General features: G+C 71.5%; 56 protein-coding genes and 1 riboswitch (1 of these 57 only partly in view). Of the genes, 23 read left to right on the forward strand and 33 right to left on the reverse strand.

What is annotated here, in order from left to right; genetic code table 11:
* Positions 1–1,041, forward strand: partial view of an MFS transporter gene (locus tag IE267_RS24500; protein ID WP_229861394.1) — the 3' portion only. 258 nt of this gene lie to the left of the window's left edge; 1,041 of the gene's 1,299 nt are visible here — the last part of the coding sequence; the start codon falls outside the window, past its left edge; its stop codon occupies positions 1,039–1,041.
* Here IE267_RS24500 and IE267_RS24505 read toward each other — a convergent pair.
* The 3 genes from IE267_RS24505 to tuf form a co-directional block, all read right to left on the reverse strand.
* Positions 1,003–1,863, reverse strand: a complete 861-nt coding sequence (locus IE267_RS24505) for a spermidine synthase (RefSeq protein ID WP_189764732.1) — start codon at positions 1,861–1,863, stop codon at positions 1,003–1,005. The two genes, IE267_RS24500 and IE267_RS24505, sit on opposite strands and share 39 nt — an antisense overlap.
* A 43-nt stretch (positions 1,864–1,906) precedes the next feature.
* On the reverse strand, positions 1,907–2,752 hold the full coding sequence (locus IE267_RS24510; RefSeq protein WP_189764733.1) for a patatin-like phospholipase family protein: 846 nt from the start codon (positions 2,750–2,752) through the stop codon (positions 1,907–1,909).
* Positions 2,753–2,819: 67 nt separating this feature from the next.
* A complete protein-coding gene (gene tuf / locus IE267_RS24515; RefSeq protein WP_189764734.1) occupies positions 2,820–4,001 on the reverse strand; it encodes an elongation factor Tu in 1,182 nt (393 codons plus the stop codon).
* A 365-nt stretch (positions 4,002–4,366) separates the two neighbouring features.
* Between tuf and IE267_RS24520 the strand changes: the two genes are divergently transcribed.
* Both IE267_RS24520 and IE267_RS24525 read left to right on the forward strand, forming a co-directional pair.
* A complete protein-coding gene (locus tag IE267_RS24520; RefSeq protein ID WP_161250235.1) occupies positions 4,367–5,071 on the forward strand; it encodes a TVP38/TMEM64 family protein in 705 nt (234 codons plus the stop codon).
* A 208-nt stretch (positions 5,072–5,279) separates the two neighbouring features.
* Positions 5,280–6,152, forward strand: a complete 873-nt coding sequence (locus tag IE267_RS24525; protein ID WP_189764735.1) for an undecaprenyl-diphosphate phosphatase — start codon at positions 5,280–5,282, stop codon at positions 6,150–6,152.
* 139 nt (positions 6,153–6,291) lie between these two features.
* Here IE267_RS24525 and IE267_RS24530 read toward each other — a convergent pair whose 3' ends face one another.
* Entirely contained in the window at positions 6,292–6,669 is a 378-nt protein-coding gene (locus tag IE267_RS24530) for a hypothetical protein (RefSeq protein WP_167155244.1), read from the reverse strand.
* A gap of 220 nt (positions 6,670–6,889) precedes the next feature.
* Between IE267_RS24530 and IE267_RS24535 the strand changes: the two genes are divergently transcribed.
* The 3 genes from IE267_RS24535 (at position 6,890) to IE267_RS24545 (ending at position 8,259) form a co-directional block, all read left to right on the forward strand.
* Complete coding sequence (locus tag IE267_RS24535) at positions 6,890–7,066, forward strand: hypothetical protein (protein ID WP_167155241.1); 177 nt, start codon at positions 6,890–6,892, stop codon at positions 7,064–7,066.
* Positions 7,067–7,183: 117 nt separating this feature from the next.
* The gene (locus IE267_RS24540; RefSeq protein ID WP_161250241.1) at positions 7,184–7,381 is read left to right on the forward strand and encodes a hypothetical protein; all 198 of its coding nucleotides are present in this window, start codon (positions 7,184–7,186) and stop codon (positions 7,379–7,381) included.
* 74 nt (positions 7,382–7,455) lie between these two features.
* Complete coding sequence (locus tag IE267_RS24545) at positions 7,456–8,259, forward strand: GNAT family N-acetyltransferase (RefSeq protein ID WP_189764736.1); 804 nt, start codon at positions 7,456–7,458, stop codon at positions 8,257–8,259.
* Positions 8,260–8,306: 47 nt separating this feature from the next.
* Here IE267_RS24545 and IE267_RS24550 read toward each other — a convergent pair whose 3' ends face one another.
* The gene (locus IE267_RS24550; RefSeq protein WP_189764737.1) at positions 8,307–9,092 is read right to left on the reverse strand and encodes a crotonase/enoyl-CoA hydratase family protein; all 786 of its coding nucleotides are present in this window, start codon (positions 9,090–9,092) and stop codon (positions 8,307–8,309) included.
* Positions 9,093–9,175: 83 nt separating this feature from the next.
* Between IE267_RS24550 and IE267_RS24555 the strand changes: the two genes are divergently transcribed.
* Together IE267_RS24555 and lnt are read left to right on the forward strand one after the other, a co-directional pair.
* Positions 9,176–9,655 carry a nuclear transport factor 2 family protein gene (locus tag IE267_RS24555; protein ID WP_167155227.1) on the forward strand — a complete coding sequence of 160 codons (480 nt, stop codon included), beginning with the start codon at positions 9,176–9,178 and terminating at the stop codon, positions 9,653–9,655.
* Between the two features lie 112 nt (positions 9,656–9,767).
* Entirely contained in the window at positions 9,768–11,339 is a 1,572-nt protein-coding gene (lnt, locus tag IE267_RS24560) for an apolipoprotein N-acyltransferase (protein WP_189764738.1), read from the forward strand.
* Here the strand turns inward: lnt and IE267_RS24565 are convergent.
* Positions 11,263–12,168 (reverse strand): Gfo/Idh/MocA family protein, encoded by a 906-nt coding sequence (locus IE267_RS24565; RefSeq protein ID WP_189764739.1) that lies wholly within the window; start codon positions 12,166–12,168, stop codon positions 11,263–11,265. The two genes, lnt and IE267_RS24565, sit on opposite strands and share 77 nt — an antisense overlap.
* A 209-nt stretch (positions 12,169–12,377) precedes the next feature.
* Here IE267_RS24565 and IE267_RS24570 point away from each other — a divergent pair, with 209 nt between their 5' ends.
* Both IE267_RS24570 and IE267_RS24575 read left to right on the forward strand, forming a co-directional pair.
* On the forward strand, positions 12,378–12,923 hold the full coding sequence (locus IE267_RS24570; protein WP_373304587.1) for a DinB family protein: 546 nt from the start codon (positions 12,378–12,380) through the stop codon (positions 12,921–12,923).
* A 94-nt stretch (positions 12,924–13,017) separates the two neighbouring features.
* On the forward strand, positions 13,018–13,467 hold the full coding sequence (locus IE267_RS24575; protein ID WP_189764741.1) for a hypothetical protein: 450 nt from the start codon (positions 13,018–13,020) through the stop codon (positions 13,465–13,467).
* A 30-nt stretch (positions 13,468–13,497) separates the two neighbouring features.
* Here the strand turns inward: IE267_RS24575 and IE267_RS24580 are convergent, their stop codons facing one another.
* The 7 genes from IE267_RS24580 to IE267_RS24610 form a co-directional block, all read right to left on the reverse strand.
* Positions 13,498–13,971, reverse strand: coding sequence for a hypothetical protein (locus IE267_RS24580; protein WP_189764742.1), 474 nt, complete (start codon positions 13,969–13,971; stop codon positions 13,498–13,500).
* 162 nt (positions 13,972–14,133) lie between these two features.
* The gene (ung, locus tag IE267_RS24585) at positions 14,134–14,817 is read right to left on the reverse strand and encodes a uracil-DNA glycosylase (RefSeq protein WP_189764743.1); all 684 of its coding nucleotides are present in this window, start codon (positions 14,815–14,817) and stop codon (positions 14,134–14,136) included.
* 94 nt (positions 14,818–14,911) lie between these two features.
* Complete coding sequence (locus tag IE267_RS24590) at positions 14,912–16,501, reverse strand: ABC transporter substrate-binding protein (protein WP_189764744.1); 1,590 nt, start codon at positions 16,499–16,501, stop codon at positions 14,912–14,914.
* A gap of 195 nt (positions 16,502–16,696) precedes the next feature.
* On the reverse strand, positions 16,697–17,458 hold the full coding sequence (locus IE267_RS24595; protein ID WP_167155208.1) for an SDR family oxidoreductase: 762 nt from the start codon (positions 17,456–17,458) through the stop codon (positions 16,697–16,699).
* Between the two features lie 17 nt (positions 17,459–17,475).
* Positions 17,476–18,237: a 3-oxoacyl-ACP reductase FabG gene (gene fabG / locus IE267_RS24600; protein WP_161245014.1), complete on the reverse strand. Its 762-nt coding sequence runs from the start codon at positions 18,235–18,237 to the stop codon at positions 17,476–17,478.
* Positions 18,238–18,385: 148 nt separating this feature from the next.
* Positions 18,386–18,769 (reverse strand): DUF3037 domain-containing protein, encoded by a 384-nt coding sequence (locus IE267_RS24605; RefSeq protein ID WP_100572792.1) that lies wholly within the window; start codon positions 18,767–18,769, stop codon positions 18,386–18,388.
* Positions 18,766–19,641: a HipA family kinase gene (locus tag IE267_RS24610; RefSeq protein WP_161245016.1), complete on the reverse strand. Its 876-nt coding sequence runs from the start codon at positions 19,639–19,641 to the stop codon at positions 18,766–18,768. The genes IE267_RS24605 and IE267_RS24610 overlap by 4 nt, the downstream gene beginning before the upstream one ends.
* Positions 19,642–19,846: 205 nt before the next feature.
* Here IE267_RS24610 and IE267_RS24615 point away from each other — a divergent pair, with 205 nt between their 5' ends.
* Complete coding sequence (locus tag IE267_RS24615; RefSeq protein ID WP_189764745.1) at positions 19,847–20,320, forward strand: Rieske (2Fe-2S) protein; 474 nt, start codon at positions 19,847–19,849, stop codon at positions 20,318–20,320.
* Here the strand turns inward: IE267_RS24615 and IE267_RS24620 are convergent.
* Entirely contained in the window at positions 20,307–20,957 is a 651-nt protein-coding gene (locus IE267_RS24620; RefSeq protein WP_189764746.1) for an isochorismatase family protein, read from the reverse strand. The two genes, IE267_RS24615 and IE267_RS24620, sit on opposite strands and share 14 nt — an antisense overlap.
* Before the next feature lie 114 nt (positions 20,958–21,071).
* On the opposite strand from IE267_RS24620, the gene IE267_RS24625 reads away from it, so the two are divergent.
* The gene (locus tag IE267_RS24625; RefSeq protein WP_189764747.1) at positions 21,072–21,548 is read left to right on the forward strand and encodes a pyridoxamine 5'-phosphate oxidase family protein; all 477 of its coding nucleotides are present in this window, start codon (positions 21,072–21,074) and stop codon (positions 21,546–21,548) included.
* Positions 21,549–21,557: 9 nt separating this feature from the next.
* On the opposite strand, the gene IE267_RS24630 is transcribed toward IE267_RS24625, so the two are convergent.
* A complete protein-coding gene (locus IE267_RS24630) occupies positions 21,558–22,469 on the reverse strand; it encodes a LysR family transcriptional regulator (RefSeq protein ID WP_167155199.1) in 912 nt (303 codons plus the stop codon).
* Between the two features lie 74 nt (positions 22,470–22,543).
* On the opposite strand from IE267_RS24630, the gene IE267_RS24635 reads away from it, so the two are divergent.
* Positions 22,544–23,518: a DMT family transporter gene (locus IE267_RS24635; RefSeq protein ID WP_189764748.1), complete on the forward strand. Its 975-nt coding sequence runs from the start codon at positions 22,544–22,546 to the stop codon at positions 23,516–23,518.
* An 81-nt stretch (positions 23,519–23,599) separates the two neighbouring features.
* Here the strand turns inward: IE267_RS24635 and IE267_RS24640 are convergent, their stop codons facing one another.
* The gene (locus IE267_RS24640; protein WP_167155192.1) at positions 23,600–24,940 is read right to left on the reverse strand and encodes an aminotransferase class I/II-fold pyridoxal phosphate-dependent enzyme; all 1,341 of its coding nucleotides are present in this window, start codon (positions 24,938–24,940) and stop codon (positions 23,600–23,602) included.
* Between the two features lie 35 nt (positions 24,941–24,975).
* Between IE267_RS24640 and IE267_RS24645 the strand changes: the two genes are divergently transcribed.
* On the forward strand, positions 24,976–25,647 hold the full coding sequence (locus IE267_RS24645; protein WP_373304588.1) for a pyridoxamine 5'-phosphate oxidase family protein: 672 nt from the start codon (positions 24,976–24,978) through the stop codon (positions 25,645–25,647).
* Between the two features lie 85 nt (positions 25,648–25,732).
* Here the strand turns inward: IE267_RS24645 and IE267_RS24650 are convergent, their stop codons facing one another.
* From IE267_RS24650 to IE267_RS24660, 3 genes are all read right to left on the reverse strand, one after another.
* Positions 25,733–26,710 carry a DMT family transporter gene (locus IE267_RS24650; RefSeq protein ID WP_229861395.1) on the reverse strand — a complete coding sequence of 326 codons (978 nt, stop codon included), beginning with the start codon at positions 26,708–26,710 and terminating at the stop codon, positions 25,733–25,735.
* A 163-nt stretch (positions 26,711–26,873) separates the two neighbouring features.
* On the reverse strand, positions 26,874–27,857 hold the full coding sequence (locus tag IE267_RS24655; RefSeq protein WP_189764750.1) for an EamA family transporter: 984 nt from the start codon (positions 27,855–27,857) through the stop codon (positions 26,874–26,876).
* 179 nt (positions 27,858–28,036) lie between these two features.
* Positions 28,037–28,588 (reverse strand): Clp protease N-terminal domain-containing protein, encoded by a 552-nt coding sequence (locus IE267_RS24660; RefSeq protein ID WP_167155186.1) that lies wholly within the window; start codon positions 28,586–28,588, stop codon positions 28,037–28,039.
* A 247-nt stretch (positions 28,589–28,835) separates the two neighbouring features.
* Here IE267_RS24660 and IE267_RS24665 point away from each other — a divergent pair, with 247 nt between their 5' ends.
* A complete protein-coding gene (locus tag IE267_RS24665) occupies positions 28,836–29,027 on the forward strand; it encodes a hypothetical protein (RefSeq protein WP_161245025.1) in 192 nt (63 codons plus the stop codon).
* 188 nt (positions 29,028–29,215) lie between these two features.
* Entirely contained in the window at positions 29,216–29,644 is a 429-nt protein-coding gene (locus IE267_RS24670; protein ID WP_167155183.1) for a type II toxin-antitoxin system Rv0910 family toxin, read from the forward strand.
* Between the two features lie 55 nt (positions 29,645–29,699).
* Here IE267_RS24670 and IE267_RS24675 read toward each other — a convergent pair whose 3' ends face one another.
* On the reverse strand, positions 29,700–30,299 hold the full coding sequence (locus tag IE267_RS24675) for a PadR family transcriptional regulator (RefSeq protein ID WP_189764751.1): 600 nt from the start codon (positions 30,297–30,299) through the stop codon (positions 29,700–29,702).
* Positions 30,300–30,490: 191 nt separating this feature from the next.
* Here IE267_RS24675 and IE267_RS24680 point away from each other — a divergent pair, with 191 nt between their 5' ends.
* From IE267_RS24680 to IE267_RS24690, 3 genes are all read left to right on the forward strand, one after another.
* Positions 30,491–30,907: a hypothetical protein gene (locus tag IE267_RS24680; RefSeq protein ID WP_189764752.1), complete on the forward strand. Its 417-nt coding sequence runs from the start codon at positions 30,491–30,493 to the stop codon at positions 30,905–30,907.
* Positions 30,908–31,095: 188 nt separating this feature from the next.
* Positions 31,096–31,344 carry an SCO4226 family nickel-binding protein gene (locus tag IE267_RS24685; RefSeq protein ID WP_189764753.1) on the forward strand — a complete coding sequence of 83 codons (249 nt, stop codon included), beginning with the start codon at positions 31,096–31,098 and terminating at the stop codon, positions 31,342–31,344.
* A gap of 120 nt (positions 31,345–31,464) precedes the next feature.
* On the forward strand, positions 31,465–32,307 hold the full coding sequence (locus IE267_RS24690; RefSeq protein ID WP_189764754.1) for a PhzF family phenazine biosynthesis protein: 843 nt from the start codon (positions 31,465–31,467) through the stop codon (positions 32,305–32,307).
* Positions 32,308–32,403: 96 nt separating this feature from the next.
* Here IE267_RS24690 and IE267_RS24695 read toward each other — a convergent pair whose 3' ends face one another.
* Positions 32,404–33,207, reverse strand: coding sequence for a CPBP family intramembrane glutamic endopeptidase (locus IE267_RS24695; RefSeq protein WP_189764755.1), 804 nt, complete (start codon positions 33,205–33,207; stop codon positions 32,404–32,406).
* 178 nt (positions 33,208–33,385) lie between these two features.
* On the opposite strand from IE267_RS24695, the gene IE267_RS24700 reads away from it, so the two are divergent.
* Positions 33,386–35,167: a substrate-binding domain-containing protein gene (locus IE267_RS24700; protein ID WP_189764756.1), complete on the forward strand. Its 1,782-nt coding sequence runs from the start codon at positions 33,386–33,388 to the stop codon at positions 35,165–35,167.
* Between the two features lie 111 nt (positions 35,168–35,278).
* On the opposite strand, the gene IE267_RS24705 is transcribed toward IE267_RS24700, so the two are convergent.
* Positions 35,279–36,799, reverse strand: a complete 1,521-nt coding sequence (locus IE267_RS24705) for a glutamate-cysteine ligase family protein (RefSeq protein ID WP_161244383.1) — start codon at positions 36,797–36,799, stop codon at positions 35,279–35,281.
* A gap of 489 nt (positions 36,800–37,288) precedes the next feature.
* On the opposite strand from IE267_RS24705, the gene IE267_RS24710 reads away from it, so the two are divergent.
* Both IE267_RS24710 and IE267_RS24715 read left to right on the forward strand, forming a co-directional pair.
* Positions 37,289–37,876 carry a hypothetical protein gene (locus IE267_RS24710; protein WP_161244382.1) on the forward strand — a complete coding sequence of 196 codons (588 nt, stop codon included), beginning with the start codon at positions 37,289–37,291 and terminating at the stop codon, positions 37,874–37,876.
* Positions 37,877–38,207: 331 nt separating this feature from the next.
* Positions 38,208–38,414: a DUF5999 family protein gene (locus IE267_RS24715; protein ID WP_275901355.1), complete on the forward strand. Its 207-nt coding sequence runs from the start codon at positions 38,208–38,210 to the stop codon at positions 38,412–38,414.
* A 117-nt stretch (positions 38,415–38,531) separates the two neighbouring features.
* Here IE267_RS24715 and gcvP read toward each other — a convergent pair whose 3' ends face one another.
* A complete protein-coding gene (gene gcvP, locus IE267_RS24720) occupies positions 38,532–41,417 on the reverse strand; it encodes an aminomethyl-transferring glycine dehydrogenase (protein WP_167155153.1) in 2,886 nt (961 codons plus the stop codon).
* A 193-nt stretch (positions 41,418–41,610) separates the two neighbouring features.
* Positions 41,611–41,717: riboswitch (glycine riboswitch) on the reverse strand.
* Positions 41,718–41,841: 124 nt separating this feature from the next.
* Here gcvP and IE267_RS24725 point away from each other — a divergent pair.
* Positions 41,842–42,231 (forward strand): PRC-barrel domain-containing protein, encoded by a 390-nt coding sequence (locus IE267_RS24725; RefSeq protein ID WP_161244386.1) that lies wholly within the window; start codon positions 41,842–41,844, stop codon positions 42,229–42,231.
* Here IE267_RS24725 and IE267_RS24730 read toward each other — a convergent pair.
* The 10 genes from IE267_RS24730 to clsA all read right to left on the reverse strand — a co-directional run bounded on the left by IE267_RS24730 (position 42,147) and on the right by clsA (position 52,230).
* Positions 42,147–43,658: a DNA polymerase IV gene (locus IE267_RS24730; RefSeq protein ID WP_189764757.1), complete on the reverse strand. Its 1,512-nt coding sequence runs from the start codon at positions 43,656–43,658 to the stop codon at positions 42,147–42,149. The two genes, IE267_RS24725 and IE267_RS24730, sit on opposite strands and share 85 nt — an antisense overlap.
* Before the next feature lie 57 nt (positions 43,659–43,715).
* The gene (locus IE267_RS24735) at positions 43,716–44,303 is read right to left on the reverse strand and encodes a MerR family transcriptional regulator (protein WP_229861401.1); all 588 of its coding nucleotides are present in this window, start codon (positions 44,301–44,303) and stop codon (positions 43,716–43,718) included.
* A 224-nt stretch (positions 44,304–44,527) separates the two neighbouring features.
* Positions 44,528–45,001 (reverse strand): bifunctional nuclease family protein, encoded by a 474-nt coding sequence (locus IE267_RS24740; protein ID WP_100572767.1) that lies wholly within the window; start codon positions 44,999–45,001, stop codon positions 44,528–44,530.
* Positions 45,002–45,054: 53 nt separating this feature from the next.
* Positions 45,055–45,798, reverse strand: a complete 744-nt coding sequence (gene ftsR / locus IE267_RS24745) for a transcriptional regulator FtsR (RefSeq protein ID WP_167155147.1) — start codon at positions 45,796–45,798, stop codon at positions 45,055–45,057.
* Positions 45,799–45,818: 20 nt separating this feature from the next.
* The gene (locus IE267_RS24750; RefSeq protein ID WP_161244378.1) at positions 45,819–46,838 is read right to left on the reverse strand and encodes a double zinc ribbon and FHA domain-containing protein; all 1,020 of its coding nucleotides are present in this window, start codon (positions 46,836–46,838) and stop codon (positions 45,819–45,821) included.
* Between the two features lie 7 nt (positions 46,839–46,845).
* Positions 46,846–47,658 carry a DUF881 domain-containing protein gene (locus IE267_RS24755; protein WP_189764759.1) on the reverse strand — a complete coding sequence of 271 codons (813 nt, stop codon included), beginning with the start codon at positions 47,656–47,658 and terminating at the stop codon, positions 46,846–46,848.
* A gap of 5 nt (positions 47,659–47,663) precedes the next feature.
* Entirely contained in the window at positions 47,664–47,996 is a 333-nt protein-coding gene (locus IE267_RS24760; RefSeq protein WP_031069011.1) for a small basic family protein, read from the reverse strand.
* Complete coding sequence (locus IE267_RS24765) at positions 47,993–48,916, reverse strand: DUF881 domain-containing protein (protein ID WP_161244376.1); 924 nt, start codon at positions 48,914–48,916, stop codon at positions 47,993–47,995. The genes IE267_RS24760 and IE267_RS24765 overlap by 4 nt, the downstream gene beginning before the upstream one ends.
* 97 nt (positions 48,917–49,013) lie before the next feature.
* Positions 49,014–51,509, reverse strand: coding sequence for a mannose-1-phosphate guanyltransferase (locus IE267_RS24770; protein ID WP_161244375.1), 2,496 nt, complete (start codon positions 51,507–51,509; stop codon positions 49,014–49,016).
* Between the two features lie 112 nt (positions 51,510–51,621).
* Positions 51,622–52,230, reverse strand: coding sequence for a cardiolipin synthase ClsA (gene clsA / locus IE267_RS24775; RefSeq protein ID WP_100572761.1), 609 nt, complete (start codon positions 52,228–52,230; stop codon positions 51,622–51,624).
* Between the last annotated feature and the right edge of the window lie 180 nt (positions 52,231–52,410).

The following is a 52,410-nucleotide window of genomic DNA, read 5'->3' on the forward strand; positions in this document are numbered from 1 at the left end:
GTCGCCGCCAACACCCTCAACTTCCTTTCCCAGGGCGCCTTCGCGCTCCTGGTCCTGACCGGCGATCCCCGGCTCTGGCAGATGATGGCGCTCACCGCGCTCGGCGGCGTGGGCCAGGCGTTCTTCGGCCCGGCGTCCGAGGGCATGCTGATGTCCAGCGTGAGCGGCGCGGAGGCGGGCCGCGCGTTCGCGTCCTACCGGATGGCGATGCACGGCGCGGGCATCGGCGGGGCCGCGCTCGGCGGCGCCCTGATCGCCGTCCTCGGCGCGGGCTGGGTGCTCGCGATCGACGCGGCGGCCTTCGCCGTCGCGGGCGCGCTGCGGGCCTTCCTCGACGTGAGCCACATCCCGCCGCGCGAGGCGGGCGGCGGGATGATCTCCGATCTCCGCGAGGGCTGGCGGGAGTTCGTCTCCCGGCCGTGGCTGTGGTCGATCGTGGTGCAGTTCGCGGTGGTCAACGCGGTGGTCGCGGCGGCCGAGGCGGTGTACGGGCCGCTGGTGGCCCGCGACCGGCTGGGCGGGCCGGGGCCCTGGGGTCTCGCGCTCGCCGCGTTCGGGCTCGGCACGGTCCTCGGGGCGTTCCTGATGATGCGCTGGAAGCCGCGTCGGCTGCTGCTCGCGGGCAGCCTGTGCGTGTTCCCGCTCGCCCTGCCCTCGGCGGCGCTCGCCGTACCGCTGCCGGTGGGCGCGCTCGCGGCGGTCATGCTCCTGACCGGCGTCTCGATCGAGGTCTTCGGCGTCTCCTGGATGACCGCCCTCAACCAGGAGATCCCGGAGGACAAGCTCTCCCGCGTCTCCGCCTACGACTGGCTGGGCTCGATCGCGATGGTCCCGCTCGCCACCGCCCTCGCCGGACCCGCGCAGAGCGCGGTCGGACGCGCCGGCGCCCTGTGGGGCTGCTCGGCACTGGTCGTGCTGCTGACCGCGGCCGTGCTGTGCGTGCCGGACGTACGCCGGCTGACCCGGCGCACCGGGCCGGTGGCCTCGGGCGGGCCTGACGTGTCAGCCGATGCTGAAGGCGCCGTCGGGCGGCTCGGGTGAGGGCTGGGCGTCCGCGTCGTCGACGGGCTCCGCGTCCCCGATGAAGCGTCGCAGCGAGTCGCCGTGCTCGACCCGGGCCGGGAAGGCGTCCCCCGCGGTGCGCCGTGCGAGGGCCGCGACGTCCAGCGGCTGCGCGGAGGCGAGCAGCACCGCGTTGCCGAAGCGCCGCCCGCGCAGGACCGACGGCTCGGCGATCAGCGCCACCTCCGCGAACACCGCGCGGAACGTGGCGAGTTGGGACCGCAGAAAGGCGAAGGGCGCACCGTCCGCGAGGTTGGCGACGTAGATCCCACCGGGCTTGAGGACGCGCTGGACGATGCGCGCGTACTGGACGGAGGTCAGATGGGCCGGCACGCGGGAGCCGCCGAAGACGTCCGCGACCAGGAGGTCGGCCGATCCGGCCGGCGCCGCCCCGGCCCAGGCCCGGGCATCCGCGGCGTGGACGGCGATCCCGGTGGCGGAGCCCAACGGCAGGTGTTCACGCACGAGTTGGAGGAGCGCGCGGTCCGCGTCCACGACGACCTGGCTCGACCCGGGCCGGGTCGCCGCGACGTAGCGGGGCAGGGTGAGCGCCCCGCCGCCGAGGTGCAGCACGTCAAGGGGGACGCCGTCGCCGGCCGCGCAGTCCACGACATGGGCGAGCCGGCGTACGTACTCGAACTCGATGTAGGTGGGATCGTCCAGGTCCACGTACGACTGCGGGGCGCCGTCCACGGTCAGCAGCCAGGCGTGCCCGCGGTCGACGTCGGGCAGCAGTTTGGCGGTGCCCCCGTCGACCTCCCGGATGACGGGAATCGGCTCGGCACGCGGGTCGTCGTTCACCCTCCCATTGTGCGCCCCGCCGCCGCCTGCGGGCTGCCCGCCCCTAGGCCTCGCTCCACAGCGCCTTGACGGCCGCCGCGTGCGCGGCGGCCTGGGCGCGGCCCGCCCGGGCCGCGGGGGCGCGGCGTGCGGGGTCGAGGCTGTTGCGGCCGAAGGTCCGCTTCGCCGCCGCGTCGGGGGTGATCAGCGCGACCCTCGCACCGGCGGCGGTGAGCGCTGCCGCCTGGGCGGCGGGCGAATCGAGCGGGCCGCCGCCGGCCGGGGTCGGCGCGAGGATGACGACCCGGTCGCAGCCCGTCGCGAGGTGGGCGTTGCAGGTGGAGTGCAGCCCGCCGTCGATCCACTTGCGCCCCTCGATGGTGACCGGGGGCCACACCAACGGGACCGCGCAGCTCGCGGCGACCGCGTCGACGAGCGACACCCCGGCGTTCCGGTCGAAGACCCGGAACTCTCCGGTGTCCGCGGCGACCGCGGTGAGCTTCAGGGCCCGCTCGGGCCACTCGTGGGTGAGGAGCCGGCCGGCGATGACCGCACGCCGGTCCGCCTCGCTCGGGGTGTCGGCGGCGAGCGCCATCCGGCCCATCTTCGTCCCGTACTCCTCGGGGGTGCGGGAGGAGAGCACGGCCCGCGCGAAGCGGAAGATCTTCCCGGGGCCCAGATGTCCGGGTATCTCCCCTGCGGGCTGGGCGAGTTGGCGCTCGTACAGCTCGGCCAGCGTGGTGCGGCGCGCGCCGATGTTCGCGCCGACCACGGCGCCCGCGGAGCTCCCGACGACGAGGCGGGCGGCCGTCAGGTCCACGCCCGCCTCCGCGAGGCCGTGCAGGATGCCGATCTCCCAGCCCACCCCGGTGAGCCCGCCCGATCCGAGTACCAGTGCCGTGTCCGTCATGATCGCAGTGTGCCGGAACGCCAACGGCCCGCACCCCCCGGGGTGTTGGGGGATGCGGGCCGACCGGTCACAGCAGCGCGGCGACCGTTCCGGCGCCCACCGTGCGGCCGCCCTCACGGATCGCGAAGCCGAGACCCGGCTCCAGCGGCGTGTCGCGGCCCAGCTCCACGGTCATGGTGACCGTGTCACCGGGCCGCGCGACGGCGAGGTCGCCGAGGTCCACGTCACCGGCCACGTCCGCGGTGCGGATGTAGAACTGCGGCCGGTAGCCGGTCGTGATCGGCGTGGAGCGGCCACCCTCGCGCGTGGACAGGACGTACACCTGGGCGGTGAACCTCCGGCTCGGAGTGACGCTGCCCGGCTCGGCGACCACGTGGCCGCGGCGGACCGCGTCGCGTGGCACCCCGCGCAGGAGCAGCGCGACGTTGTCGCCGGCCTGCGCCGAGTCCATGGGCTTGCCGAAGGTCTCCAGGCCCGTGACCACCGACTCGACGTCCGCGCCCAGGAGTTGGACCCGGTCGCCGACGCACACGGTGCCGCGCTCCACGGCCCCGGTGACGACGGTGCCGCGGCCCGTGATGGTGAGCACGTTCTCCACCGGCAGCAGGAACGGCGCGTCCACATAGCGCTCGGGCATCGGCACATAGGTGTCGACCGCGTCGAGCAGCGCGCCGATCGCCTCGGTCCAACGGGGCTCGCCCTCAAGGGCCTTGAGGCCTGAGACCCGGACGACCGGCACGGTGTCTCCGCCGTATCCGTTAGCGGAGAGCAGTTCGCGCACCTCCAGCTCGACCAGATCGCTGAGCACGGCGCCTTCGCCGTCGTCGACGGCGTCGGCCTTGTTGAGCGCGACGACGATGTGGTCGACGCCCACCTGACGGGCCAGCAGGACGTGTTCGGCCGTCTGCGGCATGACCCCGTCGAGCGCGGAGACCACGAGGATGGCCCCGTCCAGCTGGGCGGCACCGGTGACCATGTTCTTGACGTAGTCGGCGTGGCCCGGCATGTCGACGTGCGCGTAGTGCCGGGTGTCGGTCTCGTACTCGACGTGCGCGATGTTGATGGTGATGCCGCGGGCGGCCTCCTCCGGGGCGCGGTCGATGCGGTCGAACGGCACGAAGGTGCCGGTGCCGCGCTCGGCGAGCACTTTGGTGATGGCGGCGGTCAGGGTGGTCTTGCCGTGGTCGACGTGACCCATGGTGCCGATGTTGAGGTGGGGCTTGGTGCGTACGTATGCCGTCTTGGGCATGGCTGTGTGTCCTCGCGTGGTCGCGGAGCGGTGCTTGGACCCCTGGAGCCGGCCGACCCTCCCCGTGTGGGGTCCGCCGGACTGTCCGGGAAGGGTCAGCTTCGGGCGCCGCCGAGGGACGCCACGGTCTCGACCGCGTCGGCCGCGACGAGGACGGCAGCCTTCGGCGCGTCCGCGACTGCGGACGGCGCTGCGAGGAAGGCGTACCTGGACATGCCGCCGATCATCCCTGGTGGTCCACGGCGCGTCGAATGGTTTTCCGCGAGGGGAAGTCGTGTCCGGCCGGGACGCGTGGGAGCTCCCCGTCGGGGTGCCCGGGCACTCCCTTACGGCGGCCGACCGCCCGGGTCGGTTAGTCTCCCTTGATGTTCGAGCCCGTTGCCCGACCGACGCCAGGTCTTGCCGCACGCTGCGGGAGAGCACTGCTCTCACCGTGGTCGCGGCTCGCGCTGCTCGTGGTGGTGCTCGCGGCCGCCGGGAGCGCGGTCCTGGTGCTCCAGCCACAGCGGCTGCTCGCCGACGGCTGGCCGCCCGCGATGGGCGGGGCCTGGGCAGTGGTCCTCTTCGCGGTGGCGTACGGGCTGTGCACGGCGGCGTTCGTGCCGCGCCCGATCCTCAATCTGGCCGCCGGCGCCCTGTTCGCGACCCCCGCCGGGTTCGTGTCGTCGCTCGCGGGCACGGTCCTGGGCGCGGGCATCGCGTTCGGGCTCGGCCGGGTGCTCGGGCAGGAGGCGCTGCGGCCTCTGGTGCGGGGGCGCTGGCTGAAGGCCGCGGACGGTCAGCTGTCGCGGCACGGGTTCCGTTCGATGATGGCGATCCGTCTGTTCCCCGGCGTGCCGTTCGCCGCCGCCAACTACTGCGCGGCGGTCTCGCGCATGGGCTGGGCCCCGTTCCTGCTGGCCACGGGCCTCGGCTCGGTGCCCAACACCCTCGCGTACGTCGTCGCCGGCGGCAGCGCCTCCTCCCCGACCTCCCCCGCGTTCCTGATCGCGATGGGCTTCATCGTGCTGAGCGGGGCCGGGGCCGCGGTGGTGGCCTGGCGCAAGCGGGGCGGGCTGCGCAGGCGCTAGCGCCGGGCGGCCGGGCGGGGAGGCCCCGGAAGGGGGCCGCTTCCCGTAGGCCGCCCCGCGTCAACCATCCGTTCACCCGGGCCCGTTACCGTGCCGCTCGATCCGCGCAAGATCACCGGTGTGGCCCGCGGCCGCCCCGGCGCTCCGGCCGGTCCCCGTCGTGCCGAACGGCCGTGGCCCCGACCCCCCTTGGATGGCGCAGCAACCCATGTCTTGGTTCGAATCGTTCATACTCGGGCTCGTCCAGGGTCTTACGGAGTTCCTGCCCATCTCCTCCAGCGCGCACCTGCGGCTGACCGCGGCCTTCGCCGGGTGGCAGGATCCGGGCCCGGCGTTCACGGCGATCACACAGATCGGCACCGAGACGGCCGTCCTCATCTACTTCCGCTCCGACATCGCGCGGATCGTCTCGGCCTGGTTCCGCTCCCTCACCGACCGTTCGCTGCGCGACGACCACGACGCCAAGATGGGCTGGCTCGTCATCGTCGGCTCGATCCCGATCGGAGTGCTCGGCATCGTCCTGAAGCACCAGATCGACACGTCCTTCCGCGATCTGCGCGTGATCGCCACCACCCTGGTCGTGATGGGCGTCGTCCTCGGCATCGCCGACCGGCTCGCGGCCCGCGACGAGTGCGGCGGACGGCACCGCGCCGCCAAGGAGCGCAAGTCGCTGCGGGAACTCGGCACCAAGGACGGGCTGATCTTCGGCATCTGCCAGGCCATGGCCCTCATCCCGGGAGTCTCCCGCTCCGGCGCCACCATCAGCGGCGGCCTGCTCATGGGCTACACCCGCGAGGCGGCGGCCCGTTACTCGTTCCTGCTCGCCGTCCCGGCCGTGCTGGCCTCCGGGGTCTTCGAGCTGAAGGACGCGGGCGGTCCGGGCCAGGCACCGATGCTCCCCACCCTCTTCGCCGCGGTCATCGCCTTCGCGGTGGGCTACGCGGTCATCGCCTGGTTCATGAAGTTCATCTCCAGCAAGAGCTTCATGCCGTTCGTCGTCTACCGCATCGTGCTCGGCATCGCCCTGTTCGCCCTCATCGCGGCCGGCAGCCTGAGCCCGGACGCGGGCGGGGGGCTGTGACCCGGCGTCCGAAGCCGGACCGGCCTCCGGCACGCCTCCGGGGCGGCAGCCGGAGTCTCCAGGCCTCCGACTCGGCTTCGGGGGGCGGGGGCTCGGCGGATCTCCGACTCGGCTTGCGGGGGCGGTGGTTGAGGGAGCCTCAGTCCTCGGACGCCTCCGGGCCCTCCCCCTTGGCCTCCTCCGCGCGCAGCGCCAGGTCCTGGAGCACATCGGCCGACGACACGTCCTGCCCGCCGGAGTCGTGGACCTGGGCGAGGGCGACGAACGCCAGGCTGAAGGCCGCCACGAGCTGACGAATGGCCCCGCCGACCTCCCTCGCCACCAGAGTGGCCATCTCCTGCGGTGTCGCGTCGGCCGGGATCTCGATGCGCGGCATCGTCTCGTTGAGCAGGGCGGTGACGGTGCCGATCTCCGTGTCCCTTGGCCCTCGTTCGCCGTCCTGCTCGATGCGGCGGCGGTAGTCGCCGGCCTCCGTGAGAATGCCGATCACTCGCTTGAGAACCTCGCTCTGCTCCATTCCGCGAGGATAGGCGCCACCGCCTCACCGGGCGCGGGTCAACGCCCGCACCACTCCGTCCAGTTGTCCCGGCGTCCTGGGCGATGGCCGGATCCGGCTGTCCGGTTCCCGCTCTCCGGAGCAGCCCGCACCGGCCGCCGACTCCGCCCCAACTCCTCAATGTTGGCTGAGAGTTCCCACTCCGTGGCGTTGGGTCACCTCATGGCCGTAGGCTTGCCCCATGCCCCCGACTTCCGACCGCCGTTTCCTTCGCCCTGCCGACGTGGTGAATGCGGACATCCGCTCGCTGTGGGAGCAGTCCGACGGCCGCCTCTCGCCCGACGAGGAGGAGCGCTACCACTGGCTCCTGGTCGAATGGGCCGCCGCCGTACGGGCCGACACCGCCCAGGCAGCGTGACGTACGTCGCCCCAAACCTTCCGCAGCGTGTGACCTTGCCCACCCCGTACCGCTCCCACCTGGGGTTCGGCCGGATCGGCGGGGTCGTTCGCCCGACCTGACCCGTAGCCTGGTCATATGCCTACCTCCCCCGACCGGCCCGGCCCCGCGCCGTCCGACGCGGATGCCGCCAACGACGCCATCCGTGCGCTCGTCGACGGCGCGGACGGGCAGTGGCCCGCGGAGGAGTACGAGCGGCTGCTCGCCGACTGGGCGGCCGCGGTCGGCGAACCGGCCCCCCTCGCCGCGGGAACGCCCGCGAAGCCGCGCACCTGAACCAGGCCCCCCGAACCTGCCCCCCCCCCGAATTCCGGTTGCTGTGGCTCTCCTCACGGTGTTGAAGTGGCCGAATGCAGACCACCACCGCGCCGGACGGCGCCACCGACGACGCGCTGCTCACGTTCTTCGACCTCCAACTGCGCCAACAGGCCAGGCCCGACGGGCCGAGCGCCACGGTGGAGCGATCCGGCGGTGTCGTACGGCAGATAGGTCCCGGCCATGTGTGGAACGGCATCCTCTGGTCAGAGCTGACCGAGGCGGACGCGGACGCCGAAATCGCCGCGCAGGTACGGCACTTCGCCTCGCTCGGGCACGAGTGGGAGTGGAAGCTGTACGCCCATGACCGGCCGGCCGACCTCGGACAGCGCCTGCTGGCCGCCGGGTTGGAGGCCGAGCCCGCCGAGACCGTCATGGTCGCCCGCGTCGCCGACCTTCCCCACGACACCGAGCCCCCGGCCGGCATCACCCTGCGTCCGGTGACCGACGCGGCCGGGGTAGAACTGATGGCGCGGGTGCACGACCTGGCCTTCGACAACGGCTCCGCCCGCTTCGGCGAGCGCCTGCTCGCCCAGTTCGCCGAGGCACCGGACACCGTGACGGCGGTCGTCGCGATGGCCGGGGACGTTCCGGTGAGTTCGGCCCGCATGGACTTCCACCTCGGCACGGAGTTCGCCAGTCTCTGGGGCGGCGGCACCGCGCCCGAGTGGCGCGGCAGGGGCATCTACCGCGCCCTGATCGCCTATCGCGCCCGTATCGCCGCCGAGCGCGGCTACCGCTACCTCCAGGTCGACGCCTCCGACCAGAGCCGCCCCATCCTCCAGCGCCTGGGCTTCACCGCGCTGACGGTGACCACGCCGTACGTACTCCGCCCCTGACGCGGCCCGGCGCGCGCGGTGCCCGCCCCGGGGACGGGCGAGCGGCCTCAGCCCTGCCCGTCGAACACCCCGTGCCGCCCCGCCCCCGCCGCGAACCTCGCCGCGCCCTCGGCGGCCTCGCCCAGCGCGTGCGTGCCGTGCCGCACCTCGTTGAGCAGCGCTTCGGCTTCGCCGAGGCCCTCCTGTTCGAGCAGCGACATCCGGTCGTGGCGCATACAGGTCGCCGGGAAGGCGGCGATCTCCGCTGCGAGCTCCTCCGCCCGTGCACGGGCGGTGCCGCCCGGCACGACCCGGTCGGCCAGACCGATGGCGCGGGCCTCGGTCGCGTCCACCGGCCGCCCGGTGAGGATCAGGTCCATGGCGCGGCCCGCCCCGACCAGTCGCGGCAGCCGCACCGTCCCGCCGTCGATCAACGGCACGCCCCAGCGCCGGCAGAACACCCCGAACACGGCGTCCTCCTCCATCACCCGCAGATCGCACCAGAGCGCGAGTTCCAGGCCGCCCGCCACCGCGTGCCCGGCCACCGCCGCGATCACCGGCTTGGAGAGCCGGAGCCGGGTGGGCCCCATCGGCCCGTCGCCGTCCTCGGTCACCGTGTTGCCGCGTTCGGTGCCGATCGCCTTGAGGTCGGCGCCTGCGCAGAACGTGCCGCCCTCGCCCCAGAGCACCGCGACCGCGGCCTCCTCGTCCGCCTCGAAGGCGCGGAAGGCGTCGGCGAGCGCCCGGGCGGTGGGGCCGTCCACCGCGTTGCGCACGCCGGGCCGCGAAAGGATCACCGTGGTGACCGGGCCGCGCCGTTCGCTGCGTACCGCTGGAACCGTCTCGTCAGTCATGGCGCCAGCGGTAGCACGCGGCCCCAACCAGCCACAAGTGCGGGGCTCTTGGCGTTCGGGGCCCGCTGCCGGAGACTGACCCGATGACGCAGCGCGTGGATCTCGGGACCCTGCTCGACCGTTTGGCCATCGACGAACTCATCACCGGCTATGCCGCGGCCGTCGACGACGGGAACTGGACCGCCTACCGCGCCCTGTTCGCCGCCGACGGCCGCGCGGACTACCGCCCGGCGGGCGGCATCGAAGGGCCGGCCGAGGAGGTGGCGCACTGGCTCGAAGAGACCATGCGGCTCTTCCCGGTCCGCCAGCACCTGATCACCAACCGGCTGCTCACCCTCCAGGACCTCGGCGGCTATCCCGGCGACCGGGCCGAGCTGCGCGCCGACTACCTGAACCCCATGTGCTTCGGCGCGGACGGCGACGGCACCCCGCCCGCGCCCGGCTTCGAGTCCGGCGGGCGCTACGCCTTCTCGCTGGTCCGTACGGACACGGGGTGGCGGCTGCGGTCGGTGACCGTGCACGAGAAGTGGCGGCGGGTGTCGGGGGCGCTCGCCGGGGCATGAGCGACGGGAGGGACGCGCCGCGCGCCGGGCCATCTGCGCGCGCCGCCGGCTCTCCCGCACACTGGCAGGGCGGGAACACCACTGATCACGGGGGTGGGCAAGGAGGCGCGGTATGGGGATCCCGGTCGGCCGTCACGGTCCGCGCCCGAGCTCTGCCTGGTGGCGCGGCGCGGCCGCGTTGCTCGCCGGGGCGCTGCCCGCGCTCGCTTTTCCCGCGCCTTCGCTGTGGTGGTTCGCCTACCTCGCGCTCGTGCCGTTGCTCCTCCTGGTCCGCTCGGCGGTCAGCGTCCGGCGGGCCGCCCTCGACGGCTGGCTCGGCGGCACGGGGTTCATGCTCGCGGTGCACCACTGGCTCTTCCCGAGCCTCAACGTCTTCATCGTGGTCCTGGCCGCGCTGCTCGGGCTGTTGTGGGCGCCGTGGGGCGTCCTGGTCCGGTCCGTCATGGGAGGTGCACCCTCCGCGCCGCGGGCTCTCGCGGCGGTCGTGGTGGTGCCATCGGGCTGGCTCGCGGTGGAGCTGGTCCGGTCGTGGCAGGGGCTCGGCGGGCCGTGGGGGCTGCTCGGCGCGAGCCAGTGGGAGGTGACTCCGGCGCTGCGGCTGATGTCGGTGGGCGGGGTGTGGCTGGTGAGCCTGCTCGTGGTGGCGGTGAACACCGCCGTCGCCCTCGGTGTGGTGCTCCCGAGGATGCGTACCGCCATGGTCTCCGTGCTCGTGGTGTGCGCGCTCACCACAGGTGCCGTGTGGATGTGGGCTCCGCACATGGCACGCGACGGCCGACTCAAGGTCGCCGTGGTACAGCCGGGCGTGATCGAAAACGGCGACGCCCGGTTCGCCCGCAGCGAGGCACTGACCCGCTCGCTGGCGGGGCAGCACGTGGACCTCGTCGTATGGGGCGAGAGCAGTGTCGGGCAGGACCTGTCGTCCCGCCCCGACCTGGCCGCGCGGATCGCGAAGCTCTCCCAGTACCTCGGCGCGGACATCCTGGTGAACGTGGACGCGCGCAGGTCCGACAAGCCGGGAATCTTCAAGAGTTCGGTCCTGGTGGGGCCCGACGGGCCGACCGGCCAGCGCTACGACAAGATGCGGCTCGTGCCGTTCGGCGAGTACATCCCCGCCCGCTCACTGCTGGGCTGGGCCACGTCGGTCGGCAAGGCCGCCGACGAGGACCGTCGGCGCGGCACCACGCCCGTGGTGATGACCCTGCCGGACGCGGTACGGGTGGGGCCGCTCGTGTGCTTCGAGTCCGCGTTCCCCGACATGAGCCGTCATCTGGTGCGCATGGGCGCCCAGTTGCTCATCGCACAGTCCTCGACCTCGTCCTTCCAGGACACCTGGGCACCGGCCCAGCACGCCTCGCTCGGCGCGCTGCGCGCCGCCGAGACGGGCCGCCCGATGGTGCACGCGACCTTGACCGGCATCAGCGCGGTCTACGGTCCAGACGGCGGCCGCATCGGCAGGTGGCTGCCCACCTCCGCGAGTACCGCCGCGGTGTACGACGTCCCGCTCGCGACCGGCACCACGCCCTATGTGCGCCTGGGCGACTGGGCGGTGTACGCGGCCCTCGGGACGCTCGTCCTGTTCTGCGCGGGCGAGGCGGCGCGGGCGCTCAGGAAGCCTGCTCCCACGCCTCCCGCACCACCCGCTCGCACAGCTCATGAGTCGCCAACGCGTCCCGCGCGCTGAGCGTCTTCCCGGCCCGTACGGCGTCGAGGAAGGACAGGACCGACTGCTCGATGCCGCGCTGGCGGGCGACGGGCACCCAGTCGCCGCGGCGGCGCAGGGTCGGCTGGCCCTTGTGGTCCACGATCTCGGCCAGGTTCAGTACCTGGCGCTTGGTGTCCTGGCCCGAGACCTCCAGGATCTCCTCAGTGGATCCGTTCATCCGGTTCATGGTGCCGATCGCGGTGAAGCCGTCGCCGGAGAGCTGGAGGACGACGTGCTCCATCAGGCCCCCGCGGACGCGGGCCCGCACGACGGTGTGCTCGATCGGGCCGGGGGCGAGGAAGCGCAGGGTGTCCACGACGTGGATGAAGTCGTCGAGGACCAGGGTGCGCGGGTCCTCGGGGAGGCCGACCCGGTTCTTCTGCATCAGGATCAGCTCGCGCGGGTGGTCGGCGCACTGGGCGTAGCCGGGCGCGAGGCGCCGGTTGAAGCCGACGGCGAGACCGACCCGGCGCTCCTCCGCGAGGGCCACGAGCCGCTCGGACTCGGCGAGTTCATAGGCCAGCGGCTTGTCGACGTACGTCGGTACGCCCGCGTCGATCAGCCGGGCCACGATCTCCGGGTGCACCGCGGTCGGCGCATGCACGAACGCGGCGTCGAGCCCCTGGGCGAGCAGCGATTCGAGGTCGGTGTGGCACTGCCCGGCCGGTATCCGGTGGGCGTCGGCCACGGCGGCGAGGGTGGCCTGGGTGCGGGTCTGCAGATGCAGCTCCGTACCCGGCAGGGCGCTCAGCACGGGCAGATAGGCCTTCTGCGCGATGTCCCCGAGCCCGATGCATCCGACCTTCACGGGGTTCTCCTGTCGCCGAGCGGTGTACGTCGTCCTTGCTGGTCAGCATACGTGTGGCGAGCTTCGCCGATGCCGGGCGGCGGGTTTGCCCAGGCCGGGGGCGGGGTCTGCCCGTGCGCCCTCAGGGGCGCGACGGGGGCGCGGGGGCAGAGGCCGCTGCGCCGGGGCGGGGCGATAACCGGTGGCCAGGGGGCGGGCGGGTCGACAGGATGGGCGGCATGACGACCTCCTCCGTACCGCCTGCCGAAACCTCCGCCCGCACCGAGCCCGACCTGCAGGCCCCCGAGCGGGCCATGCTGGAGGGCTGGCTGGAGTACCACCGCGAGACCCTGGCCCAGAAGTGCTCGGGGCTCACCGACGAGGAGGTGAAGCGGGCCGCCGTGCCGACCTCCGAGCTCACCCTGCTCGGCCTGCAGCGCCACCTCTCCGAGGTCGAACGCTGGTGGTTCGTCACGGTGTTCGCCGGAGGCACCGACGAGGGCGTGTACGGCACCGAGGAGGACCCGGACGGCGACTTCCACTTCGGCCCCCAGGACACGTACGCGGAGGCCCTCGCCACCTGGCGCAGCGAGGTGGCCGCCGCGCGTGCGGCCGCCGCCGGGCACGGCCTCGACGAGCTCGGCGTCGGCACCGCACGCGGCGGCCGGCACTTCAGCCTGCGCTGGATCTACACCCACATGATCGAGGAGTACGCCCGCCACAACGGCCACGCCGATCTGCTGCGCGAGGCGATCGACGGCGCTACGGGAGCCTGAGCCGGGGCCGCTCCCCCGCGGCCGGGTCACTCGTGCGGGCCATTGTGTGCGCCCGAAGTGGCCCGACATCCGCCCCGGACAGCACAGTTGACGCATGCACCGCACCCGCAACGCGCTGAGGGTCCTGACGGCCGCGGCCACCCTGACCGTCTGCGGATGCGTCGCGGGCTGCGTCGCCGTCGGGGGCGGCCCCGCACCCTCCGCGCCATCCGCCCCGCCTCCCCGGCAGCAGGCGCCCCGGGCCGTCCAGGCCCCCGCCCGCGAGGCCCTGGAGACCGTCACGCCCTCCGAGGCCCCGCCCCCCGCAGCCCCCGCGCCGCCTGCCGACCCGGAGCGGCGCGAGCGGCCGAACCCTCCCCTCCGTGAGCGGTACCCACGGGCCGAGGAAGCGCGGCATCCCTCCGCCGCCCCCCGAAAGCACCCCCGCGCCGCCCCGCCCCCGGCCACCTCGGGCGGCGACATCTGTGCCCTTGGCCGACGCTACGGAGGCTGGCGCGACGACAGCCCCGAGGCACGCATCTGTCGTGAGACGTACGGTAATTGACGAACCGTCACCCCGTCGGGGCGCGCCCTTTCACACCGTGTCCAACTGCCGCTCCAGACGGCGCAGCGCCTCACGGATGTCGTGTCCGTACGCGTCGTCGGACAGCGTGTCGAGCGCGTCGTGGGCCCGGTCGAGGTGGAGACGGGCCTCGTCGGGGCGGTGCAGCTTGACGTAGTCGGCCGCGAGGTTGAGGTGGAGCGAGGGATAGAAGGCCCGTACCGCGAGGGAGGCGTGGTGCTCGGTGAGGCGGGCCTGGCTCAGGCCGTCCGCCGCCGCCAACGCCCGTAGGTCCCACGCCAGTTCGTCACCGGCGTCGTCCTGTGCGTCCGCCATGTAGTGGGCCAGGGTGCAGCGGTGCAGCGCGTCGCCGTCCTCGCCGATCTCCGACCACAGGATGCCGAATCGGTTGCGGGCCTCCTCGCGGTCCCCGCCGTGCAGCAGCATCATCGCCTGCCCGATCCGGGTCATCACGAGGTCCCCCGGGGCTTCCTGCATGTCCGTCACCGCTGTCTCCGCACGTCGTCCCGAAACTCCAACGGCTTCGACGCTAACCGCCGCCACTGACAATCGGTCCGAGGCTCGGGCGGGCGCCCCCGGCTGTCAGCCGGACGCCGTCACGCGTCCCGCCGCCGCGGCGCCCGCCGCCCGGCCTCCGCCCGCCGGATCTCAGGCCAGGTTGGGGATGCGCCAATCGATGGGGTCGTGGCCCTGCGCCGCGACCGCCTCGTTGATCTGCGTGAACGGGTGGGACCCGAAGAACTTCTTGGCCGAGAGCGGCGAGGGGTGTGCGCCCTTCACCACGACGTGACGCTCCTCGTCGATCAGCGGGAGCTTCTTCTGCGCGTAGTTGCCCCACAGGACGAAGACCGCCGGGTCGGGCCGCGAGGCGACGGCGCGGATGACCGCGTCGGTGAACTTCTCCCAGCCCTTGCCCTTGTGCGAGTTGGCCTCGCCGGAGCGCACCGTGAGCACCGCGTTGAGCAGGAGCACGCCCTGCTCGGCCCACGGCATCAGATAGCCGTTGTCGGGGACGTCCAGGCCCAGTTCGTCGCGCATCTCCTTGTAGATGTTGCGCAGCGAGGGCGGTGTCCTGACGCCCGGCCGCACCGAGAAGCACAGGCCGTGGCCCTGGCCCTCGCCGTGGTAGGGGTCCTGGCCCAGGACCAGCACCTTCACCCGGTCGTACGGGGTCGCGTCGAGGGCCGCGAACACCTCGTCGCGGGGCGGGAAGACGGGGCCCTTCGCCCGCTCCTCCTCGACGAACGCGGTGAGCTCCTCGAAGTACGGCTTCTGGAGCTCCTCGCCGAGGAGGCCCTGCCAGGACTCGGGCAGCATGGCGGTATCGGTCACGTCAACAACCTCCGTGGGACATTCGGTTCCCGCACTCTCTCGCGGAACTGCGAACCTACCCGCCGCCACTGACAACGCCGCCCCGCGCCCGCTCCTACCAGCTGGTCTTGCGGTGCAGCTCCCACATCTGCATGACCGTCTGCGGGTCCATGGCGCGTTCGCCGCCCGCGATGTCGTCGCTCGCCGCGAGGTAGATCTTGCCCTGCCACAGCGGCAGGAGCCGCACGTCGTCGACGAGGATGTCCTGCGCCCGCTCGAACTGCCTGCTCGCGGCGCCCCGGTCGGAGATCTGACGGGACTGCGGGAGCAGCTGGTTGGTGATCTCGGGCTGGTCGTAGGGGGTGCCCACCGCGTTCTCCTTGCCGACGAAGGGCGCGATGAAGTTGTCCGGGTCGGGGAAGTCGGGGAACCATCCGCGTCCGAAGACGGGCAGGTCACCGGACTGGAATCCTTCGGTATAGGTCTTCCAGGGGCTGCTCTTGAGCGTGATGTCGAAGAGGCCGGAGGCGTCGAGCTGCCGCTTGAGTTCCTTGAACTCCGCGGCCATGGAGGAGCCGTAGCGGTCGGTGGTGTACCAGAGCGTGAGCGGGACCGGGGTGGTGATGCCGGCCTTGCGCAGGATGTCCTTCGCCCTGGGGACGCTGGGCGAGCCGAAGGTGTCGAAGAAGCTGGTGGTGTGGCCGTTCACGCCGGTGGGGACCATCGAGTACAGCGGTTCGGCGGTGCCCTTGTAGACCTTGGCGACCAGCGCGTCGCGGTCGACGAGCTGGGCGACCGCCCGGCGGACCGCGGGCTTCGCGGCCTCGGGGTCCTTGGGGTTGAACACCAGGAAGCGGATCTCGGTGCCGGTGTTCTCGACGAGCTGGAACGGCTTGCCCGCGGCCTTCTCGTTGCGGATGTCCTCGACCTCGTCGGCGGTGATGCCGCGGTAGGTGATGTCGATCTGCTTGCTCTTGAGGGCGTCCATCATGCCCTGCGAGTCGTGGAAGTAGCGGATGGTGACGCCGTCGTTCTGGCGCTGCGCGAAGCCCTGGTAACTGCCGTTCTTCTTCAGGACCGCACGGTCGCCCGCCGTGAAGGACTCCAGGGTGTAGGGGCCCGAGCCGGTGAGGCCGCCGTCGTCGCGGAGCTTGTCGGCCGGGTACACCGCGGGGTCCACGATGGACATGGCGGGCGCGCCGAGCACATAGGGGAACGTGGCGTCGGGCTTGTTGAGGTGGAAGGTGACGGTCAGGTCGTCGTCGACGGTGACCTTGTCGAGGCTGCTGAGCAGTCCCTTGGGGCCGGCCTTCACATTGATCTTCACGATGCGGTCGAAGGAGTACTTGACGGCGTTCGCGTCGAGCTTGGTCCCGTCGGAGAACGTCATTCCCTTGCGCAACGTACAGGTGAAGGTGCGGCTCGACTTGTCCTGGAAGCCGCAGGACCGCGCGGCGTCCGGCTGGGGGGCGCTGCTGCCGGTCGGGAAGGCCACCAGGGTCTGGAAGACGTTGCGGTACAACTCCCACGATCCGTCCCAGGAGGCCGCCGGGTCGAGCGTGCTCGGCTCGCTGGTCGTGCCCACCGTGATCTCCTGCGGAGTGCCGGACGATCCGCCCGGAATCAGGCCGCATCCGGCCAGCAGGGATATGGACGCAAGGGCCGTCACGGCGGGTCGGCAGTTGGTCCCTCTGAACACGTGCACGCTCCTCGGTCGGCCATGGATCGGCAGACCATACCGCAGTGCCCCGCTGGGTCAACCGACCGTCTCAGCAGGGCACTTGGCATATTCGGGAGTAAATCGGCTCAGGGGTGACGCGTGTCCGCCCGGTGCACCCCGGACCGACCGCCCCGGTGCGCCCCGGGCCGACCGCACAGGGCGCACCCCTGCGTCGTCGCGTCAGTGCACTCCGAGGTTCAGCAGGAGGCCGCCGTCGACGACCAGGGTCTGCCCGGTGACCCAGGCCGACTGGTCGGAGGTGAGGAACGCGGCCGCGCCGCCGATGTCGGAGGGCACACCGAGCCGGCCCAGCGGATAGGGCGCGGCGGCCTCCGCCTCCCGGCCCTCGTACAGCGCCTGCGCGAACTTGGTCTTGACCACGGCCGGGGCGATCGCGTTGACCCGCACCGTCGGCGCGAACTCGTGCGCCAGCTGGAGGGTCAGGTTGACCATGGCCGCCTTGCTCATGCCGTACGCGCCGATGAAGGGCGAGGCGGAGACGCCGGCGATGGAGGCGATGTTCAGGATCGCTCCGCCGTTCTCCTTCTGCCAGGCCTTCCAGGTCTGCTGCGCGAAACCGAGCGCCGAGATCACATTGGTCTCGTACACCTTGCGCGCGACGTTCAGGTCGAGCTCGGCGATCGGGCCGGCCACCGGGTTCGTACCGGCGTTGTTGACCAGGAAGTCGACCCGGCCGAACGCCTCCATGGTGCGCTCCACGGCGGCGGCCTGGTGGGCCTCGTCGGCGGCCTTGCCCGGGACCGCGATGACGCGGTCGGAGCCGAGCTTGTCGACGGCCTCCTTGAGGGCGTCCTCGCCGCGTCCGGTGATGCACACCCGGTCGCCGCGGGCGACGAACGCCTCGGCGATGCCGTAGCCGATGCCGCGGCTGGCTCCGGTGACCAGGGCCACCTTGCCCGACAGTTCAGGAAGTTCAGTCATGTTCGTTGTCCCTGGCCTTAGTTGAGCGGTCCGCCGGCCACGTACATGACCTGGCCGGAGACGAAGCCCGCGGCGTCGCCCGTGAAGAAGGCGATGGCGTTGGCGATGTCCTCGGGGTGGCCCACGCGCTGGACGGGGATCTGGGTGGCGGCCGCGGCCTGGAAGTCCTCGAAGCCCATGCCGACGCGGGCCGCGGTCTGCGCGGTCATCTCGGTGACGATGAATCCGGGCGCGACCGCGTTGGCGGTGATGCCGAACTTGCCGAGTTCCTTGGCGAGGGTCTTGGTGAAGCCCTGGAGGCCGGCCTTGACCGCGGAGTAGTTGGCCTGGCCGCGGTTGCCGAGCGCGGAGGACGAGGAGAGCGAGACGATGCGGCCCCACTTGGCGTCCACCATGTGCTTCTGACAGGCCTTCGCCATCAGGAACGCGCCCTTGAGGTGGACGTTCATGACCAGGTCCCAGTCCGACTCGCTCATCTTGAAGAGGAGGTTGTCGCGGAGCACACCGGCGTTGTTGACGAGGATGGTCGGGGCGCCGAGCTCGGCGGCCACGCGCTCCACGGCCGCCTCCACCTGGGCACTGTCGGAGACGTCGCAGCCGACGGCGAGGGCCCGGCCGCCCGCGGCGGTGATCTGGTCGACGGTGTCCTTGCAGGCCGCCTCGTCGAGGTCGAGTACGGCGACGGCCCGGCCCTCGGCCGCAAGCCGGACGGCGGTCGCGGCGCCAATGCCCCGCGCCGCCCCGGTCACGATGGCGACACGCTGCTCGGTGGTGGACATGCTGTTCTCCTCGCCCTGGGATCCGCGGCCCTCAATCACTGAGCAACCGCTTAGTAGCTTCAGCAGACGTGACGCTAGAAGCCCTGGCACGCGGTGTCAACGGCCCACGGACGCCCCGGCGCATGTCACACCCCGGCCGGGGCCGGATTCAGCGCACCAGCAGGTCGAGCAGCCGCTCCGCCTCGGCTCGCGGATCGGCCGTCAGGCCGGTGTGCACCGGGCCGGGCTGGACGACGGTCGAGCGCGGCGCGATCAGCCAGCGGAAGCGGCGTCCCGCGTCGTCGCCCGCCGCCTGCCCGGCCGCCTCGCCCCCGCCGCAGACGCCCTCGACGGCCCGCAGCGCGGCCCGAACGCCCACGACGTCCGCATCCGGGTCGAGGGCCTTCAGCTTCGTCTCGTCCAGATGGGTGCGCGCCGCGACGAAGGAGTGGGCACGGCAGTAGACCAGCACGCCCGCGTTGAAGCACTCGCCGCGCTCGACGCGCGGCACCACGCGCAGCAGCGCGTACTCGAAGACATCGCGCTTGCTCAACGGTCGGCATCCTTCTGGGGGTCCTGGCTGCTGTCCTGGCTGTTCCTGGTGGGGTGCGGCCAGGGCTTGATGTGGTCGGTCAGCCAGCCGGGGGCCCGTGAGGGCTTGGTGGCGGCGGGGGCGTCGAGGACGATCCGCTCGTGGATCGTCGCGGCGCGGGCGAGCAGCGGCTCGACATAGGCGCGGCGCAGCGCGTCGGTGGTCTCGAAGCCCGGCTCGTCGACCAGCCACTCGTCGGGGACGAGGGCCGTGACCTCGGTCAGCAGCTCCTCGGTGATCAGCGGCGCGAGCTCGGCGGCAGCGGCCGCGACGTCCGGCCCGAAGGGCGCGAGCGCGTGGTCGGAGGCGTTGTAGGGCTTGGCTGCCGAGGCCGCGGCGCCCGGCCAGTTGTGGTGCCAGATCATGGTGGCGCCGTGGTCGATGAGCCACAGGTCGCCGTGCCAGACCAGCATGTTGGGGTTGCGCCACGAGCGGTCGACGTTGTTGATCAGGGCGTCGAACCAGACGACCCGGCCGGCCTCGGCCGCGTCCACCTCGTAGGCGAGCGGGTCGAAGCCGAGCGAGCCCGGCAGGTAGTCCATGCCGAGGTTGAGGCCGCCGCTCGCCTTGAGCAGCTCCTGCACCTCCTGGTCGGGCTCGGACAGGCCGATGACCGGGTCGAGCTGGATGGTGACCAGTTCCGGGACGCGCAGCCGGAGCCTGCGGGCGAGCTCGCCGCAGACGACCTCCGCGACGAGCGTCTTGCGGCCCTGGCCGGCTCCGGTGAACTTCATGACATACGTTCCGAGATCGTCGGCCTCGACGATGCCCGGAAGCGACCCGCCCTCACGCAACGGCGTGACGTACCGGGTCGCGGTGACTTCAGTGAGCATGGGCACAGGCTACTTCGGGGCCCTCGCCCGCCCGCGCCCCTTTTCCGCCGGGGCGGGCCCGGCCGGCTTCCGGAGAAGTCACCCGTCCCTCCTCCGGGGCGGGCGCGCCCCGATTCCGGAGAAGTCACCCGTCGCTGAACGCCCCACGCCCCACTCCCGTACTCCCCCACGCAGCCAAGCGTCGTACGTCGAGAGGAAAGTCAGCATGAGCACCGAATCGCAGTCCGTGCCCGTCCAGGTACCGGCGCGCCGGACCGTCATCGCGTGCGTCGGCGCGGCCGGGCTCGCCGCCGCGCTGACCGCGTGCGGGAGCGGCTCGGACAGCACGTCCCCGGCCGCCGGCCCCGCCACGCTCGCCGGGAACGCCGGGGACGGCGGCGGCAAGGGCGGCGGGAGCGTGCTGGGCACCACGTCGGAGATTCCGCAGGGCGGCGGGAAGATCTTCGCGAAGGAGGGCGTCGTGGTCACCCAGCCCACCGCCGGGCAGTTCAAGGCGTTCTCCGCGAAGTGCACGCATCAGGGCTGTGCCGTGTCGTCCGTGTCGGGCGGCACCATCAACTGCCCGTGCCACGGCAGCAAGTTCGATGTCGCGGACGGCAGCGTCAAGGGCGGGCCCGCGCCCGCCCCGCTGCCCGCCGCCGCGATCTCGGTCGAAGGGGGCTCCATCAAGCTCGCGTGACGCGGCGGCCCGGCGCGAGGCAGCCGAGGATGTCGTCCGTGGTGGTCACCGTGGCCACCAGCGCGAGGGTGTGCCGGATCATCGCGGGGGTGTAGTCGGCCGGCACCCCCGCGATCGCGTCGGCCGCGACCACCGCGGTGTAGCCGAGGTTGACCGCGTCGAAGACCGCGTTGGGGATCGCCACGTTCGCCGAGACGCCGGTGACGATCAGGGTGCGGCAGCCGAGGTTGCGCAGGAGCGGGTCCACGTCGGTGCCGGACACCGGCGAGAGTCCGTGCAGCCGGCGCACGACGATGTCCTCGTCGGCCACCTCGATCGGCTCGGCGATCCGCACCGCCCGCGAGCCGGAGTACTGCTGCACGGGCAGTCGCTCGGCGGCGCGGAAGAGCCGCGCGTTGCGGCTGGCCCCGCGCCCGTCGGGACGGCGCTCCGCGACCGCGTGCAGCACTTGGACGCCCGCTAGGTGCGCGCCGGCCACCAGGCGGGCCACGTTGTGCAGCACCCCCGACTCCCTTGCCTGCTTGGCGAGTTCGGGCAGCGCGCTGTCCGCGCCCACCACGCCCTGCTGGCACTCGACGGTCATCAGGACCGTGGTTGCGGGGTCGAGCTGTTCCGCGAGGAGTTCCTTCTTCGCCATGGCGCGGGAGGCTAACCGGCATTGCGTGCCGAGGGAAGAGCACGCCATCATTCCTGACGTTACGTCAGAATGCTGACACACAAAGGGCCATGGGCATCGCGAAGGGGAGGCGTCATGACTGCCGCACAACGCCGGGGCCGACGGATCATGATGAGCGACGAGGAGCGCGACGCCTTCCTCGGCGCGCAGCGCACCTGCCGGGTCGCCACCGTGTCGGCGGACGGCAGTCCGCACGTCGCCCCGCTCTGGTACGTCTGGCACGGCGGCTCGCTCTGGCTGTACTCGATCACCCGCAGCCGCCGCTGGGCCCAGCTGGGCAAGGACCCGCGCGTCGCGGTGGTGGTGGACGACGGCACGGAGTACGGGGAGCTGCGCGGGGTGGAGCTCGGCGGCAGCGTCGTCCCGGTCGGCGAGGCGCCGCGCACCGGTGAGCCGTGCCCCGAACTCGCCCCGGTGGAGGCCCTGTTCGCGGCCAAGAACTTCGGCCTCAAAGAGATGATCCACGACGGGCGCCACGCCTGGCTGCGCCTGACGCCGGACACCGTCGTGTCGTGGGACTTCCGCAAACTGGGCGGCGACTTCGGGCGCTGATCCGCAGGCCTACCGGCCCTGGACCAGCGCGGCTCCGGCCGCCGCCAAGGCGTCGACCGCGGCCCGGATCGAGGGCCTGCGGTCGGCGTCGGCACGCCACACCGCGTACACGTGGCGGCTCATCGCGGCGCGCACCGGGACCACCCGGACCCCGTCCGGGACCGGGTCCCGGCCGAGCCGTGGGGCGATGCTGACGCCCAACCCGGCTTCCACCAGCGCGAGTTGGGTGGCGTGTTCGCGGGCGACATGCGCGACCTTCGGCTCGATCCCCTTGCCGCGCAGGGTGAACATGAGCCACTCGCTGCAGAACTCGCCCTCGGGCCAGGTGATCCACTCGTCGCCGGCGAACTCCTCCAGGTCCACCGCGGTGCGCCCGGCCAGCGGATGCCCCGCCGGCAGGGCGACATCCGCCAGGTCGTCGAGCACCGCCCGCTTGGCAAGCCCGTCGGGCAGCGGCAACGGCTTGTTGTACCAGTCGAGTACGAGCGCGACGTCGAGGTCGCCGAGCAGAACGCCCCGCACCGACTCGTCGGCCTCCAGCTCCTCGGAGCGCACGGCGAGCTGGGGGTGTTCGGCGCGCAGCGAGGCGAGCGCGGCGGGGAAGAGCCCGCGCACCGCGGTGGCGAAGCCCGCGATCCGCAACTCGCCGACGACGCGGTCCCGTTGGGCCTCCAACTCGGCCTGAGCGAGCTGGACCTGGGAGAGGATGCGGGCGGCGTGTTCGGCCAGGAGGCGGCCGGCGTCGGTGAGCCTGACCCCGCGTCCGTGCTTGGCGAGCAGCGGCTGACCCGCCTCCCGCTCCAGCTTGGCGAGCTGCTGGGAAACGGCGGAGGTGGTCACGTGCAGGGTGTCGGCGGCAGCGCCCACCGAGCCGTGCCGGGCCACCGCGTCGAGGGTGCGCAGGCGCTCCAGGTTCAACATGTAAGCGATGCTAACCGATCCCCCTGTTGAAGTCTCGCTTGTTCTACGCGGTCCATGGCCTCATCGTGGTCGTCATGACCACCCCCGCCCCTCCCCGGCCCACCTCCTCCACTCCGATCCCGCCGCGCTCGGCCCCGGCGGCGGCCGTCGGGCGCCGCCCCGCGCTGGACTGGCGCATCCGCTTCGCCGGGCTCTCACTGATCTGGGGCTTCAGCTTTCTGCTCATCAAGGTCGGCACGGACGGCTACGCCCCCTTCCAGGTCACCTTCGGACGGTTGCTGTTCGGCACCCTGGTGCTCGCGGTGGCGATGGTGGTCAAGCGCGAACGGCTGCCGCGCGGGCGCCGCACCTGGCTGCACTTGGCGGTGGCGGCACTGCTCCTCAACGCCGCGCCGTTCTCGCTGTTCGCGTACGCGGAGCTCACGATCCCCTCGACGCTGGCCGGGATCTGCAACGCGACCTCGCCGCTGTGGGGCATGGCGCTGTCGATGGTGGCGCTCTCCGAGGACCGGCCGACCCGTCGGCGGGTGGCGGGTCTCGGGCTCGGCTTCCTCGGGGTGCTCACGGTCCTCGGCGCCTGGCAGGGCTTCCACGGCCTGGACGTCACGGGGACGTCGATGGCCCTGCTGGCCTCGCTCTGCTACCCGATCGGCTGGATCTACGTCCGGCGCACCCTGGCGGGCGGCGGCCACTCCAACCTGTCCCTGATCGGCTCCCAGCTCGGCGTCGCCACCCTTCAACTCGCGCTGGTCACACCGCTGTTCGCGGGATTCCCGAGTTCCTTCCCGGTCGTCCCGCTGCTGGCCGTCGCGGCGCTGGGCGCCCTCGGCACCGGCCTCGCGGTCCTCGTCCAGTACGGGCTCGTCAACGAGGTGGGCCCGACCACGGCCCAGATGGTCACCTACTTCATCCCGGTGATCGCCACGGCCGCGGGAGTGGCGGTACTCGGCGAGAGCCTCGGCTGGAACACGCCGGTCGGGGCGGCCGTCGTCCTCGCGGGCGCCGCCCTCACCCAGAGCCGGCGGCGAGCGAAACCGAAGGCCCCGTAGGCGAGGGCCCCGCAGAGGGGGCTCGACGCCCACGGTCCAGCGGGCGGTCGCCCGAGCGACCCGGGCCCGGCCGGCGCGGGCTCAGTAGGCGAAGCGGACACCGGGGCCCGGGCCGACCGCGGAGGCCACGGCATCCGCGAGCGGCCCGATCTCGTCCGGGGCGAGACTCGACACGGTGATCCGCACCCCCGGCCCCGAGGCCATCCGGAAACGCGCCCCGGGCGCCACCGCCCAGCCCGCGTGCAGCAGCCGGGACACCGCCCCCGTCTCCTCGGGCACCGGCACCCACACCACGAACCCGCTCCGCCCGTGCGCCCGCACCCCGCGCTCACGCAGCGCCCGCAGCAGTCCCTCGCGCCGCTCGCGGTACGAGCGGGCGACCTTCGCCGGATCGACCGCGTGGGAGTTCCACAGCTCGACCACGGCCCGCTGGAGCAGTCGGCTGACCCAGCCGGGGCCGAGCCGCTGGCGCCCGCGCACCCGGTCAAGCGTGACGGCGTCGCCGGTGAGGAGGGCGAGCCGCAGATCCGGCCCGTACGCCTTGGCCACCGACCTCACGAACGCCCAGTGTTCGGTCGCCGGGGCGATGGGGTGCAGCGGCAGGTCGACCATGCCGTGGCCGTGGTCGTCCTCGATGAGCAGCACTCCCGGGTGCGCGGCGAGTACGTCGCGCAGGGCGCGGGCGCGGGCCGCGCTCACGGCGGCGCCGGTGGGGTTCTGCGCGCGACAGGTGACCACGACGGCCCGGGCGCCCGCCTCCAGGGCGCGTTCGAGCCCCTCGGGCAGCGGCCCCTCGTCGTCGAGCGGCATGGGTTCGGCCCGCAGACCGAGCGCCGGTACGAGGTCGAGCAGCGCGCTCCAGCCCGGGTCCTCGATCGCGACCGGGTCGCCGGGCCTCAGATGCGCGGTGAGCACCCGCTCGATGGCGTCGAGCGAGCCGGAGAGCACCCCGACCGGGCCGTCCGGTACGCCCTGCTCGTCGAAGACGGCGCGGGCGAGGCGGGCCAGCTCCTCGTCCACGGGCTCCTGCCCGTACAGGAAGCGGCCCGGCCGCTCGGCGTTGGCGCGGGCGGCGGCCGCCAGCGCGTCGGCGAGCGGGGGAAGCAGCCGCGCGTCCGGGTTGCCGTCGGCGATGTTGCGCACGCCTTCGGGCACATCGGCCCGGATGAGGTCGCGGGCCGAGCTCGCGGGCCTCGGGCGCACCCGGCTGCCGCGCCGGCCGGCCGTCTCGATCACCCCGCGGTCGCGCAGCAGCCGGTAGGCGGCCGCGACCGTATTGGGATTGACGCCGAGCTCGGTGGCCAACTCCCTGAGCGGGGGCAGCAGTTGACCCGGTTCGAGCCCGCCCGAACCCACCGCGCGCTCCACGCTCTCGGCAATCTCCGATGCGCGGCGCCCCTCGATCCGATATTCTCCTAGCACAAACCAGATTATGCACTAGTGCAATGGAGAACGCAATGTCGGAGACCGCGAGCCCAGCCCCCTACCAGGCGACCGACCGCACCGTGCCGACCCGCTCGCGCGAGCGGGCCTCGTACGACCGCGAGCTGGTGCACGGCATCCTCGACACGGCGTACGTCTGCCACCTCGGTTTCGTCCGCGACGGCGCGCCCGTCGTGCTGCCGACGCTCTTCGCCCGGGTCGGTGAGCGGCTGTACATACACGGCTCGACCGGCTCGCGTCCGCTGCGCGCGGCGGGGCAGGCCGATCCGGGGCTGCCGGTCTGCCTGACGGTCACCCACGTCGACGGGCTCGTCCTCGCCCGGTCCGCCTTCCACCACTCGATCAACTACCGCTCGGCCGTGGTGCACGGCACGGCCCACGAGATCACCGACCCCGAGGAGAAGCGCACCGCGCTCGACGCGATCGTGGACCACGTCGTCCCCGGCCGCTCCCTCGACTCACGCCCGGCGAACGCCAAGGAGCTGGCCGCGACGGCGGTGATCGGCCTCGACCTGAACGAGGTCTCGGCGAAGCTCCGCACCGGCGGTCCCAACGACGACGCCGAGGACCTCGCACTGCCGCACTGGGCCGGCGTCCTGCCGCTCGCGCCCGGCTACGGTGCTCCGCTCCCGGCGGGCGACCTCGACCCGGCGGTGGCCATACCGGACTACCTCACCGTGATGTGAGCAGGCTCGTGCCCCGGGTGGCCCCGTCGCGCGGCGGGGCCACCCGTGCCTCACACGAGAACCGCTTCGCGTCGGGTCCTCCGCCTCACAGGAGAACCGCTTCGCGTCGGGTCCTCGCCGCCTGCCGCGTCTCGGCCGCCGCGAGCCCGAGCACCGCGAGGAGCAGCAGCGCGGTGCCGACGGCGGTGGCGGCGGTGATCCGCTCGCCCAGCACGGACACGGCGAGCACGGCCGCACTCACCGGTTCGAGGAGCATGATCACCGAGACGGTCGCGGCCCGGACGACCGCGGCACCCGCGAAGTAGAGGGCGTACGCGAACGCGGTGGGCACGGCCGCCACGTACAGCAGCAGGACCACCACCCGCACCGGGTCCCCGGTGTGCGGCAGCAGCCCCTCCGAGCCCGCGAGGGGCAGCAGGCACAGGGCCGCCACGCCGAAGGCCCAGGCCGTGGTGGACGACGGGTCGCCGGCTCCGCCGTCGCGGCCGAGCCACCGGGTCAGCAGGGTGATGGCCGCGTATCCGGCGGCCGAGACCAGCGCGAGCACGACCCCGGCGGGACGAACGGTGCCGCCGCCGTTGCCGATCCACAGGACCGCCAGCCCCGCGAGCGCCCCGGCGACGGCCGCGCCGCCCGACCGGCCGATCCGCTCGCCCAGGGTGAGACGGGCGCCGAGCGCGATGAGGACGGGGCCCGCGCCGAGGGTCACCACGGTCGCGACCGCGAGCCCGGTGGCCTCGACGGCCGCGAAGTACGCGCTCTGGAAGACCATCAGGCCGATGCCGTTGCCGAGGATGCGCAGCAGCCTGCGGCCGCGTGGTTCGGCGGCCCTGGGTGCGCGGCGGCGGCGCAGCGCCATCGCGCCGAGCAGCAGGACGAGTCCGCCGGCGCAGCGCCAGAAGGACAGGGCGAGCGGTCCGATGTCGCTGGCCCCGAAGACCAGGGCGGCCGCGCCGCCCGCGGTGCCCCAGGCGACTCCGGCGAAGGCGAGGTAGAGCAGGCCGCGGCCGACAGGCAGGGCGGCGGAAGGGGCCGGTGCAAGGCCCGTTGACGAGTTCGACACGTACGTACTCCGAGGAGGAAGACGGCTGGCTGTTCGCTGGCGTGGAGTACGCGGGCAGCGACGAGCCGCTCGGGGACTGCCCGAGCCGGGTCTTCGTCGGGAGTGCGGCCGCCCGCGTTACGCGGCGGGAGGCGGCAGTACGGTCATCGGCACGATCGCCACCCTAGGCGGCCGAGTGTCCGGGCGACAACTCCCCTTCGGCGGGGGCCGGTCCGCCCGTGGCGACCGGACCGGACGGCGCCTTGGGGGCCGCCGACTGGGCGATGAACGCGCCGGTCAGGACGATGGCGCCGCCGATGATCTGCGGCGGGGAGAGGTGTTCGCCGAGCAGGATCCAGGCGAACACGGTCGCGAGCACCGCCTCCAGGCAGGCGACCACCCCGGCCACCTGCGGGGAGAGCCTGCGCACCGAGATGACCCCGGTGACGTAGGCGAGCACGGTCGCCATCAGCACGATCCAGCAGAGCAGCAGTGCGGCCGGGACCTGGGAGCCGTTCATGTCGGCGTCGCCGCCGAGCAATGACCATTTCATGCCCCACGGGCGGGTCACCACGGTCAGGACCAGCGCGCCGACGAGCAGCCCGTGGGCGATGACACCGATCGGGTCGGCCGCGCCCTCGCCCTCGCCGCCCTGGTCGGACAGGACGAAGTAGCCGACCTGGCAGCAGGCCGCGCCGAGCGCGAGGAGCAGCCCGACCGCGTCGAAACCGAGCCCGGACCAGATCTCGACGACACAGGCGAGGCCGCCGACGGCGAGCACCACGCCGACCGCGGCGGCCCGGCTCACCTGCCGGCGCTGGACGAACCGGACCCAGCCGAGGACCAGGGCGGGGGCCAGGTATTCGACGAGCAGGGCGACGCCCACGGGTATCCGCGAGATGGAGGCGAAGTAGCAGGCCTGGACGCCCGCGACCGCGAGGAGTCCGAACCCGGCGAGCAGGGCGGGCCTGCGCAGCACCAGGGCCCGGTGGCGCCAGGCCACCGGGAGCATGACGAGCGCGGCGCCGGTCACCCGCAACCACACCACGTGCAGCGGGTCGAGCCCCGCTTCGATGAGCGGCTTGGCCGCCACCCCTGAACCACCGAACGCGAAGGCCGACACCAGGGCTAGTCCCAGGCCGACGCTTCTTCCCTGAGACGCCTGCATCGGCACATCATGGCAGTCCCGGTCAGCACCTTCCTCCGGGTGACACCTGTCGAGACGGCAGCCCGAGTCCGGCGCCCGCCCATGGGCCGACTCGGCCCGCTTCGGAGCGGTTCAGGCCTGCCTGCTCGGTCCCCTTCGGAGCGGTTCAGGCCTGCCTGCTCGGTCCCCTTCGGAGCGGTTCAGGCCTGTCGGCTCGGCCCGCCCACGCTTCCGGTCAGGCCCGGTTCGCCCGGCTGCGCGAGGCGGTCGGCCAGCGCTGTCGTGTCCACACCCGCGTGCCGCAGCACCTCGACCGCGCGGCAGTCCGGGTCCGCCGCGAGCGCGGCCAGCACATCACAGCCGCCGACCGGCTCGCCGCCGCGGGCCTCGGCCCGGCCGAGCGCGTACTCCATCGCCGTCAGCGCACTGGGCGACCAGCCCGGCTGCGTCATCAGGGGCACCGCCCCGGAGTCCTCCACGGAGCCCTGCCAGCGGAGCCCGTATCCGATGCTGCGCTGCACCAGGTAGCCCAGCACCCGCGCCAGCTGCGCGCCGTCGTCCAGGGCTGCCCGCACCTCCGGGTCGCTCTCCATCAGGGAGTGCAGCAGATGCGCGGTGTCGAGCTGTCGGTCCCCGTCGCGCAGCGCACGTCTGCGCGCACCCGCGACCACGGAGGCCAGCTCCTCGGTGAGCCGGACTTCGATGTCTGCGGGCGGAGCCTGATGAGCTGCTCCTGGGGTAGGACGGTGCACCAGTCCACCTCATCAGCCGGCGGCGCACGGCACATCCCCGTGCGGGAGCATTTCGATCTCCCGCGAAAGGTGGGCACGGATGACCGGCTTCTCCTCCTTACGGATGAGATCTCGGAATTGCCCGCGCGAGGGGAACTCTCAGCGGCGCGAGACGTCCCGGCCCGCGCCCCCGGCGCAACCGGTCCGCCGCGCCGGGTCGTCCTCCCTCGGGACACACCCGTCCCCACCGCCCGCCGAGGGAGCGCCGATGTGCTGGATGGTCGCCCTGCTGGCCCAGGACGGACAGCAGTACGTGTACCGCGTGTACGCGCCGCGCGACGCGCTCCCCGGCGACCTGTTCTGGGCGGCGTTCCACTGCCACGACGAGTCCGCGCGGCCCCGCGCCTGCGATCTGTTCGACTCCGCCGAGATCTGGGCCCTGGAGGGCCAGCGGATCTGACGGTTCATCAGTATTGAATGTTCGCCCGGCTCCCGCTACGTTCCGCGCACGTCCACCTGACAGCCCCACGCAGTCCCACCCAATCCCATGCGATCCCCTGCTGCCCCTGAACGCATGGACGCGCGAAGTCCCCCGAAGTCCAGTGAAGTCCAGTGAAGTCCCGTGAAGTCCCGTGAAGGAGTGGTCGTATGGCCGAGGTCAGCGCGGAGGCACGTATCGAGGCTCCGGCCGAGAAGGTCTGGGCACAGCTCACCGACTTCTCCTCGTACGGCGAGTGGAACGCCACGCACACCAGCTTCCCGGCGGGCGGCCCCGACAAGCTGGAGCTGGGCGCCACCTACGCGGAGAACATGAAGCTCATGGGCTTTCCGGCCGAAGTGGCCTGGACCGTGGACGAGTTCGAGGCGGGCCGGGTCTTCGGCGTCCGCGGCAAGGGCCCGATGGGCGTGAACGTCTTCAACCGGTACACGGTCGTCCCCGACGGCGGGGCCACCACGGTCCGCATCGACGGCGAGTTCACCGGGGCCGCGGTCTCGCTCATGGCGGGCAAGCTCAAGGACTCGGCGACGGCCGCGCTCAACGAGTCGCTGCGCAAGCTCGGCGGCCTGTGCGTCTGAACCGAACGCGCGAAGCCCCGCGGCCGGTGGCCGCGGGGCTCCGTCGTGGCGAGGTTCAGTCCTCGTCGGCAAGGATCAGATAGAGCTTCTTACGGGCGTCGTTGATGACGGTGAGCGCCTTCTGGCGCTGATCGGCGGAGCCGGTCTTCCAGACCTGGCCGAACGCCTCCATCAGACCGAAGCCGGCCTGCCGGATCTCGTGCATGGCCTCCCAGTCGACTCCGCGCCCGGCGTCCTCCCAGGGGGCCTCGGCTCCCGATTCGGCCTCCGTGCGCCCGGCGTCGGTGAGCGTGAACAGCTTCTTGCCGCCCTCGCTCTCGTTGGTGATCAGGCCCTCGTCCTCCAGGAGTTGGAGGGTCGGGTAGACCGAGCCCGGGCTGGGCTTCCACGCCCCGCCGCTGCGCTCGCCGATCTCCTGGATCATCTCGTAGCCGTGCATAGGCCGGTCCTTCAGGAGAGCCAGGATCGACGCACGGACATCGCCGCGCCGCGCCCTGCCCCGGGGACCGCCCCGGCCACCGCGGCCGCCGGGACCACCACCCCACGGTCCCCCGCCGAAGCCGGGCCCGAAGGGCCCGAAGGCGGCACGCCGCCCCTCGAAGTCGCCCCGACCGCGATGGCCGGGTCCCTGCTGTCCGTATCCATGTGAACGCATGGTTCGCTTCCTTCCATCGTTGACCTGTCGCGATGCGTCAACGATATATCGGTGACTTACGCTTGGCAACCCCCGGGATGCGAGACGACTGTCCTGTCCCACTGAAGGCCGACCAACTTCACCGAAGGTCGACCGCTGTGGTGTTATCGCAACGACGCCTGACCGAGACGTCCCGCAGGCAGCCTGCTGGAGTGGACGAATTGACCGAGCAAGGGCTTCGCGACGCGCTCGCGGCAGCGGAATCGCCGGCCTGGTCCGCGAGGGCCGCGGCGGGACGACGTCTGGCGGCAGCACCGCAGATTGAGGGGTTCTCCGGTGTCCTCCACCGTCTGTTGCTGGACGCTCAGGACACCGGGGTGACTTCGGATACCGCGGTGGCTCTCTTGGCTCGGAGAGATCTGGCCGGCCTGCGTGCCGTGCTCGCCGCCCGTGCAGTCGCCTCTGGCCAGGGAACCGCCGATCAGCTCGCCGCGGAGCTGGACTGTGACCCACGCTGGGCGACCGGCCAGGACGGCGACGAGCTGATCGTGCAGCTTCGGACGTTGGCAGCGGGCGGAGACCCCGATGTCCGCAACGAAGCCCTGTTGCGACTTGCACGCCTGCGCTGATCGGAAGGCACTGATCAATCTTCGGTGAGATCGGTCAACCTTCAACGCGACAGGACAACCACCGCTGTCCCGCCCAGTCGCCCCGAGCCCCACCGAGGCGCACGATGGAGGGAGCGGAGCTGGAGCCGGCGCAAGACGTGGCGGCCCCGAACGCCCCGGTGCGACACGCCGGAAGGGGGTGCGACGTCATGTCCCGGTTCATGGACGTCCACCACGGGATGAGGGGCATCACGGCGGATCAGCTGAAGCAGGCACATCAGGCGGACCTCGACATCGAGAAGGAAGAGGGCGTCCACTTCGAGAAGGCCTGGGCCGACCCGAAGTCGGGCACGGTCTACTGCCTCTCCGAGGCGCCGTCGGCCGAAGCCGTGCAGCGCGTTCACGAGCGGGCCGGCCACCCCGCCGACGAGGTGCACGCCGTTCCGCTGGCCGTGTGACCGCCGAGGGGCCGAGGCGGCACGGCCCCTGGTGCCGCGGCGCGGACGCGCCCGGAAAAGAGGCCAGACAGCGCGGATTGGCCTTGGCTCGTGTGATTTCGGCTGCCGTACCGTGCGGACATGCGCATTCGAATCGTCGACGCCTTCACCGACCGTCCGTTCGCCGGCAACCCCGCAGGTGTGCTCCTGCTCGACGCGTTTCCGGCCGACGCCTGGCTCCAGGACGTCGCACGCGAGGTCAACCACGCGGAGACCGCCTTCGCGCACCCGCTGCCGCCGGGCGGCGACGCGGACTGGGCGCTGCGCTGGTTCACCCCGGCCACCGAGGTCGACATGTGCGGCCACGCCACCCTGGCCACCGCGCACGTCCTGCACACCACGAACGCGGCGACCGGAACGGTCCGGTTCGCCGCGCGCTGCGGCATCCTCATCGCGACCGCCGCCGAGGACGGCACGATCACCTTGGACTTCCCCACCTCGGACCTCGTGGCGGAGCCGGTCCCGGCCGGCCTCGCCGAAGCGCTCGGCGCCCCGGTGCTCTCCGTGCACAACACCTCGGCCCACGTCGGCGACCTGGTGGTGGAACTGCGTGACGAGGCCGCCGTCCGCGGCCTCGCTCCCGACTTCCGGGCGCTGGGGCGGCACTCCAAGCGCGGCATCATCGCGACGGCCCCGGCCGCCGATCGGGCCTGCGGTCACGACTACGTCTCGCGCTGCTTCTTCCCCAACGTCGGCATCGACGAGGACCCGGTGACGGGCAGCGCCCACACCGCCCTCGCCCCGTTCTGGTCGGCCCGCCTGGGCCGGGACGAACTGACCGGCCTCCAGGCCTCGGCCCGCTCCGGCCTGGTCCGCACCGAGCTGCGCGGCGAGCGCACCCTGCTCACCGGACGTGCCGTGACCGTGATCGACGGCGAGCTGTTGACCGCGCCCGGGACGGCCGCGCCTCAAGGCGCCGCGTAACGCTGTAAGGGGCGTACGGCTATTGCGTACGCCCATAACGCCGTAAGGGGCGTATGCAATAGCCGTACGCCCCTTACCCACGACGCTTCCGGCCCCTCACATCGTCGGCAGCCAGCTCACCTTTCCCGCGAGCAGCGCGTATCCGACGAAGGCCCCGACGTCGAGCAGCGCGTGGGCGACGACGAGCGGGCCCACCCGCTGCCAGCGTCGGTAGAGCAGCACGAAGACCACGCCCATCACCATGTTGCCGAGGAAACCGCCGATGCCCTGGTAGAGGTGGTACGAGCCGCGCAGCACGGAGCTCGCGACGAGCGCGGCCATCGGCGTCCAGCCCAACTGGCCGAGTCTGCGCAGCAGATAGCCGACGACGATGACTTCTTCGAGAACCGCGTTCTGCATCGCCGACAGGATCAGCACCGGGTACTTCCACCACACGCCGGGCAGCGACTCGGGGACCACCGTCAGGTTGCCGCCCACCGCCCGGGCCACCAGGTAGAAGGCGAGCCCCGCGCTGCCGATCCCGGCCGCGATCAGCACCCCGCGGCCGAGGTCCGGCCACGGCCGGGTCCGGTCGAAGCCGATCACCCGCAGGCCGCCGACCCGCTCGCGCAGCAGCAGGTGCGCCACGAGCGCGACCGGCACCAGCGCCGTCGCGATTCCGAAGAGCTGCCAGGCGAGATCGAGCCACGGCCGCCCCGGGGCGAACGAGGTGTTCAGGTTCGCCGCCTGGTGCTTGAGCCCGCCCGGCTTGGTGAGCGATCCTATGAAGCTGATCAGCGCCGACACTCCGCTCGCGCCGAGCGAGAGCGCCAGTACGAGCACGGTCTCGGACCGCAGGATTCGCGGCGAAGTCGCCTCTTCGGGAAGAGAATCAGCCACGCGCCCGGCCTCCACCTGCACACCTGCCTCCAGTTGACGAATCCCGTTCCATCCCCGTCGCCACCCCGCTAGGGTCTCGAAAGAAATTATGAAGATCGCGCGCGACAGGCCGGGGGACGGACGCCATTGCGAGGCTGCCGGTCTCCCTTTTCCTTGTTCGGATTTCCGTGTTCGGGATTCAAGGAGGGGCACCACCGCCATGGGACGTCACAGCTTGCCCGACGACGCCGCGCGAACAAGCACCGGGGCGGCCCCGGCCGCACGGCGGCGAACGGTGGCCCTGGCCACCGCGCTCGTCCTCGCCGTGGCCGGAGGGACCGCCGTCGCCGTGCAGCGCGGGCTGCTCTCCTTCAGCCGCTCCTGCGCCTCGACCGCCGTACGGGTCGACCTGGTGGCCTCCCCCGATGTGGCGCCCGCCGTCGAGGCGGTGGCCGAGCGGGCCCGCAAGGAGAAGATCACCTCGGACGGCTCCTGCATGGACGTACGGGTGACCGCCCGCGACTCCTACAAGGTGGCCGCCTCCTTCACCTCCCGCTCCAGACCCGACTTCGCGGTCTGGATACCCGACGCCTCGATGTGGGTGGACCGCGCCAAGGACGCCGCCGGCTCGGCCACGGTCGTCACCGCGGGTCACGTCGCCGACTCCCCCGTCGCCCTCGGCGTGGCGCCCTCGGCCGCCAAGGCGCTCGGCTGGCCTCAAAAGACGTACACCTGGGCCGAGTTGGGGATGGCGACCGCCGCGGACGACAAGGTCCGCCTGGGATCGGCCGACCCGGCCCACAGCGCCGCGGGACTGCTCGCGCTGAGCTGCATCGGCAAGTCGGCGGGCCAGGGCGCCGAGGGCAGCACCCGTACCGCAGCCCTCGCCAAGGTGCTCTCGCAGCGGGTCACCGACGGCGACGGCCAAGTGATGGAGAGCCTGACAACCGTCAACTCCCCCAAGCAGATCGGCAGTTCACACCGCAGCGGGGCCGTGGTCGTCTCCGAACAGGCGGCCTTCGCCTATAACGCGGGCCACCGCGGCATGGACCAGGGGGTGCGGCTCTTCTACCCCAAGGACGGCGCGCCGCAGCTCGACTATCCGTACACGATGGTCCGCGAGGCAGGCATGAGCACCAACGAGAGCCGGGCGGCGATGCGCTTCCTGACGCTGCTCGGGGACTCCGAGTCCGCCCAGGTCCTGGCCGGACACGGCTTCCGGGCGCCGGGCGGGCGCGTCGCCGACGCCCTCCCCTCGGCCGCGGGCGGCAGCGCCCCGCAGCCGTACGCGAGCGCCAGCGCCGACCCGCCGTCGGCACAGGAACTCCAGGACGCGCTCGGGATGTGGACGATCACCGTGCAGAGCGCGCGCCTGACGACGGTGGTGGACGCCTCGGGGTCGATGGCGGCCACGGTGCCCGGGTCGGGCGGCCGCTCCCGGATGGAGGTCACCAAGGCCTCGCTGCTCCAGGCCCTCGCGCAGTTCACGACCGAGGACGAGATCGGCCTGTGGGACTTCGCGACCCATCTGGACGGCTCGCGCGACTACCGCCGGCTGGTGCCGACGGCCCGGCTCGGCGATCCGGCGCCCGGCGGCCGCACCCAGCGCGACAAGCTGTCCGCCGCGTTCGCCGCACTCCAGCCGGTGCCGGACGGCGCGACCGGCCTGTTCGACACGACGCTGGCCGCGTACAGGGACGCGACCTCGACGTACGCGAGCGGCAAGTTCAACGCGGTGGTGCTGCTGACCGACGGCGCCAACGAGGACCCGGGCAGCATCTCGCGGGCCGACCTCGTCGCGCAGTTGGAGAAGCTCACCGACCCGTCGAAGCCGGTACCGCTGATCGCGATCGCGGTCGGCCCGCAGGCCGACAAGGACGAGGTCCAACAGATCGCGAAGGCCACCGGCGGCGTCGGCTACCAGGTGACCGACCCCGCCGACATCCAGGCCGTGATCCTCCAGGCGATCATGGCCCTCGGCCAGGCCCAGCACCACGGCTGACGCCCCGCCGGGCCCCGCACCACGGCAGGCACCCCGCCCGACCCAGCACCACGGCCAACGCCCTGCCGTGCCCAGCGAAGGCTCCCGGCCGGAACCGGGCCCGGGCACCCGCTAGCGACGGCGTGCCTCGGGCCCCGGGAAGCCCGTCGGCCACGTGTGCACGGGCTCGCCCTCCAGCATCAGCTCCCGGTAGCGCCGGGTGGTGGCGGCGAGCGCCGCCTCCCGGCCGAGCCCCGCGGCCAGCGCCCGGTGGTAGGTGTCGACCTGCCAGGACGCCCCGTTGACCCGGCGGCGGCAGCGCTCCTCGATGATGCCGAGGTAGTGGTCCCGGTCGGCCGCCTCGATGCCCCACGCGTCGAGCCCGGCCGCCGCGAGCGGCAGCAGCTCCTCGCGTACGAGCTTGATCGCGGGCACCCGGGAGACCCCGCCGCCGCGCCGCGGCGCCGGCCACAGCAGCTCGGCCTCGATGCCGTAGCGGCAGGCGGCGTCGAAGTTGGAGGCCGCCGACTCGAAGGGCAGCCGGGTCCACACCGGGCGTTGCTCCTCCGCGAGGGCGCGCACCAGGCCGTAGTAGAAGGCCGCGTTGGCGAGCACGTCGACGACGGTGGGCCCGGCCGGAAGCACCCGGTTCTCCACCCGGAGGTGCGGCACGCCGTCGGCGATGCCGTAGACCGGGCGGTTCCAGCGGTAGATCGTGCCGTTGTGCAGCACGAGTTCCTTCAGGCTCGGCACGCCGCCGTCGGCGATGACGCGCAGCGGCTCCTCCTCGTCGCAGATGGGCAGCAGCGGTGGGAAGAAGCGCAGGTTCTCCTCGAAGAGTTCGTAGGCGGACGACACCCACCGCTCCCCGAACCAGGTACGCGGACGCACTCCCTGCGCCCGCAGCTCGGCCGGCCTGGTGTCCGTGGCCTGCTCGAACAGAGGTGGCCGCGACTCGCGCCACAGCTCCCGCCCGAACAGGAACGGCGCGTTGGCGCCCACCGCGATCTGCACCGCGGCGACGGCCTGAGCCGCGTTCCACACCGCTGCGAAGCGCGCGGGCGTCACCTGCAGATGCAACTGCACGGAGGTACAGGCGGCTTCCGGAGTGATCGACGCCGAGGTGCAGGAGAGGCGTTCCACCCCCTGGATGTCGAGGGTGAAATCCTCCCCGCGGGCGGCCACTATCTGATCGTTCAGCAACTGGTAGCGGTCGACGTCGGAGAGATTTCCGGATACGAGATCGTCCTGCGTCAGGGTCGGCAGAATTCCGATCATGAGGATGCCCGCGTCGACCTCGGCAGCTTTGCGATCGGCATACCCGAGCCCGGTGCGCAGCTCCTCGGCGAGCTGGTCGAAAACCCGGCCGCCGAGCCGGTGCGGCGCGATGTTCACTTCCAGGTTGAACATTCCGAGTTCGGTCTGGAAATCCCGGCTCGCGATCCGCTCCAGCACCTCGCCATTCATCATGCGCGGCATGCCGTCGGGACCCGCGAGATTCAGTTCCAGCTCCAGCCCCATCATGTTCCTGGGACGGTCGAACCGCTTCTGGGCCAACAGCTTCCCGAGGCCCTCCAGGCACTGCTGAAGCTTGTCCCGGTAGCGGTGCCGATCGGACAGGTCGAATCCGCCTGCCACGACCTTCTCCCCCATCGAAGGGTCCCTCCTCGAATGGGCGGCCGGGACACCGGCCGCTCGCGTCATGGTCGATAATGCCCAGACTGGCTGATCCATAACGCGTGCGCGCGCAGTGCCGATGGAGTAGCGTCGGCGACTGGGGCCTCCGGCACATTCAGCGGGCATACGGCAACGTGCAGTTACCGCTCGCTCGTCAATGGTGAAAAACACCGACGAGTATCGGCCGACCACCGACGGGACACCTTTCCAGGTCGGGACATCGCACCGGACATTTCCCCGGGTGAAACGCCTGCCCAGGAGGGCCGGATACCGACTTGCGGGCAATATCGACGACAGCTAGCCGAAACACTGCGTGAACACGTGTCGTATAAACTCTGCAAACGAGGCAGAGAGTTGGCGCCCCCGGCCATCCATCGTCGGCCCCCCTCTGACCCCGCACCGCAGACAGCGCCGTCCGCACTGCCCCCGCATCACCGTGTCTCCCGAAGTGAGAGGCGACCCACCATGCCGCTGCATGTCCCCCCGGCCCCCGCGCCCGCCCTGCGCAGCGTCCTCGCGGCACTCGGTTCCCCCACCGCCGTACGCGAGGCCCGCACCCCGGCCCTCCGCTCCACCGAAGGTCCGCTCACTCCCGAGCTTCCGCTCCCGCTCCACGTCCTGGACGGGATCACCCCGGGCGGCCGGACCCCGCGCACCCACCTGGCCGGCTGGCGCTTCCTGATCAGCGACCCCGAGCATCCGGTCGCCGCAGCGGACACCCGCCTCACCCCCGACGGCTGGGCCTTCTCGCACTTCTTCGAGGGCCCCTACATCACCTCGACCCAGCGCGCCCTGCGCCAGGCCGAACAGCTGACCACGCACTACCAGCCCCGGCTGCTCTCGATCCCCGAGCTGTACATGCTCACGCTGTGGCTGCACGCGGACGCGAGCGCCGACGGGGCTTCGGGCACGCCCGCACCGCATGACCTCCTGGTGCCACTGGCACCCGCCCCGCCCGGCATCTGCGCGCACCGCCCGCTGCGCGTCAGCGAACTGCTTCCGGTACTCACCCTGCGCCTGGCACCCGCCCGGCTGCTCGGCCAGCCCGTCTGACGCCTCCGGCAGCGGCCCGGGAAAGAAAGTGCCCCGCGACCAGTGTGGTCGCGGGGCCTCGTGTGTCTATGCTGCGTACGCGCCGCCTGCGCCATACGGGCTAGCCCGGCCGGGCCACCCCGAACCACCCGAAAAGACAGGCCAGTTGAGCTGAACCGTCCGCACGGGTGATACGTCATTAAGCAGTAGGAAGCGCTGCCGCGAAATCCCTGCGGATTGACGTCCGTGGGGCAACACTGGGATCGGACCGACCGACTTACTACGGGGGGCGGCCATGAACAACGCATCGAGCCGCAGCACACTCACCACGACGCAGCGAAAGAACGCATCCATGTGCCAGCACAAGCCAGCCTGTCCGACAGCCTTCTCCGCCGACCGGGAAGCCGCGCAGCCCGTGGCACACCACCCGGAGCAGGGCTGGAGCCTGCTGTGCAACGGCGTCCTGCTCTTCGAGGACACCGGTGAGCTGTTGCCGGACGGGCAGATCATCGCCCCGCACCGGCCGCTCACGGCGGAGCAGGTGGCGACGGCCGCCTAGGCGGCCCCGTACGGGCAGTCGCGTACCGACCTGTCCCTCGGCGGACGCGTCCGGTACGGACAACACAAGGGCCGGCCCGGGGAGCACACCCCGAACCGGCCCTTACGCATGCGTGGATCAGTGGTCGTACTCGTCCAGCGGCGGGCAGGAGCAGACCAGGTTGCGGTCGCCGAAGGCGCCGTCGATGCGACGGACCGGCGGCCAGTACTTGTCGGCGGCCGACACCCCGGCCGGGAAGACGGCGTCCTCGCGGCTGTAGGCGTGGTTCCACTCGCCGCCGAGCGCGGCCGCGGTGTGCGGGGCGTTGGCCAGCGGGTTGTCGTCGGCCGGCCAGACGCCGGAGGCGACCTTCTCGATCTCGCCGCGGATCGCGATCATCGTGTCGCAGAACCGGTCGATCTCGCCCAGGTCCTCGGACTCGGTGGGCTCGATCATCAGCGTGCCGGCCACCGGGAACGACATGGTGGGCGCGTGGAAGCCGTAGTCGATCAGGCGCTTGGCGATGTCGTCGACGCTGACGCCGGTCGCCTTGGACAGCGGGCGCAGGTCCACGATGCACTCGTGCGCGACCAGGCCGTTGGGGCCGGTGTAGAGCACGGGGTAGTGCGGCTCCAGGCGCTTGGCGATGTAGTTCGCGGCGAGCACCGCGACCTGTGTCGCCCGCTTGAGGCCCTCGCCGCCCATGAGACGTACGTACGCCCACGAGATCGGCAGGATGCCCGCCGAGCCCCACGGCGCGGCGGAGATCGGGCCGACGCCCGTCTCGGGGCCGGCGCTCGGCTGGAGCGGGTGGTTGGGCAGGTACGGCGCGAGGTGGGCGCGCACGCCGACCGGGCCGACGCCGGGGCCACCGCCGCCGTGCGGGATGCAGAAGGTCTTGTGCAGGTTGAGGTGCGAGACGTCGCCGCCGAACTTGCCCGGCTTGGCGAGGCCCACCAGGGCATTGAGGTTGGCGCCGTCGACGTACACCTGGCCGCCGGCCTCGTGGACCAGGGCGCAGATGTCGGCGACGTGCTCCTCGAACACCCCGTGTGTGGACGGGTAGGTGATCATCAGGACCGAGAGCTCGTCGCGGTACTGCTCGATCTTGGCGCGCAGGTCGTCGGCGTCGACCTCGCCGTCGTCCGCGGTCTTGACGACCACGACCTTCATGCCGGCCATCACGGCGCTCGCGGCGTTGGTGCCGTGGGCGGAGGACGGGATGAGGCAGATGGTGCGCTGGGTGTCGCCGTTGGCGCGGTGGTAGGCGCGCACCGCGAGCAGACCCGCGAGCTCGCCCTGGGAACCGGCGTTGGGCTGGATGGACACCGCGTCGTACCCGGTGACCTCGGCGAGGCGCTCCTCCAGCTCGCGGATGAGCGTGAGGTAGCCGGCGGCCTGCTCGACCGGCGCGAAGGGGTGGATCTGCCCGAACTCGGGCCAGGTCACCGGCTCCATCTCGGTCGTCGCGTTCAGCTTCATCGTGCAGGACCCGAGCGGGATCATGCCGCGGTCGAGCGCGTAGTCGCGGTCGGCCAGCTTGCGCAGGTAGCGCAGCATCGCGGTCTCGGAGCGGTGCTGGTGGAAGACCGGGTGGGTCAGGTACTCGTCGGTGCGCAGCAGCGCGGCCGGCAGGGTGTCGGCGGCCGTGGTGTCCAGCGCCTCCACATCGGCGTCGACCCCGAACGCGGCCCAGACGGCGGCCAGTTGGGCCCGCGTGGTGGTCTCGTCGCAGGCGAAGGAGACGGTGTCCGCGTCGACCAGGTGCAGGTTGACCCCGCCCTGACGCGCGGCCTTGACGGCCTCGGCGGCCTTGCCCGGGACGCGCACGGTCAGCGTGTCGAAGTAGGCGCCGTGGGCGACGTCGACCCCGGCGGCCCTCAGGCCCTCGGCGAGGACGACGGCGTAGCGGTGGGTGCGCTGCGCGATCTGCTTCAGGCCGTCCGGGCCGTGGTAGACGGCGTACATGCCGGCCATCACGGCGAGCAGCACCTGCGCGGTGCAGATGTTGCTGGTGGCCTTCTCGCGGCGGATGTGCTGCTCGCGGGTCTGCAGGGCCAGGCGGTAGGCTTTGTTGCCGTCGGCGTCGACGGAGACGCCGACGAGGCGGCCCGGCAGGCTGCGGGCGAACTTCTCCTGGACCGCCATGAACCCGGCGTGCGGTCCGCCGAAGCCCATCGGCACGCCGAAGCGCTGGGTGGTGCCGACGGCGATGTCTGCGCCGAGCGAGCCCGGCGAGGCGAGCAGGGTGAGCGCGAGCAGGTCGGCGGCGACGGTCACGATCGCGCCCAGCTCGTGGGCCGCGTCGATGACCGGCTTGAGGTCGCGGACCCGGCCGGAGGCGCCCGGGTACTGGAGCAGCACGCCGAAGACGCCGCGCTCGGCGATCTCGGCGGGGATGCCGTCGCTCAGGTCGGCGACGACGACCTCGACGCCGGTCGGCTCGGCGCGCGTCCGGATCACCGCGATGGTCTGCGGCAGGGTGTCGGCGTCGATCAGGAAGACGCCGCCCTTGACCTTGCCCACGCGCCGTGACAGGGCGAGCGCCTCGGCGGCCGCGGTGCCCTCGTCGAGCAGCGAGGCGCCGGAGGTCGGCAGCCCGGTCAGCTCGGCGACCATGGTCTGGAAGTTGAGCAGCGCCTCCAGGCGGCCCTGCGAGATCTCCGGCTGGTAGGGCGTGTACGCCGTGTACCAGGCCGGGTTCTCCATGACGTTGCGCAGGATCACCGGCGGCGTGAAGGTGCCGTAGTAACCGAGGCCGATCATGGGGGCGAGGACCTGGTTGCGGTCCGCGAGCCGGCGCAGCTCGGCGAGCACCTCGGCCTCGGTCCGCGCCTCGGGCAGGCCCAGCGCCCCGGCGCTCTTGATGACCTCGGGGACGGCGGCGGCGGTCAGCTCGTCGAGCGAGCCGTAGCCGACCTGGGCGAGCATCTTGGCCTGCGCCCCGGCATCGGGCCCGATGTGGCGCTGCTCGAAGGGGATGCCACGCTCCAGCTGGCTGAGCGGAATGCGGTTGGCGGTCATGACGGAGGCCTCCTGGTCGCACGACCTGCGAGGGGTACCACGGCGCGGGTACCCGGACGGCCTCCCCCTCTGTCATCTCAACCTGAGAGCTTCACCGGGTGCATGGCAGCGACCCGGTTTTCACCGTCGGTGAGGAAAGGTTCCGCCCGGGCAGAAGTGCCCGTACGTCCCCCGTCCTGCTTTCCAGAGTGACCTCGTCCGTGCGGTCCGTGGGCCTGAGAGATTCCGGGGAGGAGTTGCTCCTTCGGCGTCCGCCGAGAACTCGATGAGCTCTTCGAAGGACTCTCCCGCACGGGGTCAGCAGCCGCTTGCCAGCCTACCAGCGCCGTCCCAGCTCGATTCTTTGTTCACCTGCTCGAGTGGCCAACACCCGGGATGTGCACTTTCGTAGTGCTTATGGAGCAGTTGTAACCGGTTGCGACCAATTGGAGGGACCGTGCAGACCGATATCGATCCGCGCAGCCTGATCGGCCGCAAGGCATACGACCGCAATGGGCACAAGATCGGAACGGTGGACGAGGTCTACCTCGACGACGCCACGGGCGCACCCGAGTGGGCCGCGGTGCGCACCGGCCTCTTCAGCCGGGACGCGTTCGTCCCGCTGGAGCCCAGCACCCTGGTCGACGAGACGCTCCGCGTCCCGTACGACCGCGCCCTGATCAAGGACGCGCCGGACTTCGGCGTGGGCCGCCATCTCTCCCCGGAACAGGAGCTTCAGCTCTACCACCACTACGGTCTGGACATCGCGGCCCCCGAACCCGGCCCGCCACCCTCCGACCGGGACTTCGGCCGGCTCGCCAACGGCGAATCCTGACCCGCCGCGGCCCCCGCCTCCCCTTCCCGTACCGCTTCGGCCCCGCCCCCTTCCCCGCCCTCGGCCCCGGCCGGCTCGACCAGCGCCAGCGGCTCCGCGGCCGCCAGGTCAGGGTCGTCCACGCGGAACGTCCTCACCCGCCCGGGCTCCTTCGCCGTCGGCGTCTCGAAACGCACCGTGACCCGCCCGACGCCACTGCCCTGCACCCAGCCGGGCCCGTACTCGGCATGCCGTACGTCGTGCCCGGCCAGCCAGCGGCGCTGCGCGGGGTCCTCGGGGGCCGGCGCCTCCGCCTCGGCCACCGGGGCGGCCTCCTCGTCCCCGGGGACCAGCGGCTCCTCCACGACCTGCTCTCCGGCGGCCTGCGCGAACAGGTCCTCCTGCGTGAAGTCGGCAAGGCCGCTGACCCCGACGCCCAGCAGACGCACCCCGCCCGTGGTGTCCACCGCGTCGAGGAGCCGCGCCGCGGCCTCCCGGACCACCCCTGGGTCGTCGGTGGGCCCGCGCAGCGTCTCGGACCGGGTCAGCGTGGAGAAGTCGTAACGCCGGACCTTGAGCACGATGGTGCGGCCCGAGTGCCCCGACGCCCGTAGCCGCTGCACACACCGGTCGGCGAGGCGCCCCACCTCGATGGTGATCCTCAGCCGGTCGTGCAGGTCCACGTCGAAGGTGTCCTCCACGGACACCGACTTCGCGTCCCGCTCGGCCACTACGGGGCGGTCGTCGTACCCGGTCGCCATCCGGTGGAGCGAGGCACCGTGCGACTTCCCCAGGAGCCGTACGAGCTCGTCCTCGCCGGCCTCGACGAGGTCGGCGACGGTGGTCATACCGGCCCGGCGCAGATGCTCCCCGGTGGCCGGGCCCACCCCCGGCAGGATGCGCACCGACATCGGCGCGAGGAGCTCGCGCTCGGTGCCGGGCTCTATCAGAACCAGACCGTCGGGCTTCGCCTCCTCCGAGGCGATCTTGGCGAGCATCTTGGACCCGGCGAGCCCGACGGACCCGCTCAGCCCGGTGACCGCCCTGATGTCCCTGCGCAGCCGCTCACCGGCCTCGCGCGCGCCGACCGACTCGAAGGCCACGCCTCCGGCCTCCAGGTCCACGAAGGCCTCGTCCAGGCTCAGCGGCTCGACCAGCGGCGACAGCCGGCCGAGCAGCTCCATCACCTGCTCGCTGACGGTGCGGTACAGCTGGAAGCGCGGCACCAGGTAGGCCGCATTGGGGCAGAGCCGCCGGGCCTGCGCCATCGGCATCGCCGAGCGCACCCCGAAGCGTCTCGCCTCGTACGAGGCCGTCGAGACCACTCCTCGCGGTCCGAGACCGCCCACGACGACCGGCTTTCCGCGCAGGCTCGGCTTCGACGCCTGCTCTGCGGCGGCGAAGAAGGCATCCATGTCGAGATGCAGGATGGTCGGCGCGGCTCTCACACGACTGATGCTGCCGTACGCCACTGACAATCGGTCCCGGCGGCGCCGCCCGGAAGGTCAGACGGCGCGGTTGCGCCGCCTGGCCAGTTCGTCGGCCGGGTTGTGGCCGACCAGGGTCTCGCCGGTGTCCACGCGCTCGCCGTGCAACTGCGAGAGAGCCGCCTCCACGTCCCGCCACACCACACCGACCGCGATGCCGAAGATGCCCTGGCCGCCCTGGAGGAGGTTCACGACCTCGTCGGGGGACGAGCACTCGTACACGGTGGCCCCGTCGCTCATCAGCGTCATGCGCTCCAGATCGCGAAAGCCCCGCTCGCGCAGGTGCTGCACGGCGGCGCGAATGTTCTGGAGGGCGACCCCGGTGTCGAGGAAACGCTTGACGATCTTCAGGACGACGACGTCCCGGAAGCTGTAGAGGCGCTGCGTGCCCGAGCCGTAGGCCGGACGCACACTGGGCTCGACCAGGCCGGTGCGCGCCCAGTAGTCGAGCTGCCGGTAGGTGATTCCCGCTGCCGCGCAGGCGGTCGGGCCCCGGTATCCGATCGTTTCGGTACTCAGGTCGGCCGCACTGCTGTGGAGCGGGTACGGCCCGCTCTCCCCCGGACCGAGTCCGGGAGCGCCCCCTGCCGTACCGTCGCCGCTCATACTCACGCCGACCCTCCGTCCTTGACCTGCCCACTCGAAGGTAGGCAGTCACTCGGGGTGCGTCAACGATCGCCACACTCGGCACGCCGAGTGATAATCACCCTGAGAGTGGTTTCCCGTGTCTCTCCCGCGGGAAAGGCTACTCGAATGCGCTGAAACCACTCCGGCGTACGCGCGGCACGCGACACCACTCCGACGGCCGCCGGATCATGTGTGCCCGGTACTCACTGGCTGTTGGTGCCGAAGTCCTCGGGCGAGATCTGGTCGAGGAACTCACGGAACTTCTCGACCTCGTCCTCCTGCTCGTCCGGGATGGCGATTCCCGCGTCATCGAGGACCCCGTCACTGCCGTAGATCGGCGTGCCGGTGCGCAGGGCCAGCGCTATGGCGTCGGACGGCCGCGCGCTCACCTCCACGCCACTGGCAAAGACCAGCTCCGCGTAGAAGACGCCTTCGCGGAGGTCCGTGATGCGGACCTCGGTCAGCTCCTGGCCCACGGCCTCAAGGACGTCCTTGAAGAGGTCGTGCGTCAGCGGCCGCTCCGGCGCCATCCCCTGCTGGGCGAAGGCGATCGCGGTCGCCTCCCCAGGACCGATCCAGATGGGGAGGTACCGATCGCCTCCCACTTCACGCAGGAGCACGATCGGTTGGTTGGAGGGCATTTCCACCCGGACACCCACGACGTCGAGCTCGTTCACACAGCAACCCTAGGACGTGCTCGGCAGGTTTGGGTAGTCGGGCACCTACAAGATCAGTGAAGCCGGACACCCAGAGCGGTCTGAACGAGTGCCGCGTGGAGCCGTACGGAGAGCGCCGCGAGCTCCTTCGTGGTGGCCTCCGCATGGGCTCTGGTCTGCGGATTACGGTGCAATCGCAGGGGTGCCACCACCTGCTCGACCAGCCCGGCCTCACGGTCGGCCGCAGCCTTCATGGCGCGCAAATGCCGCGGTTCCAGACCGAACCGGCCCATATCCGCCACAAGGCGTGCCACGTTCACCGACTCGGCGTCGAAACCACCGTCGGCGCCGGGGGTGACGAGCCCGTAGGACTCCCACTCGGCGAGCTCCGTCTCGGTGACCTCTGCGGCCGCCATCAGCTCGGCACGGCCCACGCGGGCGGCCGTGGGACGCTCCGCCTCCGCCTCGCCCAAGCCGTCGAGCAGCTCACGCGGGGCGCCGGAGGACGGCAGTGACGGCTCCTCGCCCCGGGCGAGGGCATCCAGGTGCTCCCGGATGACCTTGAGCGGCAGATAGTGGTCCCGCTGCATCCGCAGCACCTGGGCCAGCCGCTCGACGTCCTCCGGGCTGAACTTGCGGTACCCCGACGGCGTACGCCGGGGCTCCACCAGGCCCTCGGACTCCAGGAACCGGATCTTCGAGATCGTCACTTCGGGAAATTCGTCGCGCAGCTGGTTGAGGACCCCGCCGATACTCATCAGCCGGCCACCCGCGGTGGCGGTGCCGGATCCGGCACCGCCCGTCGGTGTCTGCAGCATGGACCTTCCCTGGCCGTGGCTCAGAGCGCGCGCTGGCTCGCGTAGAAGACCAGCCGGTACTTGCCGATCTGGACCTCGTCGCCGTTGGTCAGATCGACGGAGTCGATGCGCTCGCGGTTCACATAGGTGCCGTTGAGGCTGCCGACGTCGGAGACGGTGAAACGCCCGTCGGGACCACGCCGGAACTCCACGTGACGGCGCGAGACCGTCACGTCGTCGAGGAAGATGTCGCTCTGCGGGTGGCGGCCGGCCGTGGTCAGCTCGCCGTCCAGCAGGAAGCGGCTTCCAGAGTTCGGCCCGCGCCGCACCACCAGGAGCGCCGAGCCCAGCGGCAGGGCGTCGACGGCGGCCTGCGCCTCCGGGGAGAGCGACGGCAGCTGCGTCTGACCGGTCACCTCGGCGTCGTACGCTTCGAGGCCGGAGATCGAGATCGTCGAGGTGGTCTCGGAGGCACGCTCCGGGACGACACCGGGCCGCAGCGGAGCGCCGCAGTTGGAGCAGAAGCGACTGGCTGCGGGGTTCGTGTGCCCGCACCTCGTACAAACAGGCATGCCCGACATCGACGGATCCTCCTGCCGCGGCGGCACCGCGTGGGCGCTGGTGGCATACGGGTCGGAGCCAAACCCTCCACCCGAACTTGAGGTTGACGGTTCCCCGAAACCTATGCGCCCGGCACCCGCAGGGTCAACAGACGACGCGCCCGGAATGTCGCCTCCGGAACCGGCCACCTCATCGCGGAACAGCGGGCGCTCGCCGCCCTGCTCCTCCGGCTCTCCGGGGCGCTGAGCACGGTGCCTGGCGGCGCTGCCGCCGTCCTGGCGTGCGCTCTTGCCGAACAACTTCGCAAACAACTTCACGGGCGATTCCCCTTGACCGAAATAGACCCGCCCGTGGGGCAGGACGAACCCAGAATCAACACACCGGCCGACCCGGACATCCTCACAACGTCCGTATCCGCCAAACAGTTTCCACCACGCACCACTGTTACGGAGCGGCGACCCCCCGCAACGTCCTGCCCTTGTGCGGCAGCTCTCACGCATGCCCCCATCAGTGCGAGGACGACTGAGCGTAGTCAGGCCGCTTCGCGGCTCGCAAGGCGTTCACAATGATCTTCTCCGAGCGGGCCACTGTAGCCGTGGCCTGCTCCTTCTCCAGAGTCTGCACCACTCCACCAGGGATGTTGAGCGCCGGCTCCAGATCCTGCGGCCTGCCGATCACCTTGAAGACGTACGGGGCACTGACCTTGGTTCCGTCCACCCCGATGCCGCCGGTCTCGTCGGAGAAGTACGTATTGGCCACCACGCGGACGTCGTTGATCTGGATCGCCTCGGCGCCTGCTGCGCGCAGCTCCTGCACCGTGTCAAGCACCTTGTCGGACTCGACTGCGCCCTTGGGGTCGCTGATCGTCAACGTGATGCCGGGGCCCTGCGCGGCGACCGTGCCGGCCAGGATCCCGAGCTGCTGCTCCTTCTCCACAGTCTGCTTGCGCGCCTCCTCCGCCTGGTTGGAGCTGGTCTCCAGCTCGGTGCGCTGGCCCTCCAGACGCTGCTTCTCGTCCTCAAGACGCTTCGTACGGGAATCCAGTTCATCCAGGATGCGCACCAGATCCTCCTGGCGGGCGCCGCGCAGCGCACTGTTGTCGCTGTTGGAGCGGACCTGAATGGCGAGCCCGAGGCCCAGGACGAAGAGCAGCAGCGCCACGATGAGCTGCGCTCGGCTGACCCGCGGCGGCCACAGACCTGCGGCGAGCCGCTGACGGCCCGTCAGCGGCGGCTTCGGGTCGGCGGGTTCACCCGGCGCCTCGACGGTCCGCTCACCGTCGCCGTCACCCTGATCGGTGTTCTTCTCCACGTCACTCATCGGCCTCAGGCCCTGAAGACGTGCCGGCGGATGGCGGCCGCGTTGGAGAAGATCCGGATGCCGAGCACCACGACCACACCGGTCGACAGCTGCGCCCCCACGCCCAACTTGTCGCCGAGGAACACGATCAGCGCCGCGACCACCACGTTCGACAGGAAGGAGACCACGAAGACCTTGTCGACGAAGATGCCGTCGAGCATGGCCCGCAGGCCGCCGAAGACCGCGTCGAGTGCCGCGACCACGGCGATCGGCAGATACGGCTCGACCACCGCAGGCACCTCGGGCCGGACGAAAAGTCCGACCACGACTCCCACGACGAGGCCAAGTACGGCGATCACGATGTGCCCTTCCCTGTGTCGGCCGCGCCCTTGCCGGCGCCCGTGGCCATTGGTTTTGCGGTACGCACGGTCAGGCTCGGCGCCGCCGGGAGACGCACGTCGCCCTCGGCCGAAATACTGGCCCTGATCCCGTAGTTCTGCTGAAGCACATGCAGGTACTGGCCGTCCGCGCTGTCCTGGAAGGCGGTGCTCAGCTTCTTGCCGTCGCCCACCGCGAGCACCGTATAGGGCGGCACCAGTGGCCTGTTGTCGACCAGTATGGCGTCGCCCGCGGCCCGGATCGCAGAAAACGATGTCAGACGCTGCCCGTTGATGGCGACAGCCTCCGCGCCCGACTGCCAAAGACCGTTGACCACGCGCTGCATGTCCCGGTCACGGACCCGGCCGGTGTCGGCGAACGTGGTGCTCTCGCGCGGCCGGCTGCCGTCGCCCTGGGACGTTTCCTTGGCGTCGTCGACGACCAGCTTCACACCCGGGCCGTGCACCTCCGTCGCGCCGGAAAGCAGCGCCACCAGTTCGCCCTGGTCGCCGCCGTGCTTCTCCAACGCCTTGCGCTGCCGGTCCCCGACCTCGGTCCGCAGCGCGTCCACATCGCTCTGCAGCTTGTCGGCGGCCTTGGTCTCCGAGTCGACCCGGTCGATCAGCTCCTGGCGCTCCTTGGCGACCACAGGGGCGGTGATACGGGCCTGGGCCGCGCCGACCGTCACCACGAGGGCGGCGAGCACCAGACCGCCCGCGAGGCCCAGCTTGGCCTTCAGCGTGCGCGGCATTCCGGCCTGGCCCTCGGCCTTGCGCCGAGCGGTCGCCTCCGCGTACCCGTCGTCGAGCGCGTGGTCCATGACATTGGTCAGCAGCGACATCGACGCGTCGGGGCGCGGGGGCGGAGACGGCGTGCTCCGAACGGGGGGCTGCTGCGGCATGCCGCACATCGTCGCACGTCGTCGGCGTTACCACCGAATGGCCCCACCGGTGTGCGGGGCCGGGCCCGAAGGCCCGGCCCCGCACACCGCCACAACGTCAGTGACCTGCGCTGTCGACCACCGCGGCCCATTCGTCGAGCAGCGCCTGGGCCGACACGTCGTCCGGCCCTTCGGCCCACAGATGGGTGACGGCCTCGGCCGGGTCGGGCAGGACCATCACCCAGCGGCCGTCGGCCTCGACGACCCGTACGCCGTCGGTGGTGTCCACCGACCGGCCGCCGGCCGCCTCGACCACGCGCCGCATCACCATGCCCTTGACCGCCCACGGCGTCGGGATGTCCCGCTTGAGGACGTGCGCCTGCGGTATCCGCGAATCGATCTGACTCAGCGTGAGCTGGGTGCGCGCCACCAGGCCGATGAGCCGCACGAACGCGGCAGCGCCGTCGAAGACACTGCTGAACTCGGGGATGATGAACCCGCCGCGCCCATCGCCGCCGAAGATCGTGGACTCCTCACGGCCGACCCGCGTCAGGTCGTCCGGCGAGGTCGTCGTCCACTCCACCTGAGTGCCGTGATACGCGGCGACCTGCTCGGCGATCCTCGTGGTCGTGACCGGCAGGGCCACCCGCCCACTGCGCCGCTCGGCCGCGACCAGGTCCAGCATCACCAGGAGCGCACGGTCGTCCTCGACGATCCGGCCCCGCTCGTCGACCAGCGAAAGCCGCTCACCGACCGGGTCGAACCGCACCCCGAACGCGGCCCGAGCCGAAGCGACGATCTCCCCGAGCCGCACCAGACCGGCACGCCGGCTCTCCGGCGATTCGGTCGGCCTCGACTCGTCGAGACCGGGGTTGATCGTCAGCGCGTCCACCTTGAGCCGGCCCAGCAGGCTGGGCAGCACCAGGCCGGCGCTTCCGTTGGAGGCGTCCACGACGACCTTGAGGCCGGCTTCCGCGATCCCGGTGGTGTCGGCCTTGCGCAGGAGCGATCCGGTGTACGAGTCGAAGACGCTGGACGGGAACTGCAGATCGCCGATCTCACCCGGGAAGGCTCGCCGGTACTCCTGGCGGGCGTAGACGCGGTCGAGCTTGCGCTGTCCCGCCTGCGAGAGGTCCGCGCCCCGCTCGTCGAAGAACATGATGTCGACGGAGTCCGGGACACCAGGAGACGTGCGGATCATGATCCCGCCCGCGCTGCCTCGCGCCGTCTGCTGCCGCGCGACGGGCAGGGGGACGTTCTCCAGGTCCCGTACGTCTATGGCACTGGCCTGCAGTGCCGAGATGACGGCCCGCTTCAGCGCCCGCGCACCACGGGAGTGGTCGCGCGCCGTGGTGACGGTCGACCCCTTCTTGAGCGTGGTGGCGTACGCACCCGCGAGGCGTACGGCCAGTTCGGGCGTGATCTCGACGTTCAGGATTCCCGAGACACCCCGGGCCCCGAAGAGATGGGCCTGGCCTCTGGATTCCCAGATCACCGAGGTGTTGACGAATGCGCCGGCCTCGATGGTCTTGAACGGATAGACCCGGACGTTCCCCTGAATGATCGATTCCTCACCGACGAGGCACTCGTCGCCGATGACGGCGCCGTCCTCGATGCGGGCGGCCCGCATGATGTCGGTGTTCTTGCCGATCACGCAGCCGCGGAGATTGCTGTGCTGCCCGATGTAGACGTTGTCGTGGACGACGGCCTTGTGCAGGAACGCACCGCTCTTGACGACCACGTTCGAGCCCACGACGGTGTGCTCGCGGATTTCGACGTCCGCTTCGACCTTCGCGTAGTCACCGATGTAGAGGGGTCCGCGCAGCACGGCGTCGGGGTGGACCTCGGCGCCTTCCGCGACCCATACGCCCGGGGAGATCTCGAAGCCGTCGATGTCGACGTCGACCTTGCCTTCCAGCACGTCGGCCTGCGCCTTGACGTAACTCTCGTGCGTGCCGACGTCCTCCCAGTAGCCCTCGGCGACATAGCCGTAGATGGGCTTGCCTTCCTTCATCAGCTGCGGGAAGACATCGCCGGACCAGTCGACGGACTTGTCGGCCTCGACGTAGTCGAATACCTCGGGCTCCATCACATAGATGCCCGTATTCACGGTGTCGGAGAAGACCTGCCCCCAAGTGGGCTTCTCCAGGAAGCGCTCGACCTTGCCCTCTTCGTCGACGATGGTGATGCCGAATTCAAGGGGATTGGGGACCCGGGTCAGGCACACCGTGACGAGTGCGCCCTTCTCCTTGTGGAAGTTGATGAGATCGGTCAGGTCGAAATCGGTGAGGGCATCACCGGAAATGACCAGGAAGGCATCGTCCTTGAGGGCTTCCTCGGCGTTCTTGACGCTGCCCGCGGTGCCGAGGGGCTTCTCCTCATTGGCATAGGTGAGCTCCATTCCGAGCTCTTCCCCGTCACCGAAGTAGTTCCTGACGAGCGACGCCAGGAACTGCACGGTGACGACGGTTTCATTGAGCCCATGCCGCTTGAGCAGCCGCAGCACATGCTCCATGATCGGCCGGTTGACCACCGGCAGGAGCGGCTTGGGCATGCTCGAAGTCATGGGGCGAAGGCGTGTGCCTTCGCCACCAGCCATAACGACGGCCTTCATGTCGGAAACGTCCTCCTCGAAGAGACGGCGGTCTGGCCGACTTCGCCCGGACGGGCAAGGCCTCTGGCGCCCAACACGGCCGCCGACTCTCATCGGGGCCGCGGTCGCCGAGCTAATCGGCCGCTGCGTCCGCCTTCACCAACCGGCGGACCTGAACCACATACAGGATTCCTGCCCACCAATACAGAGTTGTACCCCATCCAGCGAACGCCCATCCGAAAATCGCCGCAAGGGAGGCGAGCCACCCGTGTCCGTCGCTGAGCAGCAGCAGCGGGAACGCGTACATCAGGTTGAACGTAGCCGCCTTGCCCAAGAAGTTCACCTGGGGCGGCGGATAGCCGTGCCGGCGAAGGATTCCCACCATCACCAGAAGCATCAACTCGCGTGCCACTAGGGCAGCGGTCAACCAAATCGGCAGGATCTCCCGCCAGGTGAGCCCGACGAGTGTGGAGAGGATGTACAGCCGGTCGGCGGCGGGGTCGAGCAGGCGTCCCAGGTTGCTGATCTGGTTCCAGCGCCGGGCCAGCTTGCCGTCCAAGTAGTCACTGACACCGCTCAGCGCCAACACCAGCAGGGCCCAGCCATCACTGTTCGGACCGCCGAAGACGGGGCGGAGGATCAGCCACAGGAAGAGCGGAACGCCGACCAGGCGCGCCATGCTGAGAATATTGGGGATGGTGAGCACCCGGTCCGTCTGAACGCGAGTCTCCTGGACCTCCACCCGGGGGCCTCCTGTGGGAAATGTGCCGACGATGCCCCCTGACCCTACCGTCAGCACGCACCAATGCTGCACAGGGGGTAGGAGCACCCACCCGAGGCCCCACAAAGCGGACGGAAACGCGAAAAAGCCCCGCACCGTGACCCGTATTTCTACAGATCATGATGCGGGGCTTTCCCCAAA

It is taken from the genome of Streptomyces xanthochromogenes (genome assembly GCF_014650455.1).
GTDB lineage: Bacteria > Actinomycetota > Actinomycetes > Streptomycetales > Streptomycetaceae > Streptomyces > Streptomyces xanthochromogenes.

Excerpts from the sequence above, each read along its gene's own strand:
- IE267_RS24765 (WP_161244376.1), bottom strand. The coding sequence starts at position 48,916 with ATGCCGCAGCAGCCCCCCGTTCGGAGCACGCCGTCTCCGCCCCCGCGC.
- IE267_RS24615 (WP_189764745.1), top strand. The coding sequence starts at position 19,847 with ATGAGCACCGAATCGCAGTCCGTGCCCGTCCAGGTACCGGCGCGCCGG.
- ftsR (WP_167155147.1), bottom strand. The coding sequence starts at position 45,798 with ATGCTGCAGACACCGACGGGCGGTGCCGGATCCGGCACCGCCACCGCG.
- IE267_RS24690 (WP_189764754.1), top strand. The coding sequence starts at position 31,465 with ATGCGCATTCGAATCGTCGACGCCTTCACCGACCGTCCGTTCGCCGGC.
- IE267_RS24750 (WP_161244378.1), bottom strand. The coding sequence starts at position 46,838 with ATGCGTGAGAGCTGCCGCACAAGGGCAGGACGTTGCGGGGGGTCGCCG.
- IE267_RS24530 (WP_167155244.1), bottom strand. The coding sequence starts at position 6,669 with ATGGAGCAGAGCGAGGTTCTCAAGCGAGTGATCGGCATTCTCACGGAG.
- IE267_RS24735 (WP_229861401.1), bottom strand. The coding sequence starts at position 44,303 with ATGAGCGGCGACGGTACGGCAGGGGGCGCTCCCGGACTCGGTCCGGGG.
- IE267_RS24675 (WP_189764751.1), bottom strand. The coding sequence starts at position 30,299 with ATGCGTTCACATGGATACGGACAGCAGGGACCCGGCCATCGCGGTCGG.
- IE267_RS24595 (WP_167155208.1), bottom strand. The coding sequence starts at position 17,458 with ATGACTGAACTTCCTGAACTGTCGGGCAAGGTGGCCCTGGTCACCGGA.
- IE267_RS24620 (WP_189764746.1), bottom strand. The coding sequence starts at position 20,957 with ATGGCGAAGAAGGAACTCCTCGCGGAACAGCTCGACCCCGCAACCACG.
- IE267_RS24540 (WP_161250241.1), top strand. The coding sequence starts at position 7,184 with ATGCCTACCTCCCCCGACCGGCCCGGCCCCGCGCCGTCCGACGCGGAT.
- IE267_RS24770 (WP_161244375.1), bottom strand. The coding sequence starts at position 51,509 with ATGAAGGCCGTCGTTATGGCTGGTGGCGAAGGCACACGCCTTCGCCCC.
- IE267_RS24510 (WP_189764733.1), bottom strand. The coding sequence starts at position 2,752 with ATGACGGACACGGCACTGGTACTCGGATCGGGCGGGCTCACCGGGGTG.
- IE267_RS24535 (WP_167155241.1), top strand. The coding sequence starts at position 6,890 with ATGCCCCCGACTTCCGACCGCCGTTTCCTTCGCCCTGCCGACGTGGTG.
- IE267_RS24755 (WP_189764759.1), bottom strand. The coding sequence starts at position 47,658 with ATGAGTGACGTGGAGAAGAACACCGATCAGGGTGACGGCGACGGTGAG.
- fabG (WP_161245014.1), bottom strand. The coding sequence starts at position 18,237 with ATGTCCACCACCGAGCAGCGTGTCGCCATCGTGACCGGGGCGGCGCGG.
- IE267_RS24705 (WP_161244383.1), bottom strand. The coding sequence starts at position 36,799 with ATGGGGGAGAAGGTCGTGGCAGGCGGATTCGACCTGTCCGATCGGCAC.
- gcvP (WP_167155153.1), bottom strand. The coding sequence starts at position 41,417 with ATGACCGCCAACCGCATTCCGCTCAGCCAGCTGGAGCGTGGCATCCCC.
- IE267_RS24630 (WP_167155199.1), bottom strand. The coding sequence starts at position 22,469 with ATGTTGAACCTGGAGCGCCTGCGCACCCTCGACGCGGTGGCCCGGCAC.
- IE267_RS24655 (WP_189764750.1), bottom strand. The coding sequence starts at position 27,857 with ATGCAGGCGTCTCAGGGAAGAAGCGTCGGCCTGGGACTAGCCCTGGTG.
- IE267_RS24570 (WP_373304587.1), top strand. The coding sequence starts at position 12,378 with ATGGGCGGCATGACGACCTCCTCCGTACCGCCTGCCGAAACCTCCGCC.
- IE267_RS24645 (WP_373304588.1), top strand. The coding sequence starts at position 24,976 with ATGTCGGAGACCGCGAGCCCAGCCCCCTACCAGGCGACCGACCGCACC.
- IE267_RS24700 (WP_189764756.1), top strand. The coding sequence starts at position 33,386 with ATGGGACGTCACAGCTTGCCCGACGACGCCGCGCGAACAAGCACCGGG.
- tuf (WP_189764734.1), bottom strand. The coding sequence starts at position 4,001 with ATGCCCAAGACGGCATACGTACGCACCAAGCCCCACCTCAACATCGGC.
- lnt (WP_189764738.1), top strand. The coding sequence starts at position 9,768 with ATGGGGATCCCGGTCGGCCGTCACGGTCCGCGCCCGAGCTCTGCCTGG.
- IE267_RS24525 (WP_189764735.1), top strand. The coding sequence starts at position 5,280 with ATGTCTTGGTTCGAATCGTTCATACTCGGGCTCGTCCAGGGTCTTACG.
- IE267_RS24685 (WP_189764753.1), top strand. The coding sequence starts at position 31,096 with ATGTCCCGGTTCATGGACGTCCACCACGGGATGAGGGGCATCACGGCG.
- IE267_RS24575 (WP_189764741.1), top strand. The coding sequence starts at position 13,018 with ATGCACCGCACCCGCAACGCGCTGAGGGTCCTGACGGCCGCGGCCACC.
- IE267_RS24520 (WP_161250235.1), top strand. The coding sequence starts at position 4,367 with ATGTTCGAGCCCGTTGCCCGACCGACGCCAGGTCTTGCCGCACGCTGC.
- IE267_RS24665 (WP_161245025.1), top strand. The coding sequence starts at position 28,836 with ATGTGCTGGATGGTCGCCCTGCTGGCCCAGGACGGACAGCAGTACGTG.
- IE267_RS24670 (WP_167155183.1), top strand. The coding sequence starts at position 29,216 with ATGGCCGAGGTCAGCGCGGAGGCACGTATCGAGGCTCCGGCCGAGAAG.
- IE267_RS24625 (WP_189764747.1), top strand. The coding sequence starts at position 21,072 with ATGACTGCCGCACAACGCCGGGGCCGACGGATCATGATGAGCGACGAG.
- IE267_RS24610 (WP_161245016.1), bottom strand. The coding sequence starts at position 19,641 with ATGCTCACTGAAGTCACCGCGACCCGGTACGTCACGCCGTTGCGTGAG.
- IE267_RS24635 (WP_189764748.1), top strand. The coding sequence starts at position 22,544 with ATGACCACCCCCGCCCCTCCCCGGCCCACCTCCTCCACTCCGATCCCG.
- IE267_RS24715 (WP_275901355.1), top strand. The coding sequence starts at position 38,208 with ATGTGCCAGCACAAGCCAGCCTGTCCGACAGCCTTCTCCGCCGACCGG.
- IE267_RS24710 (WP_161244382.1), top strand. The coding sequence starts at position 37,289 with ATGCCGCTGCATGTCCCCCCGGCCCCCGCGCCCGCCCTGCGCAGCGTC.
- IE267_RS24550 (WP_189764737.1), bottom strand. The coding sequence starts at position 9,092 with ATGACTGACGAGACGGTTCCAGCGGTACGCAGCGAACGGCGCGGCCCG.
- IE267_RS24545 (WP_189764736.1), top strand. The coding sequence starts at position 7,456 with ATGCAGACCACCACCGCGCCGGACGGCGCCACCGACGACGCGCTGCTC.
- IE267_RS24555 (WP_167155227.1), top strand. The coding sequence starts at position 9,176 with ATGACGCAGCGCGTGGATCTCGGGACCCTGCTCGACCGTTTGGCCATC.